This is a genomic window from Pseudomonas sp. AC463, from assembly GCF_979253585.1.
This window is the reverse complement of sequence record NZ_CEEDDZ010000022.1, coordinates 57672-108146: the sequence shown is the minus strand read 5'-3', so window position 1 is coordinate 108146 and position 50475 is coordinate 57672. Positions and strand designations below refer to the sequence as shown.

The following is a 50475-nucleotide window of genomic DNA, read 5'->3' as shown; positions in this document are numbered from 1 at the left end:
CATCATAACTCGTTGTTTACCAAGGAGTTTTCCGTTTCGACTGCGCCGGAAGTGGGGCGAATTATAGACAGATATAATTCGCCGTCAACACCTAATTGCAGCCTTATTCGGATTTGAGCGTAATACGCGCAAATGCCTTCTTCCCTGCCTGGCAAACGTGGGTCGCGCCCAGCTCATATACAAAGGCGCGATCGACAACCTCACCATCTATACGCACACCACCAGAACCCAGAAGATCACGCGCAACCGCCGAGTTCTTCACCAGGCCCGCCTTATTAAGGACGGCAGCAATCGGCATCGCTTCAGTAGCAGTCAGCTCGATCTCCGGCAGATCATCCGGCAGCTCGCCATCTTTCATGCGATTGCCCGCCGCACGGTGAGCACTGGCCGCAGCCTCGTCACCATGGAAGCGCGCGACAATCTCTTCCGCCAGCTTGATCTTCACATCACGCGGGTTGGCACCTGCCTCGACATCCGCACGCAGCGCATTGATCTCATCCATCGAGCGGAAGCTCAACAGCTCGAAGTAGCGCCACATCAATGCATCCGGGATCGAAACCAGCTTGCCGTACATCACACCCGGCGCTTCCTGGATACCTACATAGTTACCCAGGGACTTGGACATCTTCTTGACGCCATCCAGGCCTTCCAGCAACGGCATGGTCAGGATGCACTGAGCCTCCTGCCCATAGGCGCGCTGCAACTCTCGCCCCATCAGCAGGTTGAACTTCTGGTCAGTCCCACCCAGCTCTACATCCGCACGCAACGCCACCGAGTCATAGCCTTGAACCAGCGGGTACAGGAACTCATGAATCGCGATCGGCTGATTGGTGGAGTAACGCTTGTCGAAGTCATCACGCTCAAGCATGCGCGCAACGGTGTATTGGGAGGTCAGGCGAATAAAGTCTGCAGGGCCCATCTGATCCATCCAGGTGGAGTTGAACGCCACCTCGGTCTTGGCCGGATCAAGAATCTTGAAGACCTGGGTCTTGTAGGTCTCGGCATTGTCGAGAACCTGCTCACGGGTCAGCGGCGGGCGCGTTGCGCTTTTGCCGCTCGGATCACCGATCATCCCGGTGAAGTCACCTATAAGGAAGATGACCTGATGCCCCAGCTCCTGGAACTGACGCAGCTTATTAATAAGCACGGTATGACCCAGGTGCAGATCCGGCGCCGTCGGATCAAAGCCGGCCTTGATACGCAGGGGCTGGCCACGCTTGAGCTTTTCAATCAGCTCCGCTTCGACCAACAGTTCTTCCGCACCACGTTTTATCAGCGCTAGCTGCTCTTCAACCGACTTCATAACAGACCCGCAAGGCTCAGATTCAAAAGGGAACCAACCATACAAGATCAGGGACTAATTACAAGTTTTGCCCTGCGCACGGACACCGTTCAGCAAGCCCAGCGTTCGCGAGCTTGCGCCACAGATGATTTGGTTATATTTTATACAGTTATTTCATCTTCATCATGTCATTCATCTTTTCCATTTCATCTTCAAAGTCAAAATTACTTATGACCACAGAACCGTCTAAAGCGCCGCCGCTTTACCCGAAGACCCACCTGCTCGCCGCAAGTGGTATCGCCGCCCTTCTCAGCCTGGCACTCCTGGTATTCCCTTCCAGTGACGTAGAAGCCAAACGAACATCCCTGAGCCTTGACCTGGAAAGTCCGGTTGAACAACTGACACAAGATCAAGACGCTTCCGACGCGCAACAAGCCACAAATGCGCCATCCGAATCACCGTTTGCGCAAATAGAAACCACCCCCGAAGACACCCAGCAAGCTACCCAACAGCCTCCAGCAGCGGACGCAGCCAAGAACCCTCAGCACCGCGAAGTGATCGTGGCCAAGGGCGACACGCTGTCGACCCTGTTCGAGAAGGTTGGCCTCCCGGCTGCAACTGTTAATGAGGTGCTGGCCAGTGACAAACAAGCCAAGCAGTTCACCCAGCTCAAACACGGCCAGAAACTCGAGTTCGAGTTCACCCCCGACGGCCAGCTGAACAACCTGCACAGCAACGTCAGCGACCTCGAAAGCATCACCCTGACCAAAGGCGCCAAAGGCTTTGCCTTCAACCGCATTACCACCAAACCGGTGATGCGCTCCGCCTATGTGCACGGCGTGATCAACAGCTCGCTGTCGCAATCCGCCGCGCGTGCCGGCCTGTCTCACAGCATGACCATGGACATGGCCAGCGTGTTTGGCTACGACATCGACTTCGCCCAGGACATCCGCCAGGGTGATGAATTCGACGTGATCTACGAGCAGAAGGTCGCCAACGGCAAAGTGGTCGGCACCGGCAATATTCTGTCTGCGCGCTTCACTAACCGCGGCAAGACCTACACCGCCGTGCGCTACACCAACAAACAAGGCAACAGCAGCTACTACACCGCCGACGGCAATAGCATGCGCAAGGCCTTCATCCGCACCCCGGTGGACTTCGCTCGCATCAGCTCGCGTTTCTCCATGGGTCGCAAGCACCCAATCCTGAACAAAATCCGCGCCCACAAAGGCGTCGACTATGCCGCCCCACGCGGCACGCCAATCAAGGCCGCCGGTGATGGCAAGGTACTGTTGGCCGGGCGTCGCGGCGGTTACGGCAACACCGTGATCATCCAGCACGGCAACACCTACCGGACGCTGTATGGACACATGCAAGGCTTTGCCAAAGGCGTGCAGACTGGCGGTACCGTGAAGCAAGGCCAGGTGATCGGCTACATCGGCACCACCGGCCTGTCCACTGGCCCGCACTTGCACTACGAGTTCCAGGTCAATGGCGTACACGTCGACCCACTGGGCCAGAAGCTGCCGATGGCCGACCCGATTGCCAAGGCCGAACGCGCGCGCTTCATGCAGCAGAGCCAGCCGCTCATGGCGCGCATGGACCAGGAGCGCTCCACCTTGCTAGCCTCGGCGAAGCGCTAAGGTATGCCGCTCTATATAGGCGTGATGTCCGGGACCAGCCTCGATGGCCTGGACATAGCCCTGATCGAACAAGACCCGGCGATCAAACTGATCGCCACGCATTACATCCCCATGCCGAGCGCCCTGCGCACCGAGCTGCTTGGCCTTTGCGCCAGCGGTCCGGACGAGATCGCTCGTTCGGCAATCGCCCAGCAGAACTGGGTGAAGCTCGCCGCCCAAGGCATTCACGCCTTGCTCGACCAACAAAACCTCAAGCCCCAGGACATTCGCGCTATTGGCAGTCATGGCCAGACCATCCGCCACGAACCCGCGCGAGGTTTTACCGTACAGATCGGCAACCCGGCCTTGCTCACCGAGCTGACGGGCATCACCGTGGTCAGTGATTTCCGCAGCCGTGATGTGGCGGCCGGCGGCCAGGGCGCTCCCTTGGTGCCTGCGTTTCATGAGGCCTTGTTTGGTGAGCGCAGCGGCAATCGCGCCGTATTGAATGTGGGAGGTTTCAGCAACCTCAGCCTGATCGAGACTGGCAAGCCTGTAGCCGGTTTCGACTGTGGCCCGGGCAATGTTTTGCTGGATGCCTGGATTCACCAACAGCGCGGTGAAGACTTTGATCGCGACGGTCAGTGGGCCGCCAGCGGCAAGGTAGAGCCACTGCTACTCCAAGCGCTGCTGAGTGATCCGTTCTTCGTGACCAAGGGCCCGAAAAGCACCGGTCGTGAGGTGTTCAACCTGGCCTGGCTGCAACACCACCTGAGCCAGCTGCCAACATTCGCCCCCCAGGATGTACAAGCTACCCTCCTGGAGCTGACCGCGCTGACCATCGTCGAGTCCCTGCAATCTGCCCAAGCCCTGACAGAAACCCTGCTGGTCTGCGGCGGCGGTGCCCATAACGGCACACTGATGAGCCGCCTGGCCGCCCTGCTCCCCGCCGCCCAGGTCAGCAGCACCACCCCTTACGGCGTGGACCCCGATTGGGTAGAGGCCATGGCCTTTGCCTGGCTGGCCCATTGCTGCCTTGAAGGCATGGCCGCCAACCGCCCAAGTGTCACCGGCGCCCGCGGGCTACGGGTATTGGGCGCGATCTACCCCGCTTAAACCCCAGACAGCAAAACGCCGCTTGGCCGATCAAGGCCAAGCGGCGTTTTGCTGTGTGGTTTAGATCAGGCAATCGATCAGATCGAGAACGAAGACCCGCAACCACAGGTCGTGGTGGCGTTAGGGTTCTTGATCACGAAACGCGAACCTTCCAGACCTTCCTGGTAATCCACCTCGGCACCCGCCAGGTATTGGAAGCTCATCGGATCCACGACCAGGCTCACACCCTCGCGCTCGACGATGGTGTCGTCATCGGCCACATCTTCATCGAAGGTAAAACCGTACTGAAACCCTGAACAACCGCCGCCCGTAACAAATACGCGCAGCTTCAAGCGATCATTACCCTCTTCATCGACCAGGCTCTTCACCTTGTGCGCAGCACCGTGGGTGAATTGCAAAGCCGTGGGGGTGAAGGATTCAACGCTCATGCTGATAATCTCCCGGCGTAGCGCCGCCATATGCGTAATGGGCGGCATTATCCGCTTCTCCTAGAAAAGCGGTCAACTATTGTTACGGTATATCAATCAGCGCTGCCGCCATTAAAAACACAAAAGGCCCGATCAACGGGCCTTTTGCTTAACCGCCAAACTGCCTTAAGGCAGCATGCCCGCATGGGACAGCCCAAGCTTCTCGTCCAGGCCGAACAGGATGTTCATGTTCTGTACCGCCTGGCCCGACGCGCCCTTGACCAGGTTATCGATCACCGACAGCACCACCACCAAGTCACCATCCTGCGGACGGTGCACGGCAATCCGGCATACGTTGGCACCGCGCACGCTGCGGGTTTCCGGGTGGCTGCCAGCCGGCATTACATCGACGAACGGTTCGTTGGCATAACGCTTTTCAAACAGCGCCTGCAGATCGACCGAACGATCCACCACGGTTGCGTACAGCGTGGAGTGAATGCCACGGATCATCGGCGTCAGGTGCGGCACGAAGGTCAGGCCCACGTCCTTGCCAGCAGCACGACGCAGCCCCTGGCGGATTTCCGGCAGATGGCGATGCCCTTTTACCGCATAGGCCTTCATGCTTTCCGACGTTTCGGAGTACAGCGAACCTACCGCCGCGCCGCGACCTGCACCGCTCACACCCGACTTGCAGTCGGCGATCAGGCGCGAAGCATCTGCCAGCCCGGCTTCGAGCAATGGCAGGAAGCCCAGCTGCGTTGCGGTTGGGTAGCAACCCGGCACAGCGATCAGGCGCGCTTGCTTGATCTGCTCACGATTGACTTCCGGCAGGCCATATACCGCCTCTTCCAACAACTCCGGCGCGCCGTGGGGCTGGCCGTACCACTTGGCCCACTCATCGGCATCCTGCAAGCGGAAGTCGGCCGAGAGGTCGATCACCTTGGTACCGGCGGCCAGCAGTTCGCCAGCCAGCGCATGGGCAACACCGTGAGGGGTGGCGAAGAACACCACGTCACAGGCACCCAGGGTCCTGATGTCCGGCACGCTGAACGCCAGGCCGTCGTAGTGGCCTCGCAGGTTCGGGTACATATCGGCCACGGCCAGCCCGGCCTCGGATCGGGAGGTGATAACCGCCACCTCAGCTTGCGGATGCTGTGCCAACAGACGCAGCAATTCGACACCGGTGTAACCCGTGCCGCCGACGATACCGACCTTGACCATAAACCTGCCCTCAACGAACCCACTGGAAAGCCGTCGATAATAGGGGCCGTATCGTCCTGCGACAACCGTCAACGTGACGTATGGACGTATGAGCCACTACTATCTGGGCTACCGTGAACCTGGGAATAACTAGAAATGCTCTATCTATGGATCAAAGCCTTCCACATTGTCAGCATCGTCTGCTGGTTTGCCGCGCTGTTCTACCTGCCGCGCCTGTTCGTCTACCACGCCCAAAGCGAGGATACCGTCAGCAAGGAACGCTTCAGCGTCATGGAGCGCAAGTTGTACCGCGGCATCATGGGCCCGGCGATGATCGCCAGCCTGATATTCGGCGGCTGGCTGATCTACCTCAACCCCGCGATCTTTCAATCCGGCGGCTGGATCCACGCCAAGCTGACCCTGGTAGTGCTGCTGATCGGCTATCACCACATGTGCGGCGCGCAGGTCAAACGTTTCGCCCGTGGCGAAAACACCCGCAGCCATGTCTTTTATCGCTGGTTCAATGAAGTGCCCGTTCTGATATTGCTGGCTATCGTAATTTTGGTCGTGGTCAAACCGTTCTAATTTCAATTACTCGGGGTACCTCCAATGTCGCTGCCCGCTTTGCTCGAACAACGTCTGCGCCTGCCCGTGGTGGCTGCGCCGATGTTTCTGATTTCCAACCCGCAACTGGTCCTGGCGTGCTGTCGCAATGGGGTGGTCGGGAGCTTCCCGGCACTCAACCAGCGTGAAAGCAGTGGCTTCAAGGCCTGGCTGGAAGAGATCGAAGCGGGCCTGGCGCAGCTGGATAACCCTGCGCCGTATGCCGTCAACCTGATCGTGCACAACAGCAACCCCCGGCTGGAAGCCGACCTGGCGATCTGCGTGGAGCACAAAGTGCCGATCGTTATCACCAGCCTGGGCGCGGTCAAGGAGTTGGTAGATGCGGTCCACAGCTATGGCGGCCTGGTATTCCACGACGTGACAACAAGGCGCCATGCCGAGAAGGCCGCTGAAGCCGGGGTTGATGGCCTGATTGCTGTGGCCGCAGGTGCCGGCGGGCATGCCGGCACCTGGAGCCCGTTCTCGCTGATCGCCGAGATCCGCCAGTTCTTCGACAAAACCCTGCTGTTGGCCGGCTGCCTCAACCATGGGCATGAGATACTCGCCGCCCAACTGCTGGGCGCGGACCTGGCCTACTTCGGCACGCGCTTTATCGGCACCACCGAAAGCCATGCCCCGGATGCCTATAAAGAGATGCTGCTCACATCGCGCGCCGCCGACATCGTGCACACTCCCGCAGTCTCCGGTGTGCCCGCCAGCTTCATGCGCCAGAGCCTGGAAAATGCCGGTTTCGACCTCGCTGCGCTGCAAGGCAAAGGCGAAGTCAACTTCGGTTCCAAGCTCAAACCGTTGAGCGACGAGGCCAAGGCCTGGAAGACCGTATGGTCCGCCGGCCAGGGCGTCGGTGAGATTGATGACTTGCCCAGCGTCGATGAACTCGTTGCCCGCCTGGATGCCGAATACCGCAAGGCGCGCGAGCAGGCAGCACAATTACGCTGGCCACGCTGACCCAACCGCAAGGCCTGCCAATTGCGCAGGTCTGCACAACTTCCCTGAATAAGTGACAAGGATGCCTGCATGAGCGACAACCGTTTCAAGATTGTGTTTGATGGGGCCTTGCTCCCGGGGGTCGAAAGCACCACCGCCAAACTGAATCTGGCCGAGCTGTTCAAGAGCGATGTCGAGGCTATCGAGAAGCTCTTCACCGGCCGCCCCGTCGCGCTGAAACGCGATCTGTCGCGCCCCGATGCCGAGACCTACCTCACCGCGCTGAAAAACGCCGGCATCGATGCACGTATCGAAGCCGAACAGCCCGTGGCCTTCAGCCTTGCTGAAACCCACGAGACCGAATCCGCCGCCACTGATTTCTCGCGCCAGGCCGCCTCCCCCTATGCACCGCCGCGTGCAGCCGTGGGCGATGACCTGCCGGAATATGCCACCCTCAAGGTGTTCACCATCCACGGACGCATCGGCCGTCTGCGCTACCTGGCCTGGACGCTGGTGCTGACCCTCGCCATGCTGGTGATCGGCGGCATCATCAGTACCGTAAGCTTTGCTGTGGCAACCGCTTCGCCGACCGCCGGCACCATTCTCGGTGTGTTGCTGGGCCTCGCGCTGTTTGTGGCGCTGGTGTGGGTCAGTGTGCAAATTGGCGTGCAACGCCTGCACGACCTGGGCTGGTCCGGCTGGTTGTACTTCCTCAACCTGGTTCCGCTGGTGAACAGTGTGTTCCCGATCCTGCTGCTGGTATTGCCGGGTAATGCAGGCGCCAACCAATACGGCGCGCCGCCACCGCGCAATTCCACAGCGGTAAAAGTCCTGGCCACAATGTGGCTGGCGTTTATCCCGGTGATGCTGGCCATCGTGGTCACACTGGCCATGAACGGTTACCTCGATCAGCTCGAAGCCAACGTGGACAGCAGCTACGACAGCAGCTCCATCACCTCCGATGAAGACTACGACCAAGGCGCCACCGTCGAGGAAGACGAAGCGCAAAGTGCTGACGAAGCGGCCGAACCTGTAGACTCTCCAGAACAGTGAAGAAACGCCCGCCGCCTGTGATGCCTCCATCACAGGCCCGGGGGCGTTGCGATGGAGAAAGGCATGACCCGTTACGCTCTGATCACCGGTGCTTCCAGCGGCATCGGCCTGGCTTTGGCCGAAGCACTGGCCCGTCGCGGCCGCAGCTTGATTCTGGTGGCCCGCCAGCGTGATCAGTTGGAAAGCATTGCAATCGAATTGACCCAACGCTTTGGCGTCGAGGTGCTGTTTCGGGCCTGCGACCTGGGCGAGCCGTTGCGCTTGTCCGGGTTTCTGTTGGAGCTGGAAGAAGGCGAACGGCAGATCGACCTGCTGGTGAACTGCGCCGGCATCGGCACCAGCGGGCCGTTCCTGGCCCAGGACTGGATGACCGAACAGGACCTGATCGAAGTCAACATCCTGGCCCTGACCCGCATGTGCCACGCCCTCGGCAATGCCATGGCGCTGCAGGGCGGCGGACAGATTCTCAATGTTGCCTCGGTCGCGGCATTCCAGCCCGGCCCGTGGATGAGCAGCTACTACGCCAGCAAGGCCTATGTGCTGCACTTCTCCGAAGGCCTGCGTGAAGAACTCAAGACCTGTGGCATCAAGGTCTCGGTGCTGTGCCCCGGCCCTACCCGCACCGCCTTCTTCGGCACTGCGCAAATGGACACCGCCAAGCTCGAGCGCAGCGACAAACTGATGAGCCCGGAAGAAGTGGCGCTCTACACCGTGCGCGCCCTTGAAAAGAACAAAGCCATCATCATTCCCGGCCGGCGCAACCGCTGGATGACCTTCAGCTCACGTTTAAGCCCACGCTGGCTGACCCGCAAGATTGCCGGAGCCATCAACAAGGCCTATTGCCCGCGCTGACCGGCTGAGTACACTCACCCTGCACGTTCATAATGGAGAAACAGCTGTGGATACTCTGTTCACCAAGATCATCAACCGAGAAATACCTGCGGATATCATCTACGAAGATGATCAAGTCCTGGCCTTCAAGGACATCGCTCCGGCGGCGCCCGTGCATTTCCTGGTCATCCCGAAGAAACACATTCGCACCCTCAATGACCTGACCGAGGAAGACAAAGCCCTGGCCGGTCATATCCTGTTCACTGCCCAGCGTTTGGCGGTGGAGCAAGGTTGCGAGGAAGGCTTCCGGGTGGTGATGAACTGCAACCCGAAAGGTGGTCAGACCGTTTATCACATCCATATGCATGTACTGGGTCAGCGCCAGATGAACTGGCCGCCGGGCTGAGTCTAGTGGGGAGCTTGCTGGAGCAAGCTCCCTCGCCACAAGGACAAATTGACTCAGCGCAAACGCTTCGCCCTCTCTTGCGGTAAACTGGCCGCCGAGATTCTTCCCGGAGGTCAGCATGACTACCCAACGTCACTACTCGCCGATTGACCGTCTGTTGCTGCAAGCCGACATGGCCATGCGCACGCTGCTGCCGTTCAGCGGCCAGCCGTATCGCCCGTCCCCCGCCATCGTGCAGCCCGAAGCACAGATGAGCGAGACCGATACCCGCCACGTCGCCGGCCTGATGCGCATCAACCATACCGGCGAAGTCTGTGCCCAGGCGCTGTACCAGGGCCAGGCCCTGACCGCCAAGCTGCCGCAAGTGCGCGCAGCCATGGAGCATGCGGCCGAGGAAGAAATCGACCACCTGGCCTGGTGCGAGCAGCGCATCCGCCAACTGGGCAGCCACCCCAGCGTGCTGAACCCGCTGTTTTACGGTTTGTCGTTTGGTATCGGTGCTGCTGCCGGCCTGATCAGCGACAAAGTCAGCCTGGGGTTTGTCGCCGCCACCGAACATCAGGTGTGCAAACACCTGGATGAGCATCTGGAGCAACTGCCGGCTGAAGACGAAAAGTCCCGCGCCATTCTCGAGCAGATGCGCATCGACGAAGAACACCACGCAGAAAGCGCCCTGGATGCCGGCGGCTTCCGTTTCCCGGCGCCGGTACGGTTCGGCATGAGCGTGCTGGCCAAGGTCATGACCAAAAGCACGTACCGAATCTAAACAGCAAAAAAGGGCGCCCTCAGGCGCCCTTTTCTTTAGCCGACTCGCAATCAACCCAGCTCGATAATCTCGTAATCATGGGTGATGGCCACGCCGGCCGCGCCCAGCATGATCGACGCCGAGCAGTACTTCTCCGCCGACAGCTCAATGGCGCGTTTCACCTGGGCTTCTTTCAACGCCCGGCCCTTCACCACGAAATGCATGTGGATCTTGGTAAACACCTTGGGATCTTCCGTGGCGCGCTCGGCTTCGAGGAAGGCTTCGCAGCTTTCCACGGCCTGGCGGGACTTTTTCAGAATGCTGACCACATCGAAATTGCTGCAACCGCCTACACCGAGCAGGAGCATTTCCATCGGGCGTACGCCCAGGTTGCGGCCACCGGCTTCCGGCGGGCCATCCATGACCACCACATGGCCACTGCCCGACTCACCGAGGAACATGGCTTCGCCCGCCCATTGGATGCGTGCCTTCATCGCCCAGACTCCACTGCTAAAAAAGGGTCGCCAGCTTAGCACAGGGCCTGGCCGCGACAGCGTTTCCCATCAAAGCGACCAATAACGGGGCTTCTCCAGCAAATTGCCTAATCGAGTCAGAATGTGTCTGTTAAGCTGGCGCCAAATCGATGGCTAATTGATACCATTTATACAATGTGTATCAGTGCCGATACCCATCACTACAACAACTCCGACCGCGCTGCCTTTTCGGGATACAACCATGGTTGCCCTTACTCCCACACCCAAGATCAAGAATCTCGACAAGCTGTTGATGCACTGCCAGCGCCGGCGCTACCCGGCCAAGCACAACATCATCTGCGCCGGTGAGCGCTCCGAAACGCTGTTCTTCATTATCAAAGGCTCGGTCACCATTCTGATCGAGGACGAAGACGGCCGCGAAATGATCATCGCCTACCTCAACACCGGGGATTTTTTTGGCGAGCTGGGTCTGTTCGAACAAGCCGGCAAGGAGCAGGAACGCAGCGCCTGGGTGCGCGCCAAGGTCGAATGCGAAGTGGCGGAGATCAGCTACACCAAGTTCCGCGAACTGGCCCAGCACGATCCCGATATTCTCTACGCCCTCAGCGGCCAGATCGCCCAGCGCCTGCGCGACACCACGCGCAAGGTCGGCGACCTGGCGTTCTTTGACGTCACCGGGCGCGTAGCGCGCTGCCTGCTGGAGTTGTGCAAGCAGCCCGACGCCATGACCCACCCGGACGGCATGCAGATTAAAGTCACGCGTCAGGAAATCGGGCGCATTGTCGGCTGTTCACGGGAGATGGTCGGCCGCGTGCTCAAGGACCTGGAAGAGCGCAACCTGGTCAACGTCAAAGGCAAGACGATGGTGGTGTTCGGTACCCGTTAAACCGGCAGGAAGCTGGCCAGCATTTGCCGGTACAAGGTATCCAGCCGGCTGATCGCGTCCGGCGCAGGGAAGGCTTCGTGCAGCGCTATATGGCTGTCGGCCCGCACCCGCTGCTCCAGGCCACAGGCCTGGTTGAACCGGTTGACCGTTGCAATCAGTTCTTCCCGGTCGTTATCCAGCAACAACGCACCGTGCACCAACCCCACCGGGCGCCCGCCACTCTGGCGCCAGCGCTGGGCGGTGCCGACCATCTTGCGGCCGTTGAGGTTGACGTTGTAGCGACCGTCGCAGAACGCGCCATCGATTTCACCGATGGAGGCATCACCGCCCAATTCGATCAACAGATCGCAGATCGGCTGGCACAGGCGCTGGTAACCGGTTTCGATACGGCCCTGATCGCCTTCACTGCGCGGCGGCGCGTAGACCAGCGCGATATTCACCGTGGCGCTCGATTGCGGCACCGGCTCGCCACCGGTTTCGCGCAGCAGCACCGGCCAACCGGCGTCGGCCGAGACCTGGCTGGCGGTTTCGAACGCCGGCAGGCGGCTCAGGCGGCGTGGCATGACCAAGGCTTGATCGCTGGGTTGCCAGAACAGCAGGCCGTATTCCTGCTCGCCCGCGCAAACCGCAGCCAGTAACGCTTGTTCCGCGGCAAGCCCCGCTTCAACAGTCATCCTTACTGGCTGAGCCATGGAACACCTACCTATCTGACCAAACACAAAACCAAATGTTGACGGTGTTGCTGATCAATCGAGCGTGGACCCACTCACTGCACCGCCCCGCTCCGGGAAGAACAGGCGCTGCAACTCAGCCCCCGGGTTCTCCGCGCGCATGAACGTCTCGCCCACCAGGAACGAATACACCCCACTGATCTCCATCAGCTCCACATCGGCACGGTTGACGATGCCACTCTCGGTGATCACCAAGCGGTCACGCGGAATGCGCGGCAGCAGGTCGAGGGTGTTTTCCAGGCTGACTTCGAAGGTGTGCAGGTTGCGGTTGTTGACGCCCACCAGCGGTGTGTCGAGGGTTTTCAGCGCGCGCTCCAGCTCATCGCCGTCGTGCACTTCGACCAACACGTCCAGGCCGACGCTTTTGGCCACGGCCGCCAGCTCGGCCATCTTCACGTCATCCAGTGCGGAGACGATCAGCAGCACGCAGTCGGCGCCCAGGGCACGGGCTTCAACGATCTGATACGGGTCGACCATGAAATCCTTGCGGATCACCGGCAGCTTGCACGCGGCGCGGGCCTGCTGCAGGAATAGGTCGGAACCCTGGAAATAGTCGATATCGGTCAGCACCGACAGGCAAGTCGCCCCGCCCTTCTCGTAGCTCACGGCGATTTCTGCCGGTACAAAATTTTCGCGAATCACGCCTTTGCTCGGCGAGGCCTTCTTGACCTCGGCGATCACCGCCGGCTGCTTGAGCTTGGCCTGGGCGATCAAGGCGTTGGCAAAACCACGCGGGGCATCCGCGAGCTTCGCCTGGCTTTCCAGCTCGGCGAGGCTCACACGCGCACGGCGCTCGGCGACTTCTTCGGCTTTGCGGGCCAGAATCTTTTCCAGAACGGTCGGCACACTCATCCTTCATTCTCCATCTTGAATACTGCGGTGAATGCTCCCAGCTCTTCGAGTTTTTCGCGAGCCAGGCCGGTGTGCAGCGCATCGTGGGCCAAGGCGACACCTTCCTTGAGACTATAGGCATGGTCGGCGGCGTAAAGTGCCGCGCCGGCATTCAATACGATCATTTCGGCAGCTTTTTGGCCGTTCTCGGTCTTGCGGCGCCCCAGGGCATCGCGAATCAGCTCCAGGGAAGCCGCCGGGCTTTCCACCGCCAGGCCGTGCAGGCTCTGGCTCTTCATGCCCAAATCTTCAGGCTCGACCCAGTATTCAGTGATCTGGTCGTTCTTCAGCTCCGCCACAAAGGTCGGCGCGGCCAGGCTGAATTCGTCCAGGCCGTCTTTGGAGTGCACCACCAGCACATGCTTGCTGCCCAGGCGTTGCAACACTTCGGCCAACGGCTTGCACAGCGCCTGGCTGAAGACGCCGACCACCTGGTGTTTCACACCGGCCGGATTCGTAAGCGGGCCGAGCATGTTGAACAGGGTGCGCAGGCCAAGATCCTTGCGCGGGCCGGCGGCGTGTTTCATCGCGCCGTGATGGGACTGGGCAAACATAAAACCGATGCCGACGTTGTCGATGCAGCGCGCCACTTGTACCGGCGTCAGGTTCAGGTAGATGCCGGCCGCTTCCAGCAAGTCGGCACTGCCGCTCTTGCCGGACACCGCACGGTTACCGTGCTTGGCCACGGTGCAACCCGCCGCCGCGACGACAAAGGACGAAGCGGTCGACACGTTGAAAATATTCGCCCCGTCGCCGCCGGTGCCGACCACGTCGACCACGCCGTCGAGGGTCTTGAGTTCGACTTTGTCGGCCAGCTCACGCATCACCGACACGGCGCCGACGATTTCGTCGATGCTCTCGCTCTTCATGCGCATGGCCATCATGAACGCGCCAATCTGCGCGTCCGTGCATTGGCCGGTCATGATTTCGCGCATCACATCGCTCATTTCAGCGGTGCTCAGGTCCAGATGGCCGACGATACGGCTCAGGGCAGTCTTGATATCCATGGAAAGTCCTTAGCGCGTGCCGCCGCTCTGCTTGAGAAAGTTGGCGAACAGCTCGTAGCCCTGCTCGGTCAGGATCGATTCGGGGTGAAATTGCACCCCTTCGATATTCAGTGTCTTGTGGCGCAGGCCCATGATCTCGTCGACCGAGCCGTCTTCCAGCTGGGTCCAGGCGGTCAGCTCCAGGCAGTCCGGCAGGGTGTCGCGCTTGACCACCAACGAATGGTAGCGGGTCACGGTTACCGGGTTATTCAGCGCCTGGAATACGCCCAGGTCTTTATGGAACACCGGGCTGGTCTTGCCGTGCATCACCTGGCGTGCGCGCACCACGTCACCGCCAAAGGCCTGGCCAATGGATTGGTGCCCCAGGCACACGCCCAGGATCGGCAGCTTGCCGGCGAAATACTGGATGGCTTCGAGGGAAATACCCGCCTCGGTCGGCGTGCACGGGCCCGGCGACACCACAATGCGCTCGGGGTTGAGCGCGGCGATTTGTGCCACGGTCAATTCGTCGTTGCGCACCACCTTGACCTCGGCACCGAGCTCGCCCAGGTATTGCACAACGTTGTAGGTAAAGGAGTCGTAGTTATCAATCATCAGCAACATGGGGCAAACCTCAGGAATTGGGGGTCTGTTCAGCCAGCGCAACGGCGCGGAACATCGCGCGGCGCTTGTTCAGGGTTTCTTCCCATTCGAGGGCCGGCACCGAGTCGGCGACAATCCCGCCGCCCGCCTGCACATGCAATTCCCCGTCCTTGATCACTGCCGTGCGGATCGCAATGGCGGTGTCCATGTTGCCGTTCCAGGCGAAATAGCCCACGGCGCCGCCGTAGACGCCACGCTTGACCGGCTCCAGCTCGTCGATGATTTCCATCGCGCGAATCTTCGGCGCGCCCGACAAGGTGCCCGCCGGCAGAATCGCGCGCAGCGCGTCCATCGCGGTCAAGCCGGCTTTCAGCTCGCCGGTGACGTTGGACACGATGTGCATCACGTTGGAATAGCGCTCGATCACCATCTTCTCGGTGAGCTTCACCGAACCGATTTCCGAGACGCGCCCGGTATCGTTGCGGCCCAGGTCGATGAGCATCAGGTGTTCGGCGATTTCCTTGTCGTCGCTCAGCAGGTCTTCTTCCAGCGCCAGGTCGGCTTCTTCGGTCGCGCCGCGTGGGCGCGTGCCGGCAATCGGGCGCACGGTGATCAGGTTGTCTTCGACGCGCACCAAGACTTCCGGCGAGCTGCCCACCACGTGGAAGTCGCCGAAGTTGAAGAAGTACATATACGGCGTCGGGTTGAAGCAACGCAACGCGCGGTACAGATCAATCGGCGCGGCCTTGAAGTCGATGGACATGCGTTGCGACGGCACCACTTGCATGCAGTCGCCGGCGAGGATGTATTCCTTGATGGTATCCACCGCGCGCTCGTAGTCATCCTGGGTAAAGCTGGAGCGGAACACCGGGTCGGCCGCCGGCGGACGGCTGAGGTCCAGGCCGCGACGCGGGGTGATCGGCTGGCGCAGTTTTTCCAGCAGGGCTTCGAGGCCGGCCTGGCCTTGTTCAAACGCGTCGGCCTGGGACGGGTCGGCGAGCACGATCGCGTGCATCTTGCCGGCGAGGTTGTCGAACACCACCACCGCGTCGGAGACCATCAGCAGAATGTCCGGCACGCCCAGCGGGTCCGGGTTCGGGCATTTGCCCAGGCGTTTTTCCACGTAGCGTACGCAGTCGTAGCCGAAGTAACCCACCAGGCCGCCGTTGAAGCGCGGCAGCCCCGGGATGGTCGGCACGTTGTAGCGCGCCTTGAAGGCTTCGACGAAGGCCAACGGGTCTTCGACGTCGTGGCTTTCGATCTCGACGCCATCATGGGTGATGCTCACATGGTGATCGTGAACACGCATGACGGTGCGGCACGGCAGGCCGATGATCGAGTAACGGCCCCACTTCTCGCCGCCCTGCACCGATTCCAACAGATAGGAGTTGGGCTCGTCGGCCAGTTTCAGGTAGATCGACAGCGGGGTGTCGAAGTCGGCCAGGGTTTCGCAGGCCAGGGGAATACGGTTATAGCCGTCAGCGGCCAAACGCAGGAATTCTTCGCGGGTCATGATGTGCCTCGTGGTGTGAGGGTCTAACAGTCAGGTATGCAAACGTGCCGCAGGGCGCGGCCAGGATCAGTCAGGCGCGCCAACGCCAGCGGGCCAGGGCCTTGATGACTTTCATCCAGAGTTTGCGAGTGACCACCACGATGGAATTTCCAGAAGGGGACGGATCGATATCGGGCAACGTTATCTCAGCGCCAGCTCCCAAGCAACCCGGGATTAACAGTCGCAGGTCATCAATCACCAGCGCCGGCGACTCTTCGGCAATCGGCCGGCCATGGTTGTAGCCGTAGCTCAAGGCCACACACTGCACGCCAGCGGCCTTTGCCGCCTGCACATCACTGCGCGAATCGCCGACAAACAACGATTGGGACGCCGGGATATTGGCCATTTTCATCACGAAAAACAGCGCCGCCGGGTCGGGCTTCTTCTGCGGCAGGGTATCGCCACCGATGATCCAGCGGAAATAACGGCCGATTTTCATCTGGTCCAACAGCGGCGCGACAAAACGCTCCGGCTTGTTGGTGATCAGGGCCATTTCCACGCCCTTCTTGTGCAGCCATTTGAGCGTGTCGCGCACGCCGGGGTAAACCACGGTCAGTTCATGGCCGTTCTCATACGCGGCGTTGAACAGCTCCAGCGCATGTTCGGCCTCCACCTCATCGACACCCTGGGCATCGATATGGTTGGCCAGGGCGCGGCGCACCAGCATGTGTACGCCGTTGCCGACCCATTCGCGAACCGACTCGATCCCCGCAGGCGGGCGCCCCAGCTTGAGCAGCATTTCGTCCACCGCCGCCGCCAGGTCCGGCACCGAATCGATCAACGTACCGTCCAGATCGAACATCACCAGCCGTGGCAGTTTGCCGGGGAACAGCTGCTCGAAGCCGCTCATGGACGCGCCAGCGCCAGTTCCGCACGCATCGTGTCGATGACTTGCTGATAGTCCGGCGCGTTGAAGATCGCCGAGCCGGCCACAAAGGTGTCGGCGCCGGCGGCAGCGATTTCGCGGATATTGTTGACGTTGACCCCGCCGTCGATTTCCAGGCGGATATCACGGCCCGACGCGTCGATCAGCGCGCGGGCTTCGCGCAGCTTGTTCAGCGTACCGGGGATGAACTTCTGGCCGCCGAAGCCTGGGTTGACGCTCATCAGCAGGATCATGTCGACCTTGTCCATCACGTACTCAAGCACGCTCAGCGGGGTCGCCGGGTTGAACACCAGGCCCGCCTTGCAGCCGCCTTCGCGGATCAGCTGCAGAGTGCGGTCCACGTGCAGCGAGGCTTCCGGGTGGAAAGTGATGTAGGTCGCGCCGGCTTCGATGAAGTCGCCGACGATGCGGTCCACCGGGCTGACCATCAGGTGCGCGTCGATCGGCGCGGTGATGCCGTACTTGCGCAGCGCCGCGCAGACCATCGGGCCGATGGTCAGGTTGGGCACGTAGTGGTTGTCCATGACATCGAAGTGCACGAAGTCGGCACCGGCGGCCAACACCTTGTCCACTTCCTCACCCAGGCGGGCGAAATCGGCGGAGAGAATCGATGGAGCAATAACGAAGGGCTGCATGACGCACCTTTTTTGAGCTAAATCACGATGGCGCGCATTGTATACCTCATGCTTTGCTGCGCGCACCGTGACCTAACTCAATGGTTAGAACGCGGCCCGGTAGATTTTCTCGATATCCGCCGCGCTGAGCTTACGCGGGTTGTTGCGCATCAACCGCTCAATGCCCGCTGCTTCAACGGCCATCGCGGGAATGGCGTCCTCGGGGACCCCGAAACTGTGGAGCCCCGCCGGGATCTCGACAGCGGCACACAGTCGCGTCATGGCGTCGACCGCCTGGTCGGCGGCATCGTTGGCACTCAACCCGGTCACATTCACGCCCATGGCCTGGGCAATATCCTGCATGCGCTCAACGCACGCCAGCTTGTTCCAGTGCATCACATAGGGCAGCAGCAAGGCATTGCTGACGCCATGGGCGATATTGAAGCGCCCGCCCAGCGGATAGGCCAAGGCATGCACCGCGCCGACCCCGGCATTGCCGAAGGCCATGCCGGCCATCAGGCTGGCGGTGGCCATATCATCGCGGGCCTGCAGGTTGGCCGGGTTGGCGTAGGCCTTGGGCAGCGCCTTGGCAATCAGCTTGATCGCGCCAATCGCCAGGGCATCGGTGATCGGCGAGGCATTCAGCGACAGGTAGGATTCGATGGCATGCACCAGCGCATCCACGCCACTGGCGGCGGTGACACTGCGCGGGCAGGTCAGGGTCATTTGCGGGCTGATCAGCGCGACATCCGGCAGCAGGTAATCACTGACGATGCCTTTTTTCAGCTGCGCGGCCTTGTCGGAGAGGATCGCCACATTGGTCACCTCCGAGCCGGTGCCGGCAGTGGTCGGGATGGCGATCAGCGGCGGACCCTTGCGCGGCACCTGGTCGACGCCGAACAAATCCGCGAGGGCGCCGTGGTAACCGGCGTAGGCAGCGACGCTTTTGGCGATATCGATGGCGCTGCCGCCGCCCAAGCCGATCAGGCCGTCATGCCCGCCCTCGCGGTAGACGCGCATGCAGTCTTCGACGATGGCGATTTCCGGGTCGGGCAGCACACGATCGAAAATTTCGTAGGAGCGTTCGCCCAAATGTTCGAGGGCCAATGCCACAGTGCCGGACTTGACCAGCGCGGCATCGGTGACGATCAGCGGATTATCCACATCCAGGCGCGTGAGTTCGGCGGCCAGCTGTTCGATGGCACCGGCGCCGGTCAGCAGTTTGTGGGCGATCTTGAATGAGGAAGTACTCATGTGCGCGGCCTCTTATTAGGAATGGGCTGGCACAAGAGTAGCTGGGGATTTTGGGTTGCCTAGCATTCAGGGCTTGAATGGTGATTTCAAACTCAACTGAGCCCCCTCCCACATTTGAATCTGCATCAGGTTTTTAGACTTGAGCAGTACGCAGCTTCTCGCTGCGCCCACGCAGCCACTCCAGGGTCAGCAACAACAGCACCGAGAACGCAATCAACAAGGTCGCCGCAGCAGCAATCGTCGGGCTAAGGTTCTCGCGAATACCGCTGAACATCTGCCGTGGCAAGGTTGCCTGCTCCGGCCCGGCGAGGAACAGCGTCACCACCACCTCATCGAACGAGGTGGCAAAGGCAAACAGCGCCCCGGAAATCACCCCCGGTGCAATCAGGGGCAAGGTCACCCGGCGAAACGCCGTCAACGGCGACGCCCCCAAACTGGCCGCCGCCCGCACCAGGTTATGGTTAAACCCCTGCAACGTCGCCGACACGGTGATGATCACAAACGGCACACCCAGCACCGCATGCACCACGATCAGCGAAAAGAAGCTGTTACCCAGGCCCAATGGCGCGAAAAACAGGTAACTGGCCACGCCGATGATCACCACCGGCACCACCATCGGCGAAATCACCAGGGCCATCACCAGCGCCTTGCCGGGGAAGTTGCCGCGAGTCAGGCCGATGGCCGCCAGGGTGCCGAATACCATGGCCAGCAGCGTGGCGGCCGGGGCGACGATAATGCTGTTCTTCAGCGCGCGCATCCATTCGGCCGAGGCGAAGAAGTCCTGGTACCAATGCAGCGAAAAGCCTTGCAACGGGTACACCAGGAAACTGCCGCTGTTGAAAGACAGCGGAATGATCACCAGCACCGGCAAGATCAGGAACAGCAGGATCAAGCCGCACAGAATCCGCAAGCTGTAGAACCACAGCCGTTCCACCGGTGACATATAGGGGCTCAGCATCGCAAGGTCTCCTTAGCTCAGGCGCAGGCGGCTGGCGCCCACCAGCCAGTTGTAGATCAGGTACAGCACCACGGTCGCCAGCAGCAGCAAGCCGCCCAAGGCCGTGGCCATGCCCCAGTTGATGCTGGTGTTGGTGTAAAACGCCACGAAGTAGCTGACCATCTGGTCGTTCGGGCTGCCCAGCAGCGCCGGGGTGATGTAGTAACCAATCGCCAGGATGAACACCAGCAGGCAACCGGCGCCCACACCGGCATAGGTCTGCGGGAAGTACACGCGCCAGAAGCTGGCGAACGGGTGGCAGCCGAGGGAAATCGCCGCGCGCATGTAGGTCGGCGAAATGCCCTTCATCACGCTGTAGATCGGCAGAATCATGAACGGCAGCAAAATGTGCACCATCGAGATGTACACACCGGTGCGGTTGAACACCAACTCCAGCGGCTTGTCGATCAGGCCCGTGGCCATCAACGCGCTGTTGATCAACCCGCCGGACTGCAGCAACACGATCCACGCCGCCACGCGCACCAGGATCGAAGTCCAGAACGGCAGCAGCACCAGGATCATCAGCAAGTTGCTTTTACGCGCCGGCAGGTTGGCCAGCAGGTACGCCAACGGGTAGGCCAGCACCAGGCAGATGACGGTGATCACCAGGCCCATCCAGAAGGTGCGGGCGAAAATATCCAGGTAGATCGCCTGGTCGGGGGTGGCCGGGGCCACTTCGCCGAGGTCGTCGATGCGGTGATCGACGGCCGCCAGCAGGTAGAACGGCGTGAGGGTGCTGGTATTGCGCCGGATCGCCTGCCAGTACGCGGGGTCGCCCCAGCGTTCGTCGAGGTTTTCCAACGCTTCTTTATAGGAGGCAGGCGTTTCGCTGAACGGCAGCGCCCGCGCGGTTTTGGTCAGCAGGCTGCGGTAGCCGGCCAGTTCCATATTCAAGCGTTTGGACAGGTCACCCAGGGTCTGGTTGGCGCGTGCCTCGCCCAGGTCTTCACTGAGCGCCTGGTACACCGGTTCGCCCGGCAGGCCACGACCATCCCAGGCGGTCACCGCCACCACGGTACGCGGCAAGCCGCCGACCACTTCCGGGTTGCCGACGCTCTTGAACAGCAGCGCGACGATAGGCACCAGGAACACCAGCAGCAAAAACAGCACCAACGGCGCAATCAAGGCCTGGGCCTTCCAGCGGTTGAGCCGCTCGGCACGCGCCAGGCGCTGCTTGAGGGTGGGGATGGCGATGGCCATGGCAAACTCCGGATTTGAAGATAAATGCAGATCTCCTGTGGGAGGGGGCTTGCTCCCGATGGCGGTGGTTCAGTCAAGTCATGTATCAACTGACCCACTGCAATCGGGGGCAAGCCCCCTCTCACAAGGGTTAGGCGGTGTTATTTAGCAGCCCACGAGTTGAAGCGCTGCTCCAGCTGCTCACCGTTATCCGCCCAGAAACTCACATCGATCTGCACCTGGTTGGCGATGTTTTCCGGGGTGGTCGGCATGTCCTTGAGGATGTCCTTGGCCAGCAACGGTACGGCCTGGGTGTTGGCCGGGCCGTAGGCGATGTTTTCCGAGTAGGTCTTCTGCTGCTGCGGCTGCACCGAGAAGGCGATGAATTTCTTCGCCGCTTCAGCGCGATCCTTGGCCAGGCCTTTTGGAATCGCCCACGCGTCGAAGTCGTAGATGCCGCCGTTCCACACCACTTTCAGGTTGCTTTCTTTCTGCACTGCGGCAATACGGCCGTTGTAGGCCGAGCTCATCACTACGTCACCCGAAGCGAGGTACTGCGGCGGCTGTGCGCCGGCTTCCCACCACTGGATCGACGGCTTGAGTTCGTCGAGTTTCTTGAACGCACGGTCCTGGCCATCTTTGCCGGCCAGCACTTTGTAGACGTCCTTGGGCGCGACGCCGTCGGCCATCAGTGCGAATTCCAGGGTGTACTTGGCGCCCTTGCGCAGGCCGCGCTTGCCCGGGAATTTCTTGGTGTCCCAGAAATCCGCCCAGCTGGTCGGTGCGCTGGTCAGCTTGTCGGCGTTGTAGGCCAGCACAGTCGACCACACGAAGAAGCCCACGCCGCACGGCTGGATCGCGCCTTTGACGTAATCGGCGCTGTTGCCGAACAGTTTCGGGTCCAGCGGCTCGAACATGTCTTCGTCGCAGCCACGGGACAGTTCTGGCGATTCCACTTCCACCAGGTCCCAGGACACGCTCTTGGTGTCGACCATGGCTTTGACCTTGGCCATCTCGCCGTTGTACTCGCCGGCGACGATCTTGCCGTTGCCCGCGCTTTCCCACGGTGCATAGAAGGCCTTGACCTGGGCCGCCTTGTTCGCGCCGCCGAAGGACACCACCGTCAGGTCCGGGCCGGCCATGGCCTGTGTCGCGCCCATCAAGCTCAATGCCAGAACGGAATACTTCAAGGAACTCAACATTGTTGTTCTCTCCACGTGCAGGGTTGGTGAAGCCATGGGGGCGATCAATTCGCCTCTAGAAGTGGGTCGAGTGCGCGAACGTGCTCGACTTGCCAGCCAATCGGTACCACGTCGCCGACCGCCAGGGCCGGGTCCAGCTCGGCAATCGGTTGTTTCACAAAAAAATCGGCCTTGCCGCAGACTTCCAGGCGCACACGCACGTGGTCGCCCAGGTAGATGAATTCCGCCACCCGCCCGGAGAAGCGGTTGACGCAGCTTTCGCTGGAGCCATTGAGGCTCACGCGCTCCGGGCGCACCGACAAGGTCACCGGGCCGCCGACCTGGCCGACGTTCACCGCCAGCGCCTCGACCTTCTCACCGCGCGCCAACTCGACCACGCAACGGTCGCCGGTATGGCTGTGCAGGCGGCCATTGAGGCGGTTGTTCTCGCCGATAAAGTTGGCGACAAAGGTATTCTTCGGCTCTTCATACAGGGTGCGCGGCGCGGCGATCTGCTGGATCTCGCCCTGATGGAACACCGCCACACGGTCAGACATGGTCAGCGCTTCGCCTTGGTCGTGGGTCACGTACACCACGGTCACGCCCAGGCGCTGGTGCAGGTGCTTGATCTCCATCTGCATGTGTTCGCGCAGTTGCTTGTCGAGGGCGCCGAGGGGTTCGTCCATCAGCACCAGCTGCGGCTCGAACACCAGCGCGCGGGCCAAGGCCACACGCTGTTGCTGGCCGCCGGAGAGTTGCGCCGGGTAGCGCTGGGCGAAGGCGTCGAGCTGGACCATGCTCAGCACGCGTTTGACCCGTTCGCTGATGTCGGTCTTGCTCAAGCCACGCACCGACAGCGGAAACGCCAGGTTCTCGGCGACGGTCATGTGCGGGAACAACGCGTAGTTCTGGAACACCATGCCGATGTCGCGCTTGTGCGGTGGCACGTTGTTGATCGAACGCCCGGCCAGCTGGATTTCCCCGGCGGTCGGCGTTTCAAAGCCGGCGAGCATCATCAGGCTGGTGGTCTTGCCCGAACCGGAAGGCCCGAGCAGGGTCAGGAACTCGCCCTTGCGAATCTCCAGGTTGAGGTCTTTGACGATCAGGTTCTCGCCGTCGTAGCTCTTTTGCACGCCACGAAAGCTGACCAGCACATCATTTGAATCCACCTCGCTCATACCCGCACCTTTGTATTTTGGACTGCTGTGGCACAAGCGTAGTCCAGGCGCGAGGCCCCGGAAATCGGGGGCCAGGAGAGAATTGCATCAGCCGGATGGAAGGTTGCGTGTAGGGATTGCCCTACACGAATGGCGGGGATGGGACAGTGCCACAGCGCCAGGCGCCGGGAATGGCGTCAGCGCGGTTTAACAGGGGTCGCAAACAGGCATGTAGTCACAACAGCTTGTGTTCCATGGCGTACTTCACCAGCTCCGCCAGCGAGGTGATATTGAGCTTTTGCATCAGCCGCGCCTTGTGGGTGCTGATGGTCTTGCTGCTCAGGGCCAGTTGCTGGGCGATGTCATTGACGTTGGCGCCCTGAGCCAGGCGTTCGAACACCGAGAACTCGCGTTCAGACAGTAATGAGTGCAGCGGCCGCGCATCGGTCAGGCCGACTTCGAAGACCATGCGGTCGGCCAGGTCAGGGTCGATATAGCGCCCACCGGCCGCGACTTTGCGGATCGCCGTAAGCAACAGCGCAGGGTCGCTGTCCTTGGTCGCATAGCCGGCCGCGCCAACCTTCAGGGCGCGCGCGGCCATTTGCGCTTCATCGTGCATCGACAACACCAGGATCGCCGGCGGGTTGTTCAACGCGCGGATCCGCGCAATCGCTTCCAGGCCGTTGACGCCGGGCATCGAGATATCCAGCAACACCACCTCGCACGGCACATGGCGTAGGGTCTCGAGCAACTGCTCGCCATTGCTGGCCTCGCCCACCACCAGCAGGTCTTTGGCCAGGCCGATCAATTGCTTGATGCCTTCTCGAACGATGGTGTGGTCTTCGGCTACCAGTACGCGAATCACAAGGGCTTCCTCTTATCGTTATGCATCCAGCGGCACCGTGACACTCAGGGTGGTGCCCTCGCCCAATTCACTTTCCAGGCTCAACTGCCCGCCCATGATCAGCACCCGCTCGCGCATGCCCACCAGGCCGAACGACACCGGGCGGCCTTGGGGCTGGACGAAACCGGCGCCGTCGTCGCTGATCGTCAGCCGCAGGTTGTTGCCTTCTACCACCAGGGTCAGCTCGACAGTATGCGCCTGGGCATGGCGCATCACATTGGTCAGCGCCTCCTGCAGGATACGGAACAGGCCGATGGCCTTGGCGTCACTCAGGGCCGGCAGGTTATCCGGAACCTGCACAAGGCAGGGGATTTGCGTGCGCGCTTCGAAACGCCGCGCCTGCCATTCGATGGCCGAGGCGATGCCGGCGTCGAGAATTGGCGGACGCAGGGCGGTTGCGACGTCCCGTACCAGTTGGAACAGTTGGGCGATCAGGCGCTTCATGCTGTTCAGGCGCTCATGCAGGCCGGGGTCCAACTGCGCGTAGGCCAATTCGCACATGGAGGTTTCCAGCTTGAGCACGGTGAGCATCTGCCCGAGTTCGTCGTGCACCTCGCGGGCGATGCGCGCTTTCTCTTCTTCGCGCACGGTTTCCAGGTGGGCCGACAGCTCGCGCAGTTGCGCCTCGCTTTGCAGCAACGCGGCCAGGGTGCGGCGCAGCTCGGTGACGTCGTTGAGGTAGACCACCAGGTACTCGGCCTCGGCAAAGCGCAGAAAACTCAACGACACGTTGGTCGGCAGGATGCTGCCATCGGCACGCCGGCAGTCGGTGGCAAAGTTCTGCGGGCCGTCTTCACTGGCCCGTGCGCGTTTCCACAGGTTGAGCCAGCGGTCCATGTCCAGGGTCGGGTCGAGATCGACCAGCGGGCGCTCGATCAAGGCGCCGGGGCCATAACCGAGCATGCTTTCGGCCGCGCGGTTGGCGTAGCGCACATGGCTGTCCCAGTTGACCCAGAGAATGCCGACGGTGCTTTGGTCGATAGAAAACTGCGTCAGCCGCAACGCCTCGGCACCGGCGGCGCGGGCCGCGCTTTCTTCGCGGGCGGCCAACAGGTCGTGTTCCAGCCCGCGTTGCTGGCGGCGCTGCCAGAACACGATGGCCAGGCTCGCGAGCAGGAACAGGCCCAGCAACAGGCTGAGGTTCTGCCACAGGCCGGGGGATTCCGCCAGGCGCGGGTATTTGGCTTGCAGCCAGCGGTTGTGCAATTGGTCCAGGTCGCGGGCGGGGATGGCGCGCAAGGCGCTTTCCATGATGCCGGCCAGCTCCGGCCACTCGCGACGCGTGGCCACCCGCAGCAGTTGCGGCAGGCCGATATCGCCTACCACCGCCAGCCCGGCAAACTCGGCCTCACCGGACAGCCGACTCAACTGCGCTTCATCCACCACCGCATACCGCGCCTGCTGACTGACCAGCAACTGCAAGGCCTGGCGCTCCAAGGGCACGCCTTGCAGATTGAGCGCCGGGTAAGTGCTGCGCAGATAATCGGCCACGGCGCTGGGCATGCGCACGGCGACGCGGGATTGGTCATCGAGTTTTTCCAGTTCCACCGCCCCGCCGCCGTCACGGATACCAACGATGTGCTGGGGCACGCGCATATAGGGGTCGCTGAACAGCCACAGGCGCAAACCGGCCGGGGTTTGTTGCAGGCCGGGCGCGATATCCACTTCGCCGTCGCGTACGGCGGCCTCCAGTTGTTCCTGGTTGGGAAAGTTGCGCCAGGTCACGTCGATATTCAGCGCCTTGGTCAGCCACTGCATCAACTCCACATTGGCCCCGGACAAGCGTTGCAGGCGCCGGTCGTATTGCGCGTAGGGCGCCTGCAACACCAGGCCCACCCGCAGCTCCGGGTGCGCCGCCAACCATTCACGTTGCTGCGCAGTGAGTTGCGCCTGCGGTGCGGCGGGCGTGGGAGCGGCATTTGCCATCAAGGCAACACACAAACAGCCGATAACCAGCAGACAGCGAAAACCCATGATCCACGTCTCACATCACTGACAAATACTGACCAACCCATTAGGCTGCTGGAATCACTTCTGGCCGGAAATCAACGATGCCCCATCGAAACCGTTCGGCACTGCCAGCATTGTGCCTGTCACTGCTGGTTACCAGTGCCTTTTCTGTGCAGGCCGCAGACGCACCCGCGCCGGCCGCCGAAAAACCCGCAGAGCGCCAGCCCTTGCCCGAGCGCAGCCTGGAAGAAGCCAGCGCGCTGGAGCGTAAGATCCCGCAACAGGAACAGCAACAGTTGCAGGCCGGCAGCGACTCGTTCCTCGCCCTGTGGAAACCGGCCAACAGCGCCGAGCCCGAAGGTGTGGTGATTATCGTCCCAGGCGCCGGCGAAAATGCTGACTGGCCGCAAGCAATCGGCCCCTTGCGGCGCAAATTGCCGGATGCCAATTGGGGCAGCCTCAGCCTGTCGCTGCCGGATATCAGCGTAGACACCCTGCCGCCGCGCGCCGCGCCAGCGCCCGCCGCCACCGTGGACACCAGCAGCAAAGACGCGGCCACCGCCGACAAACCGATCGAACAGGCCGCCAGCGCCGAAGCTGAAGGCACCGATCCGGCCGTACTTCCCGGCGCCGACGAGCAGGATAAAACCGATGCTTCACGCATCTTTGCGCGCATCGACGCCGCCGTGGCCTTCGCCCAAACCCAGAGCGCACGCAGCGTGGTGCTGCTCGGCCATGGCACCGGGGCCTGGTGGGCTGCGCGTTACCTGAGCGAGAAACAGCCGTCCCAAGTGCAGAAACTGGTGATGGTGGCCGGTAAAACACCGGCGGCACGCACGCCGGACCTGCAGCAACTGGCGCCGACCTTGAAAGTGCCGACGGCGGATGTCTTCTATCAAGATGCCGCTCAGGATCGCAAAAACGCCCAGGAGCGCGCCCAGACCGCCAAGCGTGCGAAGAATGATGGTTATAAGCAGGTGTCGCTCAAGACCTTGCCCGGCAACAGCGCTGCCGAGCAGGAGCAGCTGTATCGCCGGGTTCGCGGCTGGTTGAGCCCGCAGGCCAGTGCGGACTGACCCCAATTCCAAGAACACCAGAGAACCCATGTGGGAGGGGGCAAGCCCCCTCCCACATTGGATTGTGATTTGTCAGGGCAAACTTCTTAGCGAAAATCCCGCCGCTCACGAATCAACGCATAAGCATTGTGCAATTCGCGGGTGCGCTCGGTTGCCTCGCGCACTTGCAAAGGGGTAGCGCCACTACCGGCCACCTTGTCCGGATGGTGGCGGCTGAGCAGGCGGCGATAAGCGCGCTTGATCGCCGATGGCTCAGTGGTGGCCGTCACGCCAAGCAAGCGCAACGCGTCCTGATAGCTGCCGCCTCGATTGACCAGCGGCTTGCGCTCCGGCGCGTAATCAGCCGCCAATGCCTGGAGTTGTTGCGGCGTCCAGCCCAGCCATTTGCCCCACAGGTCGATCAGGTCGCGCTCGGCGTCATCCGCCTTGCCGTCCGCCCAGACCATTCGCCAGCACGCACGCAACACCCCTTCTGCCGCATGGGGTTGAGCCTTGAGCACGCGCAAATAGCTGCGCACTCGATCGGAGCCGGACTTGCCACGGTTGAACGCGGCAATGGCGCGACGCTGGGCCGATTCGGTCATGTCCAGAGAGCGCATCTCCTGCCGCGCCTGCTGGATATGCCCGTCGACCACGCGCCCACCGCTTTTGGCCAGACGCCCCAGCAACACAAACAACAACTCGTCATTGCGCAGCGCGGCGCGCCCGCCGAGGCGTTCGCGCAATTGCGCCCAGCTTTGCAGGTGCAGGCGGCGATCCAGTGCCTGCCCCAACAGCGCACCCAATATGGCCCCCGGAATGCTGGCAATGGCAAAGCCAGCCCCGGCGCCGATCAGCGTCCCTGGCCACAACACGTTACTGGCCCGCTGTCAGCAGGGTTTCGACTTGCGCCAGGCGCTCCAGCGTGCCGACATCAATCCAGCGTCCCGCCATGTGTTCCCCCGTTACCAAACCTTTCGCCATGGCCGCCCGCAATAGCGGCGCCAGCTTGAAGGCACCGGCACTGCAACCCGCGAACAACTGTGGGTCGAGCACTGAAATGCCACTGAAGGTCAGGTTATCGGCACCCGGCGCCGCATCATGAAGCAAACCCTGGTCGAGGTAGAAATCCCCGCCCGAGGGGTGATGCGCCGGGTTGTCGACCATCACCAGATGCGCCAGGCCCTGGAGCGGTTGGCGCAGCCGGGTGAAGTCGTAGTCGGTCCAGATATCGCCGTTGACCACCAGGAACGGCTCATGGCCCAGCAACGGCAACGCCTGGAAAATCCCGCCGCCGGTTTCCAGCGGCTCGCCTTCCGGGGAGTAGCGGATGCGCACGCCATACTGCGCGCCATCGCCCAGGTAGCTTTCGATCTGCTGGCCGAGCCAAGCGTGGTTGATCACGATGTCGGTGAAACCGGCCTTGGCCAGCGCCTCCAGGTGATACTCGATCAGGCGCTTGCCGCCGGCCTGCACCAGCGGCTTGGGCGTGTGCAGGGTGAGCGGGCGCATGCGCTCGCCCTTGCCCGCTGCCAGGATCATCGCCTTCATACGCTGGCCTCGGCGGGCTGGCGCAGGCTGCTCAGCAGTTCGGCCAGTTCGCTCAACTCCGGACGTTCAGCCAGCACCGCTTCTATATAAGCAAAGAAGCGCGGCACGTCGGCCAGGTAGCGTGGCTTGCCATCGCGATGGCAAATGCGCGCGAAAATCCCGATGACCTTGAGGTGACGCTGCACGCCCATCAGGTCGCTGGCGCGTAGGAATTCGCTGAAACTTTCCTGCACCGGAATGCCGGCTTGCCCGGCGCGCTCCCAGTAGCCGCGCTGCCATTCACGCACGCGGGCCTGGGGCCAGCTGAGGAAAGCGTCCTTGAACAGGCAGGTAATGTCGTAGGTCACCGGGCCGTACACCGCATCCTGAAAATCCAGCACGCCGGGGTTCGGCTCGCTGATCATCAGGTTGCGCGGCATATAGTCGCGATGCACCAGCACCTTGGGTTGCGCCAGGGCGCTGTCGATCAGGTGATCGCTGACGCGCTGCCACAAGGCTTGCTGGCGGGTATCGAGTTCGATACCCAGGTGCCGGCGCACGTACCACTCCGGAAACAATTCCAGCTCGCGGCGCAGCAAGGCCGCGTCATAGCTGGGCAGCGGCGCATCCATCGGCAATTGCTGAAAAGCCAGCAAGGCATCGATGGCATCGGCGAACAAGGGGTCGGCGTTTTGCTCGTCGATCACGTCCAGGTAAGTCTTTTTGCCCAGGTCATTGAGCAAAAGAAAGCCGCGCGGCAAATCTTCTGCATAAATTTTTGGAACATTTATTCCCGACTTTGCCAATAAATGGGCGATATCGACGAAGGGTTTGCAGTTTTCCTGGGGGGGTGGAGCGTCCATGACGACGAAGGTTCGAGCGCCGCCTTCCCATCGGAAATAGCGCCTGAAACTCGCGTCGCTGCTGGCCGCGGTCAATGTGGCCGGGGGTACGGCACCCCAGCCTTGAGCGTTGAAAAGGATCGGCAACTGCTCATCCAGCCAGACTTCCAGCTGTTGTAAACGTAGATCTTGCTCGGGCATTACAAGGGTCTCCGACGGCGCTAGCCGTCAAGCGGGGCATGCTTTATTATCACGCATCTTTTTCAGACCATCGAGAGGCGTGCGGCCCAAACCGCGGGCAGATGGCACGCAGGAAGCCCGGACTAATAAGATGGCATTGAAATCCCCCGCGTTTCGTAGAAAATTTCCGTTGCTGGTAACCGGCAGTCTGCTGGCCTTGCAACCCTTCGCCACCTCATTCGTGGTCGCCGCGGAACAGTATGACTGCTCAGTCTCTGCTTCGGGTGCCTGGGATTGCGCGCCGAAAACCGCCGCAGCCCCGTTGCCACCGCGTCCGGTGCATGACGGCGCAGCCATCAGCTCGGCCAACAGCACGGCGCAAGCCGACACTGGCGGCAAAGCCGAGGCCGAGCCCAAAACTGCACTGGTCACCGACTCCAAGGGCCGTGGCCTGCGTTCGCGCAGCGCCGACTACAGCCACTTGGACTGGGTACCGCGCGATAAGTTGACCGCAGCCCAGCTGGCCGAAACCGGTCCTTACTGCGGCGGTGCGTACATCGAGCCGATTCGTCCTGGCATGAACGACAAGACGAACAAGAGCGATGCGCCCACCTTCATCGGTGCCAAGGCCTCTCGCTACGAGCAGGAACAACAGGTTGCAACCCTGGCCGGTGACGTCGTCATGCGCCAGGGCAGCATGCAGCTCGAAGCCGAGGAAGCCAGCCTGTACCAGGCTGAGAACCGTGGCGAGCTGAACGGCAATGTGCGCATGCGCGACAACGGTGCCCTGATCGTCGGCGACCACGCCGAGGTCCAGCTGGACACCGGCGCGGCGCAGGTCGATAACGCCGAATACGTGCTGCACAAGTCGCGCATCCGCGGTAACGCGCTGTACGCCAAGCGTGCCGAAAACGCGATCATCCGTCTCAAGGACGGTACGTACACCACCTGCGAGCCAGACAGCAACGCCTGGCAGCTCAAGGGCAACAACATCACGTTGAACCCGGCCACCGGTTTCGGTACGGCCACCAACGCGACGTTGCGGATCAAGAACATTCCGATCCTGTACACCCCCTACATCTATTTCCCGATCGACGACCGTCGTCAATCCGGCTTCCTGCCACCGAGCTTCAGCAGCGGCAGCGAAACCGGCTTTACCCTGGTTACGCCGTACTACTTCAACCTGGCGCCCAACTACGACGCCACGTTGTATCCGCAATACATGACCAAGCGCGGCATGATGATGGAAGGCGAATTCCGCTACCTCACCAAGTCCAGCGAAGGCCAGTTCGGCGGCGCGTACCTGAACGACGACAACGACGAGCGCAAGCAGCAGACCGATTACGAAAAAACCCGCTACATGCTCAACTGGCAACACAAGGGCGGGCTTGATTCGCGTGTAATGACCGAGGTCGACTACACCACGATCAGCGACCCTTACTTCTTCCAGGACCTCAAGTCGAACCAGGAAGGTGTTGAAAGCCGGGACTACGTGAACCAGCAAGGTGCCGTCACCTATCGTGGCGACACCTTCCAGGCACGTCTGAACCTGCAGGCCTACCAGCTGGCAACGATTTCCCAGGTCACCCCGTATGACCGCCTGCCGCAGATCACCTTCAACGGTCAGCTGCCGTACCACCCAGGCGGCTTGAACTTCAGCTACGAGACCGAAGCCGTGCGCTTCGATCGCGACCTGGAGAACGGCACGTTCAAGGATCAGGACGGCGTTGAAACCGCACGCCTGGACACCTATGTACGTGGCCTGACCCGTGCCAACGGTACCCGTCTGAACGTGGCGCCAGCCGTCGAATACCCGATGAACTGGACCTACGGTTTCGTGACGCCGAAGCTCAAGTACGTCTACACCAAGTACGACCTGGACCTGGACAACATCGGCAAGAACCAGATCATTGCTGATCAGGCCGCAGCCACCGCAGCCAACCCGTACGCGGGCGGCACCTTCAAAAGCGACCAGGACCGTGCGGTTCCGGTGGCCAGCGTCGACAGCGGCCTGTACTTCGATCGCAACACCAACTGGTTCGGCACCAACTATCGCCAGACCCTTGAGCCGCGTGCGTTCTACCTGTACGTACCGAACAAGGACCAGGCTGATATCCCGGTATTCGACACCAGCGAGTACTCGTTCAGCTACGCGTCGCTGTTCCGTGACAACCGCTTCAGCGGCTCCGACCGTATCGGCGACGAAAACAAGCTGTCCCTGGGCTTGACCAGCCGCTGGATCGAAGACAACGGTTTCGAGCGTCAGCGCGTCTCCGTGGGCCAGGCGCTGTACTTCAAGGATCGTGAAGTTCAACTGCCAGGCATCCTTGCCGCCGACCGTGCCGATGCGAATACCGATGTATCGCCGGTTGCCCTGGACTACGAGTACCGCTTCAACCGCGACTGGCGCGCCACTGCCGATTACAACTGGGACACCGAGGAACACAGCCCTCGTTCCGGCAGCGCGATGCTTCACTACCAGCCGGAAGACAACCCGAACAAGATCATCAACGTTGGCTACCGCTATCGTAATGACCAGGTCGTCTACAACCAGCTGACCGGCAAATGGCAGTTCGGTGGCGACTACGGCCAGCCAGGCGATCCGAACTTCGTGAAGGATTACTACAAAATCCAGCAACACGATTTCTCGATGATGTGGCCGATCGTTCCGCAGTGGAACCTGATTACCCGCTGGCAGTATGACTACGCTCGCAACCGTACCCTGGAAGCCTTCGGTGGTTTCGAGTACGACAACTGCTGCTGGAAACTGCGTGTCATCAACCGTTACTGGGTTTCCAACGACGAATACAGCCAGATCGCCCCGCTTAACGAAAAGGGTGACCACGGGCTCTTCCTGCAGATCGTCCTCAAAGGACTCGGCGGCCTGACCGGCGCCAAGGTAGAGAGCTTCCTCGACAAAGGCATTGAAGGTTATCGTGAACGTGAAGACCAAGCTTTCTGATTGTCTGCGCCCGCTAGTGCTGGGCGCGCTGTTCCTGGGTACCGCATCGGCTCACGCTGCGGTTCAAGAACTGGATAAAGTAGTGGCCATCGTCGACAACGACGTGATCATGCAGAGCCAACTGGACCAGCGCGTCAAGGAAGTGCAGCAAACCATCGCCAAGCGTGGCGGTGGCGTGCCACCTACCAGCGTCCTGGACCAGCAGGTGCTGGAGCGCCTGATCGTCGAAAACCTGCAACTGCAGATCGGCGATCGTTCCGGCATCCGCATCTCGGACGAAGAACTGAACCAGGCTGTCGGCACCATTGCCCAGCGCAACAACATGAGCATTGACCAGTTCCGCGCCGCCCTGGCCCACGACGGTTTGTCCTATGAGGACGCCCGTGACCAGATCCGCCGCGAAATGATCATCAGCCGTGTGCGTCAGCGCCGTGTGGCCGAGCGGGTTCAGGTGTCCGAGCAGGAAGTGAAGAACTTCCTGGCATCGGACCTGGGCAAGATGCAGCTTTCCGAAGAACTGCACCTGGCCAACATCCTGATCCCTACCCCGGACAGCGCCAACTCCGAGCAGCTCAATGCCGCCGCCGCCAAGACCCAGGCTGTGTATGACCGTCTCAAGGCCGGCGCCGACTTTGCGCAAACGGCTATCGCCGTGTCCGGCAGCGACAACGCCCTCGAAGGCGGTGACATGGGCTGGCGTAAAGCCGCTCAACTGCCACCTCCGTTCGATCGCGAGCTCAGCGCCATGGAAGTCGGCGGCATCACCCAGCCGGCCCGTACCCCAGGTGGCTTCATCATCCTGAAGTTGCTGGAACGTCGCGGTGGCGAGACCTCGCTGAAAGACGAAGTTCACGTTCGTCACATCCTGGTCAAACCAAGCGAAATCCGTACCGAAGCGCAAACCAAGGAACTGGCCCAGAAGATCTATGACCGCATCGAAAGCGGTGAAGACTTCGCCACCCTGGCCAAGAGCTTCTCGGAAGACCCGGGTTCTGCCCTCAACGGCGGCGACCTGAACTGGATCGACCCGAAAGCCCTGGTGCCGGAGTTCCAGCAGGTGATGGCCGATACCCCGCAAGGCGTGTTGTCCAAGCCGTTCAAGACCCAATATGGCTGGCACGTGCTGGAAGTCCTTGGCCGTCGCGCCACCGACAACACCAACCAGGCCCGCGAGCAACAAGCGCTTAACGTACTGCGTAACCGCAAGTACGACGAAGAGCTGCAAACCTGGTTGCGTCAGATCCGTGACGAAGCCTACGTAGAGAACAAGCTGCCAGGCGCCGAGCAAACAGGCACCGACCAGGCAACTCAGTGAAACCCCAGCGTTTCGCGGTGACACCCGGCGAGCCGGCCGGCATTGGTCCAGACCTGTGCCTGCTGCTCGCCTCGCATCCCCAGCCACACCCCCTGATTGCCATTACCAGCCGCGACCTGCTCATTGAGCGGGCCGCGCAGCTGGGTGTGGTTGTCAACTTGCTGGACGTGGCGCCGGGCAACTGGCCCGACCTGCCTGCGCCAGCCGGCAGCCTGTATGTGTGGGACACCCCACTGGCGGCCAAGGTGGTTGCCGGGCAGCTGGACACGGCCAACGCGGCGTTTGTGCTGCAAACCCTGACCCGCGCCGGGCAAGGCTGCATCGACGGCGACTTCGCCGGCATGATCACCGCACCGGTGCACAAGGGCGTGATCAACGAGTCCGGCATCGCCTTTTCCGGCCATACCGAATTCCTCGCCGAACTGACCCATACCGAACAAGTCGTGATGATGCTGGCCACCCGTGGCCTGCGCGTCGCCCTGGTTACCACGCACCTGCCGCTGCGTGACATTGCCGATGCCATCACCGCCGAGCGTGTAGAGCGCGTGACACGCATCCTGCACGCCGACCTGCAAAACAAGTTCGGCATTGCCCAACCGCGCATCCTGGTCTGTGGGCTCAACCCCCACGCCGGTGAAGGCGGCCACCTGGGCCATGAAGAAATCGACATCATCGAACCAACCCTGGAGCGTCTGCGCCAAGAAGGCATGGACCTGCGTGGCCCACTGCCTGCGGACACTCTGTTTACCCCCAAATATCTGGAGCACTGCGACGCAGTGCTGGCGATGTACCATGACCAGGGGCTGCCGGTGCTGAAATACAAAGGCTTCGGCGCCGCCGTCAACGTGACACTGGGCCTGCCGATCATCCGTACCTCCGTCGACCATGGCACAGCCCTGGACTTGGCGGGCAGCGGCAAGATCGACACCGGCAGCCTGCACGTGGCCCTGGAAACCGCCTATCAGATGGCCGAGACCCGTATATGACCGAGCATTACCAACACCGGGCGCGCAAGCGCTTCGGGCAAAACTTCCTGCACGACGCTGGCGTGATCGACCGTATCCTGCGCTCCATCCATGCCAAGCCCGAAGACCGCCTGCTGGAAATCGGCCCGGGCCAGGGCGCGCTGACCCAAGGCCTGCTCAAGAGTGGCGGCCAGCTGGACGTGGTGGAGCTGGACAAGGACCTGATCCCGATCCTGAACCAACAATTCGCCGGTATGCCCAACTTCAACCTGCACCAGGGCGATGCGCTGAAGTTCGACTTCAACAGCCTCAATGCCGCGCCCAACAGCCTGCGGGTTGTGGGCAACCTGCCCTACAACATCTCTACGCCGCTGATTTTTCACCTGCTGAACAACGCCGGGATCATCCGCGACATGCACTTCATGCTGCAAAAAGAAGTGGTAGAGCGCCTGGCCGCCGGCCCGGGTGGCGGTGACTGGGGTCGCCTGTCGATCATGGTTCAGTACCACTGCCGCGTCGAACACCTGTTCAACGTCGGCCCTGGCGCGTTCAACCCGCCGCCGAAGGTCGACTCGGCCATCGTGCGCCTGGTGCCGCACACGGTGCTGCCGCACCCGGCCAAGGACCACAAGCTGCTGGAGCGCGTAGTGCGCGAAGCCTTCAACCAGCGCCGCAAGACCCTGCGCAACACCCTCAGGGCGCTGCTGAGCAACGCCGAGATCGAAGCCGCCGGCGTCGACGGCAGCCTGCGCCCCGAGCAGTTGGACCTGGCCGCCTTCGTGCGCCTGGCCGACCAGCTTGCCATCCAGCCGGCCCCAGCCGCCGACTGAGGCCCCGGGCACTAGGCCAGACACATGTCTGGCCTAGTGCCCACCTATTGGCCTAGACTGATCCGCATCTGCTGTCCTCCGCTTTTGCTTTTAAGGCCTCTTGCATGTCCGATCCTCGCTACCAGATCGACGTCAGCGTCGTCACCCGCTTCCTGGCGGACCAATCGCAACCTGAACAGAACCGCTTCGCCTTTGCCTACACCATCACGGTGAAAAACAACGGGCTGGTGCCGGCCAAGCTGCTGTCTCGCCATTGGGTGATCACCGACGGTGACGGCCAGGTCGAGGAAGTTCGCGGCGCAGGTGTGGTCGGCCAGCAACCCCTGATCGACATTGGCGCCAGCCACACCTACAGCAGCGGCACGGTGATGACCTCCAAGGTCGGCACCATGCAGGGCTCGTATCAGATGAAAGCTACCGACGGCCAGCTGTTCGACGCCGTGATCGCGCCCTTCCGCCTCGCCGTGCCGGGGTCCCTGCACTGATGGCGACCTACGCGGTCGGCGACCTGCAAGGCTGCCTGGAACCCCTCAAGTGCCTGCTGGAGCGCGTGGCCTTCGACCCGGCGCATGATCGCCTGTGGCTGGTCGGTGACCTGGTCAACCGTGGCCCCGCCTCGCTGGAAACCCTGCGCTATCTCTACAACCTGCGCGACTCCCTGGTGTGCGTACTGGGCAACCACGACCTGCACCTGCTGGCCGCAGGCAACAACATAGAGCGTCTGAAAAAGGGCGATACCCTGCGCGAAATCCTTGAAGCGCCCGACCGCGCCGAGTTGCTCGACTGGCTGCGCCGGCAAAAAATCATGCACTACGACGAGCGCCGCAACATGGCGCTGGTGCATGCCGGCCTCCCACCCCAGTGGACGCTGAAGAAAGCCCTCAAGTGCGCTGCCGAAGTCGAGAGCGCCTTGGCCGACGACAATCTGTACACCGCCTACCTCGACGGCATGTACGGCAACGAACCAGTGAAATGGAACAACGACCTCACCGGCGTCACGCGCCTGCGGGTGATCACCAACTACTTCACACGGATGCGCTTCTGCACCGCCGAGGGCAAGCTCGACCTCAAGAGCAAGGAAGGCGCCGACACCGCCCTGCCCGGCTACAAACCCTGGTTCGCGCATAAAGAGCGCAAGACCCGTGACACGAAGATCATCTTCGGCCATTGGGCAGCCCTCGAAGGCCAGTGCGACGAGCCTGGCGTATTCGCCCTCGACACCGGTTGCGTGTGGGGCGGCGCCATGACCCTGATGAACATCGACACCGGCGAGCGCCACAGCTGCCAGTGTGAATCCCCCGCCCCCGTTACACCGCCGGCCGCCAAGCCATAGGAGCCCGCCATGAGCGAATTCAAACGTATCCCTCCCGAACAAGCCCAGGCCCTGCGCGAGCAAGGCGCGGTGGTGGTCGATATCCGCGACCAGCCCACTTATGCGGCGGCTCACATCGCCGGTGCCAAGCACCTGGATAACGTCAACATTGCCGACTTCATCCGCGCCGCCGACCTCGACGCACCGCTGATCGTGGCCTGCTATCACGGCAACTCCAGCCAGAGCGCGGCGGCCTACCTGATCAGCCAGGGCTTCTCCGACGTCTATAGCCTGGACGGCGGCTTTGAGCTGTGGCGTACGACCTATCCTGCAGAAATTGCCTCGGGCGATTCGCAATAATTTTTTTCACACCCCGCTACCCCGCGTGACGCTTGGGCTCGCGCCGTTTCTGACGAACGGCGCGGCCAAACTAATTACGCATCGCGCCTTGACCTCCCCGATTCCGAACTATCCTTAAGCGCAGGCCATCCGAATCAGGGGAGAGCCGGTACACCGGCGTGCGGGTCATCGGTAGCGTTTCAGGGTGTTCTGGGGGGAAAACGGCCATTGGCGTACGTCAATGTCTGCCAGCATCGACTGATTGATCCGGCGTCGGCTCCACGTATCGAGCGAGGTGACGACGTCATGAGTATCTTTAGCCACTTCCAACAACGCTTCGCGTCCACACAGCAGGAAGAACTCACGCTGCAAGAGTATCTTGAGCTGTGCAAGCAGGACCGCAGCACCTACGCGTCTGCCGCCGAACGCCTGCTCCTGGCGATTGGCGAGCCGGAGCTGGTGGAAACCGCGAATAACTCGCGCCTGTCGCGAATATTCTCCAACAAGGTGATCCGTCGCTACCCGGCCTTTGAAGACTTCCACGGAATGGAAGAATGCATTGACCAGATCGTCTCCTACTTCCGCCATGCCGCCCAAGGCCTGGAAGAGAAGAAACAGATCCTTTACCTGCTCGGCCCCGTCGGCGGCGGTAAATCGTCCCTGGCCGAAAAACTCAAACAACTGATCGAGAAGGTGCCCTTCTACGCCATCAAGGGCTCACCGGTGTTCGAATCGCCTTTGGGCCTGTTCAACGCCACGGAAGATGGCGCGATTCTCGAGGAAGACTTCGGCATCCCACGGCGCTACCTCAACACCATCATGTCGCCCTGGGCCACCAAGCGCCTGGCCGAGTTCGGCGGTGATATCAGCCAGTTCCGCGTGGTCAAGCTCTACCCGTCGATCCTCAACCAGATCGGCGTGGCCAAGACCGAGCCCGGGGACGAGAACAACCAGGATATTTCGGCGCTGGTGGGCAAGGTCGATATCCGCAAACTCGAAGAATTCCCGCAGAACGACGCCGACGCCTACAGCTACTCGGGCGCGCTGTGCCGGGCCAACCAGGGCCTAATGGAATTCGTCGAGATGTTCAAGGCGCCGATCAAGGTGCTGCACCCACTGCTGACCGCCACCCAGGAAGGCAACTACAACAGTACCGAAGGCCTGGGCGCGATTCCGTTCACCGGGATTCTGCTGGCCCACTCGAACGAATCGGAGTGGCATACCTTCCGCAACAACAAGAACAACGAAGCCTTCATCGACCGGATCTACATCGTCAAGGTGCCGTACTGCCTGCGGGTCAGCGATGAAATCAAGATTTACGACAAGCTGCTGTTCAACAGCTCCCTGGCCAAGGCCCATTGCGCACCCGACACCTTGAAGATGCTGGCCCAGTTCACCGTGCTGTCGCGCCTCAAGGAGCCGGAGAACTCGAATATCTATTCGAAGATGCGTGTGTATGACGGCGAGAACCTCAAGGACACCGATCCCAAGGCCAAGTCGATCCAGGAATACCGCGACACCGCCGGTGTGGATGAGGGCATGAACGGCCTGTCGACGCGTTTCGCGTTCAAGATCCTGTCCAAGGTCTTCAACTTCGACCCCCATGAAATCGCCGCCAACCCGGTGCACCTGCTCTACGTGCTGGAACAGCAGATCGAACAGGAGCAGTTCCAGGCCGAAACCCGCGAGCGCTACCTGCGCTTCCTCAAAGAGTACCTGGCGCCGCGCTACATCGAGTTTATCGGCAAGGAAATCCAGACCGCGTACCTGGAGTCCTACAGCGAGTACGGCCAGAACATCTTCGACCGCTACGTGCTGTACGCCGACTTCTGGATCCAGGACCAGGAATACCGCGACCCGGAAACCGGCGAGATCCTCAACCGCGTGGCCCTCAACGAGGAACTGGAGAAAATCGAAAAACCCGCCGGCATCAGCAATCCGAAGGATTTCCGCAACGAGATCGTCAACTTCGTGCTGCGCGCCCGCGCCAACAACAACGGCAAGAACCCTACCTGGCTCAGCTACGAGAAGCTGCGGGTGGTTATCGAGAAGAAAATGTTCTCCAACACCGAGGATCTGCTGCCGGTCATCAGCTTCAACGCCAAGGCCAGCAAGGAGGATCAGCAAAAACACAACGACTTCGTCACACGAATGGTCGAGCGTGGCTACACCGACAAACAGGTACGGCTGCTCTCCGAGTGGTACCTGCGGGTTCGTAAATCACAGTAAGGCAGCGACAGGCGTGGGCTGCCGGGCCGCTGGCCTGGCAGCTGACCGCTTGTCTCTAAGCTTCCAGCTCGCGGCTTGAAGCTTGTAACGTGAAGCTGCCCGGAGGGCTCCCCATGAGCTATGTGATCGACCGACGCCTCAATGGCAAGAACAAGAGCACGGTAAACCGCCAGCGTTTCCTGCGGCGTTACCGTGACCACATCAAAAAGGCGGTTGAAGAGGCCGTCAGCCGCCGCTCCATCACCGATATGGAGCATGGCGAACAAATCAGCATTCCCGGACGCGACATCGACGAACCGGTGCTGCACCACGGCCGGGGTGGCAAACAGACCGTCGTGCACCCGGGCAACAAGGAATTCACCACCGGCGAACACATCCAGCGCCCCCAAGGCGGAGGCGGCGGCAAGGGCCCGGGCAAGGCCGGCAACTCCGGCGAGGGCATGGATGAGTTCGTGTTCCAGATCACCCAGGAAGAATTCCTCGAGTTCATGTTCGAAGACCTGGAGCTGCCCAACCTGGTCAAACGCAACCTGACCGGCACCGACACCTTCAAGACCGTGCGTGCCGGGATCAGCAACGAGGGCAACCCGTCCCGCATCAACATCATCCGCACCCTGCGTTCAGCCCATGCGCGGCGAATCGCGCTGTCGGGCAGCAGCCGCGCCAAACTGAAGGAAGCCAAGGAAGAGTTGGCCCGCTTGAAGCGGGAAGAACCGGATAACTTCGGCGATATCCAGCAAATAGAGGCAGAAATCGAAAAACTCAGCGCGCGCATTCACCGCGTGCCGTTCCTCGACACCTTCGACTTGAAATACAACCTGCTGGTCAAGCAACCCAACCCCAGCTCCAAGGCGGTGATGTTCTGCCTGATGGACGTGTCGGGCTCGATGACCCAGGCCACCAAGGACATTGCCAAGCGCTTCTTTATCCTGCTGTACCTGTTCCTGAAGCGGAATTACGACAAGATCGACGTCGTGTTCATCCGCCATCACACCAGCGCGCGGGAGGTGGACGAGGAGGAGTTCTTCTATTCACGGGAAACCGGCGGCACCATTGTCTCCAGCGCCTTGAAGCTGATGCAGGAGATCATGGCCGAGCGCTACCCGGCCAACGAGTGGAACATCTACGCGGCCCAGGCCTCCGACGGCGATAACTGGAATGACGACTCGCCGATCTGCCGCGACATCCTGATCAACCAGATCATGCCGTTTGTGCAGTACTACACCTACGTCGAAATCACCCCCCGTGAGCACCAGGCCCTGTGGTTCGAATACGAGCGTATCGGCGAAGCCTTTGCCGATACCTTCGCACAACAGCAACTGGTCTCGGCCGGCGACATCTACCCGGTCTTCCGTGAACTCTTCCAGCGCAGGTTAGTGACATGACCGCCAAAAAAGAGCAAAAGCGCCAACCCATTTCCACGGGGTCCGAGTGGACCTTTGAACTGATCCAGGCCTATGACCGGGAAATCAGCCGCATCGCGGCGGGCTATGCCCTGGACACCTACCCTAACCAAATCGAAGTGATCACCGCCGAACAGATGATGGACGCCTACGCCTCCGTCGGCATGCCCTTGGGCTACCACCATTGGTCCTACGGCAAACACTTCCTCAGCACCGAAAAATCCTACACCCGCGGGCAGATGGGCCTGGCCTACGAGATCGTGATCAACTCCGACCCGTGCATCGCCTACCTGATGGAAGAAAACACCATCTGCATGCAGGCACTGGTGGTGGCCCATGCCTGCTACGGACATAACAGCTTCTTCAAGGGCAATTACCTGTTCCGCACCTGGACCGATGCCAGCTCGATCATCGATTACCTGGTGTTCGCCAAGCAGTACATCATGCAGTGCGAGGAGCGCCACGGCATCGACGCGGTGGAAGACCTGCTCGACTCCTGCCATGCGCTGATGAACTACGGCGTCGACCGCTACAAGCGCCCGTATCCGATTTCCGCCGAGGAAGAACGCCTGCGCCAGAAGGAGCGCGAGGAGCATCTGCAGAAGCAGATCAACGACCTGTGGCGCACCATTCCGAAGAAAACCGGCAAGAACAGCGACAAGGACAATGCGCGCTTCCCCGCCGAACCTCAGGAAAACATCTTGTACTTCCTGGAAAAACACGCGCCGCTGCTGGAGCCTTGGCAACGCGAAATCGTGCGCATCGTGCGCAAGATCGCCCAGTACTTTTACCCGCAGCGCCAGACCCAGGTGATGAACGAAGGCTGGGCGACGTTCTGGCACTACACCTTGATGAACGACCTGTATGACGAAGGCTTGGTCACCGACGGTTTCATGATGGAGTTCCTCACGTCCCACACCAGCGTGGTGTTCCAGCCAGGTTTCGACAGCCCCTACTACAACGGCATCAACCCTTACGCATTAGGCTTTGCCATGTACCGCGACATCCGGCGCATGTGCGAACACCCCACCGAAGAAGACCGCCGCTGGTTCCCGGAAATCGCCGGCAGCGATTGGCTGTCGACCATCAAGTTCGCCATGAGCAGCTTCAAGGACGAGAGCTTCATCCTGCAGTACCTGTCACCGCAGGTGATTCGCGACCTCAAGCTGTTCAGCATCCTCGATGACGACCTCAAGGACGACCTGGTGGTACCGGCGATCCACGACGAGCCTGGCTACCGCACCATCCGCGAAACCCTGGCCGCGCAGTACAACCTGGGCAACCGCGAACCCAATGTGCAGATCTACAGCATCGACGTGCGTGGGGATCGCTCGCTGACCCTGCGACACCAGCAGCACGATCGCAAACCCCTGGGCGAATCCACCGAGGAAGTGCTCAAGCACCTGCACCGACTGTGGGGGTTCGACATCCATCTGGAAACCCTGCAGGGCGACCAGGTGATGAAAACCCACCACGTACCGCCCCGCAGCGATCACAACGACAACGACTACGGCCGCCTGGACCTGGCCGTCGTCCATCTCTGAAACAGCAAAGCCTCCATTAGCCAGGCACAGGCGTTATCCTGTGGCGCTAACGGAGGCTTTTTCATGAAAATCTACACAGTCGGCGGCGCAGTACGCGACCGCCTTCTGGGCATCGAGGTGACCGACATCGACCGCGTGGTCGTTGGCGCAACCACTGAAGAGATGCTCGCCAGAGGCTACAAGCCGGTGGGTTCTGACTTCCCGGTATTCCTCGACCCCAAAAATGGCGACGAGTACGCCCTGGCCCGCACCGAGCGCAAGAGCGGCCGCGGCTACGGCGGCTTTGTGTTCCATGCCAGCCCCGAGGTCACCCTGGAAGAAGACTTGATCCGTCGCGACCTGACGATCAACGCCATGGCGCAAGACGACGACGGCAATCTGACCGACCCGTATCACGGCCAGCGTGACCTTGAAGCCCGCATTTTGCGTCACGTTTCCCCCGCGTTCGCCGAAGATCCCCTGCGTGTGCTACGTGTTGCACGTTTTGCCGCGCGTTATGCGCACTTGGGTTTCACCGTAGCCCCCGAGACCCTGGAGCTGATGCGTCAACTCAGCGAATCCGGCGAGCTGCAAGCCCTCACGCCGGAACGCAGCTGGAAAGAAATCTCCCGCGCGCTGATGGAAGATCAGCCACAGGTGTTTATCCAGGTACTGCGCGACTGCGACGCACTGAAAACCCTGATGCCGGAAGTGAACGCCCTGTTTGGCGTGCCGCAGCCCGCCGCCCACCACCCCGAAATCGACACCGGCGTGCACACCTTGAGCGTGCTCGAACAGGCCGCGCTGCATAAACAACCACTGACCGTGCGCTGGGCTTGCCTGCTGCACGGCCTGGGCAAGGGCCTGACGCCTGTGGATAAGTTGCCACAGCATATTGCCCATGAGCACCGGGGCCTGGAGTTGATCAAAGCGGTGAACGAGCGCTTCAAGGTCCCCAAGGATTGCCAGGAACTGGCGCTGCTGGTTGGCCAATACCACACCCATGGCCATCGCGCCCTGGAGCTGAAAGCCTCGACACTGCTGGAGTTGCTGCAAAGTTTTGACGTGTACCGTCGGCCGCAGCGCTTTGAAGAGTTTGTGGTGAGCTGCGAAATGGATGCGCGGGGCCGCAAGGGGCTGGAGCAAAGAAGTTATCCACAAGCGGATTATTTACGCGGCGCAGCGAAAGCGGCCCGCGAAGTGCCGGTGGCGCCATTGCTGGAGAAGGGCTTCAAAGGCCCGCAGCTGGGTGAGGCCTTGAAGCGCGAACGGCTCAAGGCCTTGAAGGCCTACAAAGAACATCACATCAGCTAGAGCAAATCTGCGGGGGTGAGCTGCAGGCCCTGCCACTCAAACGCCACAGGCGCCAACACCTGGTCAATCTGTGCATCACGCCACAGCTCGGCCAGGTTCTTGCCTGCCTCTGGATGCACGCGATCAGGCGCCATCATCGACAGCGGCCACAGCACAAACGCGTTTTTCAGGATCTCTGCGCGCGGCAGGATCAAGCCGTCGAAGTTGCCGACCAGATCGCCATACAGCAGCACGTCGATATCCAGCGGCAGGCCTTTACGGTCCGGCGCATAACGGCCGTTGTCGGCCTCGATGAACTTGAGGCGGCGATCCAGTTCCATCAACGGCAGCTCGGTATTCCCCGACACCACCAGATTGAAGAACGGCCCGCTCTTGATGCCCACCGGCTGGCTTTCGAACACCGCCGAGCAGCGCATGTCAGTCAAAAAGCTCGCCAGCGCGTCAAGGCCCGCGTGCAAATGGGTCTCGCGCTCGATATTGCTGCCAAGGCCAAGGTAAACCTGAGTTAGCGACATCCGCGCTCGATCTCCACGCCCACGCCTTTGGCAGCCGGCACGGCCCCCGGCTTGGTCAGCTTGAGGTGCAGCCAGGGAATCTGGAATTCACTCATCAACACTTCGGCCAGGCGTTCGGCGAAGGTTTCCACCAGTTGGTATTGGGCTTGCTCGGCGAAGGCCTGGATACGTGCGGATACGCTGGCATAATCCAGCGCCAGGGTCAGGTCGTCACCGGCGGCGGCCGGGCGGTTGTCCCAGGCGAAGCTCAGGTCCAGGCGCAGGCATTGCTTGATGCCGCGCTCCCAGTCGTAGGCCCCGATCACGGTGTCGACTTCCAGGCCTTCGATAAACACTCTGTCCAAGCTCTTCTCCGCAGCACGACAAGGGCGCGATGCCCCGTTAGAATCAGGGCGTCCTCGCCCGGAATAGTTAGCATGTTTTGGTCACTGGCGATTCTCGCCTACCTGCTCGGCTCGCTGTCCTTCGCCATTTTGCTCAGCCGCCTGACGGGAAACCCCGACCCGCGAATGAGTGGCTCCGGCAATGCCGGCGCCACCAATATGTTGCGCCTGGCCGGCAAGAAGCTCGCCGTACTGACGCTGCTCGGCGACGTCTGCAAGGGCCTGTTGCCCGTACTGATCGCCAGCCTCGCCGGCCTCACCCTGCAACAGCAGGCCTGGGTGGGCGTGTGCGCCGTCCTGGGCCATCTGTTTCCGCTGTACTTCCGCTTTCGCGGCGGCAAAGGCGTAGCGACGGCGGCCGGCATGCTGCTGGGGATCTACCCTCCCGCCGCGCTGCTGGCCGTGCTCGCCTGGCTGCTGACGTTCTACCTGACCCGCACCAGCTCGCTGGCCGCCTTGATCGCCACACCGCTCACCCTGCCGCTGCTGGCCTGGCAGGAACCGGCGGCGCTGCTGCCGATGAGCGTGCTGACACTGCTGATCGTGTGGCGCCACCGGGGCAATTTACGCGACCTGTTTGCCGGGCGCGAACGGCATTTTTAAATACGCCCCATGCTCCAGCCTTACAACGGCGACAACTGCTCCATCGGCCAGCGCGCCTGCACGCTGATCGCCAGGCTTTCATGCTGCCCGGCCTGCAAGCGCTGGCAACCGGCATAGGCGATCATCGCGCCATTGTCGGTGCAGAATTCAGGCCGCGCGTAGAACACGTCGCCCTTCATGTCGCCGAGCATTTTCTCCAGTGAAACTCGCAAGGCCTTGTTGGCACTGACGCCGCCGGCGATCACCAGGCGCTGCATGCCAGCCTGTTTCAGGGCCCGCTTGCACTTGATGGTCAAAGTCTCCACCACGGCCTGCTGGAACGCCAGCGCGATGTCGCAACGGGCTTGCTCGCTGTCGTCCCCGGCGCTGACGCTCTGCTGCCAGGTGTTCAGCGCGGAGGTTTTCAAACCGCTGAAACTGAACATCAGGCCAGGGCGATCGCACATCGGGCGCGGGAAGGTGTAACGGCCCGCCACGCCTTTTTCGGCGAGGCGCGCGATTTCCGGACCACCGGGGTAATTGAGCCCCATCATCTTCGCCGTCTTGTCGAAAGCTTCGCCGGCAGCGTCGTCCAGGGACTCGCCCAACAGCGTGTATTGGCCGATCCCATCGACCTGAACCAGCTGCGTATGGCCGCCCGAAACCAACAAAGCGACGAACGGGAACTGCGGCGGTGTTTTTTCCAGCATGGGCGCCAATAAATGGCCTTCCATATGGTGCACACCCAGGGCCGGAATGCCCCAGGCAAACGCCAGCGCCTGGGCGCAAGAGGCCCCAACCAGAAGGGCTCCAACCAATCCCGGGCCGGCGGTATAGGCAATGGCGTCGATCTCGGTCGGCACGCAGCCGGCCTCGTCCAGCACCTGGCGAATCAACGGCAGCATGCGCTTGACGTGATCGCGACTGGCCAGCTCCGGCACCACCCCGCCATAGGCGCGGTGCAGGTCGATCTGACTGAACAGTGCATCGGCCAAAAGCCCGCGTTCACTGTCGTAAAGTGCGACACCGGTTTCGTCGCAGGAGGTTTCAAGTCCCAGTACTAGCATGGGTTTGCGCCTTGTAGAGGCTGAATTCGAAGGCGCGCATAATAGTCGCCACTCCCCCTCCCGCCTAGCGGTTTTCGATCAGAGGCTTTGCATTCCGGTCAATGAGGGGTTAACATCCGCAACCCTTAAAAACCGACGACCTCAGCCGCGAATTTTTTGCGACGAGAACGTTGATTCCCGGTAATGAAAGAAGGTAGCTCTGGATGCCAGCCGTCAAAGTAAAAGAGAACGAACCCTTCGACGTAGCTCTGCGTCGTTTCAAGCGCTCCTGCGAAAAAGCCGGTGTTCTGGCTGAAGTTCGTAGCCGCGAATTTTATGAGAAGCCAACTTCTGAGCGTAAGCGTAAAGCAGCAGCCGCTGTTAAGCGTCACGCCAAGAAAGTTCAGCGCGAACAGCGCCGCGCCGTTCGTCTGTACTAATACACAGACGTTCGTAGCAAGCTTCTGCCAAGCCCGGCCCTCAGCCGGGCTGTTGGCATTTGCGGATATCGCTTGATGCTTCAATCGTCGACGCCGCACACGCGACCGAGACAACTGCTTCACACGTCAGGACTGGCTCTTCTGCCAGCGGTGCACGTCTCTTCTGACGAGCCTAACAAGGCTACTGACGAGCACACCTATTCTTCAAGCAGACGATCAACTGTATCGGCTGTGCCCAGCGAGGCGTTCCCGAGGCCAGCCATTGGCCAACACCGGGCGCCGGGGCAACATTTCCATGCCGAAGGCTGATAGAAATTAACGTCAGCGAATGCTCGGCAGATACACTCCCCATGCAGACGCAAGATGCTCAAGCACTCGATACGGGCGCTTGAACACTTCACGGGCCCTCATTTACACGCAGTGATGACGAGAACGCCATGGCCGGGCTGATTCCCCAGAGCTTTATTGACGACCTTCTGAACCGCACCGACATCGTCGATGTTGTCAGCTCGCGCGTGCAATTGAAAAAAGCCGGCAAGAACTACACGGCCTGCTGCCCGTTTCACAAAGAGAAAACCCCGTCATTCAGCGTCAGCCCCGACAAGCAGTTCTACTATTGCTTCGGCTGCGGCGCGGGCGGCAACGCCCTGGGCTTTCTCATGGACCACGACAACCTGGACTTCCCCCAGGCTATCGAGGACTTGGCCAAAGCCGCCGGCATGGAAGTACCCCGCGAAGAAAGTGGCCGCCCGCACAAACCGCGCCAGCCCACCGACTCGCCGCTGTACCCACTGCTGACGGCCGCTGCCGACTTCTATCGTCAGGCGCTTAAAAGCCATCCACAGCGCAAGGCCGCCGTCGACTACCTCAAGGGGCGCGGCCTCACCGGCGAAATCGCCCGTGACTTCGGCCTCGGCTTCGCCCCGCCCGGCTGGGACAATCTCTACAAGCACTTGAGCAGCGACACGCTCCAGCAAAAAGCCATGATCGATGCCGGCCTGCTGGTGGAAAACGCCGAGACCGGCAAGCGCTATGACCGCTTCCGCGACCGCGTGATGTTCCCGATCCGCGACAGCCGTGGCCGCATCATCGCGTTCGGCGGCCGCGTGCTCGGGGACGACAAGCCCAAGTACCTGAACTCCCCGGAAACCGCGGTGTTCCACAAGGGCCAGGAGCTGTACGGCCTGTTCGAGGCACGCAAGAACAACCGCAACCTCGATGAAATCATCGTGGTTGAAGGCTATATGGACGTAATCGCCCTGGCCCAGCAAGGCTTGCGCAACGCGGTGGCCACCCTCGGCACCGCCACCAGCGAAGAACACTTGAAGCGCCTGTTCCGCGTCGTGCCCAGTGTATTGTTCTGCTTCGACGGCGACCAGGCCGGCCGCAACGCTGCCTGGCGCGCCCTCGAAGCCACGCTGTCGAGCCTGCAGGACGGGCGGCGTGCGCGCTTTCTGTTCCTGCCCGAAGGCGAAGACCCGGACACCCTGGTGCGCTCCGAAGGCACCGACGCATTCCGCGCCCGCATCAACCAACATGCGCAGCCGCTGGCCGATTACTTCTTCCAGCAGCTGACCGAAGAAGCCGACCCGCGCTCCCTCGAAGGCAAGGCCCACATGGCCACCCTCGCCGCGCCGCTGATCGACAAGGTGCCCGGCGCCAACCTGAAATCGCTGATGCGCATGCGCCTGCTGGAAATCACTGGCCTGAGCGGCGAAGCCGTCAGCCAGCTGGTGCACAACGCGCCACAGGATGCGCCGCCGACCTACGACCCAGGCATGGATTACGACGCCATGCCGGACTACTCCGACTTCCAGCAGCCGCAGGACGCCTACGCGCCGCAGCAGGACTGGACGCCGAAGAAACCCGGCGCCGGCGGCAAGAAATGGGACAAGAAACCCTGGAGCAAGGGCGGCAAACGCGGTGATCGCGATGAGCCCTACGCGCCACGCACGCCGGTTGCCGTAGAAGCGCCGATGCTGATTGCATTGCGCACGCTGATTCACCACCCGCAACTGGCGGGCAAGGTCGAGAGCGCGGATCATTTTGCCAACGAAAGCAACAGCTACGCTCAGGTGCTTATCGCACTGATCGAAGCCGTGCAGAAAAATCCTAAGCTAAACTCAATTCAGCTGATGGCTCGCTGGCATGGCACCGAACAAGGTCGTTTATTGAAAGCACTCGCGGAAAAGGAGTGGCTAATTGACGGCGATAACCTTGAACAACAGTTTTTAGACACCATTACTAGGTTATCCGCGGGTCAGCACACGCAGACCCTCGATGAGCTTATCAAGCGAGCAAGGCAGCCGGGATTGTCGGCTGAAGAGCAAATTCAGATAGCAAAACAGATGCGCGACCTCTTAAAACAGAATGTTTCCGCATCAAACCCGACCTCAGCTGGCGTGTGAGGTCATAGCTCGGGTATAATCCTCGGCTTGTTTTTTGCCCGCCAAGACCTTCAGTGGATAGGGTGTTATGTCCGGAAAAGCGCAACAGCAGTCTCGTATCAAAGAGTTGATCACCCTTGGTCGTGAGCAGAAGTATCTGACTTACGCAGAGGTCAACGATCACCTGCCTGAGGATATTTCAGATCCAGAGCAGGTGGAAGACATCATCCGCATGATTAACGACATGGGGATCCCCGTACACGAGAGTGCTCCGGATGCGGACGCCCTTATGTTGGCCGACGCCGATACCGACGAGGCAGCCGCTGAAGAAGCCGCTGCCGCGTTGGCCGCGGTGGAGACCGACATCGGTCGCACGACTGACCCTGTGCGCATGTATATGCGTGAAATGGGTACCGTCGAGTTGCTGACACGCGAAGGCGAAATCGAAATCGCCAAGCGTATCGAAGAGGGTATCCGTGAAGTGATGGGCGCAATCGCGCACTTCCCAGGCACGGTTGACCACATTCTCTCCGAGTACACTCGCGTCACCACCGAAGGTGGCCGCCTGTCCGACGTCCTGAGCGGTTATATCGACCCGGACGACGGCATTGCGCCGCCTGCTGCCGAAGTACCGCCGCCTGTCGATGCGAAAGCCGCGAAAGCGGACGACGACTCCGAAGACGACGATGCTGAATCCAGCAGCGACGAAGAAGATGAAGTTGAAAGCGGTCCAGACCCGATAATCGCTGCCCAGCGTTTCGGTGCGGTTTCCGATCAAATGGAAATCACCCGCAAGGCCTTGAAAAAGCACGGTCGCTCCAACAAGCAGGCAATCGCCGAGCTGT

At 61.3% G+C, this 50475-nt stretch carries 49 protein-coding genes (1 of these 49 cut by a window edge); 25 read left to right on the top strand and 24 right to left on the bottom strand.

The window, feature by feature from the left end; genetic code table 11:
* Positions 1 to 103: 103 nt before the first annotated feature.
* Positions 104 to 1303 carry a tyrosine--tRNA ligase gene (gene tyrS, locus AC0IYH_RS24350; RefSeq protein ID WP_122774709.1) on the bottom strand — a complete coding sequence of 400 codons (1200 nt, stop codon included), beginning with the start codon at positions 1301 to 1303 and terminating at the stop codon, positions 104 to 106.
* A gap of 209 nt (positions 1304 to 1512) precedes the next feature.
* Between tyrS and AC0IYH_RS24345 the strand changes: the two genes are divergently transcribed.
* Positions 1513 to 2925 (top strand): peptidoglycan DD-metalloendopeptidase family protein, encoded by a 1413-nt coding sequence (locus AC0IYH_RS24345; protein ID WP_471836588.1) that lies wholly within the window; start codon positions 1513 to 1515, stop codon positions 2923 to 2925.
* Between the two features lie 3 nt (positions 2926 to 2928).
* The gene (locus AC0IYH_RS24340; protein ID WP_122774707.1) at positions 2929 to 4020 is read left to right on the top strand and encodes an anhydro-N-acetylmuramic acid kinase; all 1092 of its coding nucleotides are present in this window, start codon (positions 2929 to 2931) and stop codon (positions 4018 to 4020) included.
* A gap of 77 nt (positions 4021 to 4097) precedes the next feature.
* Here the strand turns inward: AC0IYH_RS24340 and erpA are convergent, their stop codons facing one another.
* Both erpA and argC read right to left on the bottom strand, forming a co-directional pair.
* A complete protein-coding gene (gene erpA, locus AC0IYH_RS24335; protein ID WP_003176443.1) occupies positions 4098 to 4448 on the bottom strand; it encodes an iron-sulfur cluster insertion protein ErpA in 351 nt (116 codons plus the stop codon).
* A 165-nt stretch (positions 4449 to 4613) separates the two neighbouring features.
* Entirely contained in the window at positions 4614 to 5648 is a 1035-nt protein-coding gene (argC, locus tag AC0IYH_RS24330) for an N-acetyl-gamma-glutamyl-phosphate reductase (protein WP_471836585.1), read from the bottom strand.
* A 135-nt stretch (positions 5649 to 5783) separates the two neighbouring features.
* On the opposite strand from argC, the gene hemJ reads away from it, so the two are divergent.
* The 6 genes from hemJ (at position 5784) to coq7 (ending at position 10234) form a co-directional block, all read left to right on the top strand.
* Positions 5784 to 6212 carry a protoporphyrinogen oxidase HemJ gene (hemJ, locus tag AC0IYH_RS24325; protein WP_116626662.1) on the top strand — a complete coding sequence of 143 codons (429 nt, stop codon included), beginning with the start codon at positions 5784 to 5786 and terminating at the stop codon, positions 6210 to 6212.
* A 24-nt stretch (positions 6213 to 6236) separates the two neighbouring features.
* On the top strand, positions 6237 to 7199 hold the full coding sequence (locus AC0IYH_RS24320; protein WP_025857066.1) for an NAD(P)H-dependent flavin oxidoreductase: 963 nt from the start codon (positions 6237 to 6239) through the stop codon (positions 7197 to 7199).
* Positions 7200 to 7268: 69 nt separating this feature from the next.
* A complete protein-coding gene (locus AC0IYH_RS24315; protein WP_471836583.1) occupies positions 7269 to 8231 on the top strand; it encodes a DUF805 domain-containing protein in 963 nt (320 codons plus the stop codon).
* A 63-nt stretch (positions 8232 to 8294) separates the two neighbouring features.
* A complete protein-coding gene (locus tag AC0IYH_RS24310; RefSeq protein WP_122774703.1) occupies positions 8295 to 9083 on the top strand; it encodes an SDR family NAD(P)-dependent oxidoreductase in 789 nt (262 codons plus the stop codon).
* 46 nt (positions 9084 to 9129) lie between these two features.
* Positions 9130 to 9468 carry a histidine triad nucleotide-binding protein gene (locus AC0IYH_RS24305; RefSeq protein WP_116626665.1) on the top strand — a complete coding sequence of 113 codons (339 nt, stop codon included), beginning with the start codon at positions 9130 to 9132 and terminating at the stop codon, positions 9466 to 9468.
* Between the two features lie 118 nt (positions 9469 to 9586).
* Complete coding sequence (coq7, locus tag AC0IYH_RS24300; protein ID WP_116626666.1) at positions 9587 to 10234, top strand: 2-polyprenyl-3-methyl-6-methoxy-1,4-benzoquinone monooxygenase; 648 nt, start codon at positions 9587 to 9589, stop codon at positions 10232 to 10234.
* 50 nt (positions 10235 to 10284) lie between these two features.
* Here coq7 and AC0IYH_RS24295 read toward each other — a convergent pair whose 3' ends face one another.
* Entirely contained in the window at positions 10285 to 10707 is a 423-nt protein-coding gene (locus AC0IYH_RS24295) for an OsmC family protein (RefSeq protein ID WP_005792019.1), read from the bottom strand.
* Between the two features lie 241 nt (positions 10708 to 10948).
* On the opposite strand from AC0IYH_RS24295, the gene crp reads away from it, so the two are divergent.
* Entirely contained in the window at positions 10949 to 11593 is a 645-nt protein-coding gene (gene crp / locus AC0IYH_RS24290; protein WP_116626667.1) for a cAMP-activated global transcriptional regulator CRP, read from the top strand.
* Here crp and AC0IYH_RS24285 read toward each other — a convergent pair.
* The 14 genes from AC0IYH_RS24285 to AC0IYH_RS24220 all read right to left on the bottom strand — a co-directional run bounded on the left by AC0IYH_RS24285 (position 11590) and on the right by AC0IYH_RS24220 (position 26502).
* Positions 11590 to 12285 carry a lipoate--protein ligase family protein gene (locus AC0IYH_RS24285; protein WP_471836578.1) on the bottom strand — a complete coding sequence of 232 codons (696 nt, stop codon included), beginning with the start codon at positions 12283 to 12285 and terminating at the stop codon, positions 11590 to 11592. The genes crp and AC0IYH_RS24285 overlap by 4 nt on opposite strands.
* 54 nt (positions 12286 to 12339) lie before the next feature.
* Positions 12340 to 13176 (bottom strand): indole-3-glycerol phosphate synthase TrpC, encoded by an 837-nt coding sequence (gene trpC / locus AC0IYH_RS24280; RefSeq protein WP_471836576.1) that lies wholly within the window; start codon positions 13174 to 13176, stop codon positions 12340 to 12342.
* Positions 13173 to 14222 carry an anthranilate phosphoribosyltransferase gene (gene trpD / locus AC0IYH_RS24275; RefSeq protein ID WP_116626670.1) on the bottom strand — a complete coding sequence of 350 codons (1050 nt, stop codon included), beginning with the start codon at positions 14220 to 14222 and terminating at the stop codon, positions 13173 to 13175. Before trpD ends, trpC begins: the two co-directional genes overlap by 4 nt.
* Before the next feature lie 9 nt (positions 14223 to 14231).
* The gene (locus tag AC0IYH_RS24270; protein ID WP_116626671.1) at positions 14232 to 14825 is read right to left on the bottom strand and encodes an aminodeoxychorismate/anthranilate synthase component II; all 594 of its coding nucleotides are present in this window, start codon (positions 14823 to 14825) and stop codon (positions 14232 to 14234) included.
* A gap of 10 nt (positions 14826 to 14835) precedes the next feature.
* Positions 14836 to 16317: an anthranilate synthase component I gene (gene trpE, locus AC0IYH_RS24265; protein WP_116626672.1), complete on the bottom strand. Its 1482-nt coding sequence runs from the start codon at positions 16315 to 16317 to the stop codon at positions 14836 to 14838.
* Between the two features lie 70 nt (positions 16318 to 16387).
* Positions 16388 to 17206, bottom strand: a complete 819-nt coding sequence (locus AC0IYH_RS24260; RefSeq protein WP_471836573.1) for a phosphoglycolate phosphatase — start codon at positions 17204 to 17206, stop codon at positions 16388 to 16390.
* On the bottom strand, positions 17203 to 17877 hold the full coding sequence (rpe, locus tag AC0IYH_RS24255) for a ribulose-phosphate 3-epimerase (protein WP_122774700.1): 675 nt from the start codon (positions 17875 to 17877) through the stop codon (positions 17203 to 17205). Before rpe ends, AC0IYH_RS24260 begins: the two co-directional genes overlap by 4 nt.
* Positions 17878 to 17961: 84 nt before the next feature.
* A complete protein-coding gene (locus AC0IYH_RS24250; RefSeq protein WP_122774699.1) occupies positions 17962 to 19110 on the bottom strand; it encodes an iron-containing alcohol dehydrogenase in 1149 nt (382 codons plus the stop codon).
* A 133-nt stretch (positions 19111 to 19243) separates the two neighbouring features.
* On the bottom strand, positions 19244 to 20068 hold the full coding sequence (locus tag AC0IYH_RS24245; protein WP_116626676.1) for an ABC transporter permease: 825 nt from the start codon (positions 20066 to 20068) through the stop codon (positions 19244 to 19246).
* A gap of 12 nt (positions 20069 to 20080) precedes the next feature.
* Positions 20081 to 21307: an ABC transporter permease gene (locus tag AC0IYH_RS24240; protein WP_471836570.1), complete on the bottom strand. Its 1227-nt coding sequence runs from the start codon at positions 21305 to 21307 to the stop codon at positions 20081 to 20083.
* Positions 21308 to 21447: 140 nt separating this feature from the next.
* Positions 21448 to 22488, bottom strand: coding sequence for an ABC transporter substrate-binding protein (locus AC0IYH_RS24235; protein ID WP_471836568.1), 1041 nt, complete (start codon positions 22486 to 22488; stop codon positions 21448 to 21450).
* 44 nt (positions 22489 to 22532) lie between these two features.
* A complete protein-coding gene (locus tag AC0IYH_RS24230; protein WP_101273252.1) occupies positions 22533 to 23645 on the bottom strand; it encodes an ABC transporter ATP-binding protein in 1113 nt (370 codons plus the stop codon).
* 214 nt (positions 23646 to 23859) lie between these two features.
* Complete coding sequence (locus tag AC0IYH_RS24225; RefSeq protein WP_025857051.1) at positions 23860 to 24489, bottom strand: response regulator; 630 nt, start codon at positions 24487 to 24489, stop codon at positions 23860 to 23862.
* An 18-nt stretch (positions 24490 to 24507) separates the two neighbouring features.
* On the bottom strand, positions 24508 to 26502 hold the full coding sequence (locus AC0IYH_RS24220; protein WP_471836566.1) for a PAS domain-containing sensor histidine kinase: 1995 nt from the start codon (positions 26500 to 26502) through the stop codon (positions 24508 to 24510).
* A 77-nt stretch (positions 26503 to 26579) separates the two neighbouring features.
* Between AC0IYH_RS24220 and AC0IYH_RS24215 the strand changes: the two genes are divergently transcribed.
* On the top strand, positions 26580 to 27554 hold the full coding sequence (locus tag AC0IYH_RS24215; protein WP_471836564.1) for an alpha/beta hydrolase family protein: 975 nt from the start codon (positions 26580 to 26582) through the stop codon (positions 27552 to 27554).
* Positions 27555 to 27640: 86 nt separating this feature from the next.
* Here the strand turns inward: AC0IYH_RS24215 and AC0IYH_RS24210 are convergent, their stop codons facing one another.
* The 3 genes from AC0IYH_RS24210 to AC0IYH_RS24200 are packed head-to-tail and all read right to left on the bottom strand — an operon-like array spanning position 27641 to position 30106.
* On the bottom strand, positions 27641 to 28408 hold the full coding sequence (locus AC0IYH_RS24210; protein WP_122774695.1) for a TerB family tellurite resistance protein: 768 nt from the start codon (positions 28406 to 28408) through the stop codon (positions 27641 to 27643).
* 1 nt (position 28409) lies between these two features.
* Positions 28410 to 29084: an N-acetylmuramate alpha-1-phosphate uridylyltransferase MurU gene (gene murU / locus AC0IYH_RS24205; RefSeq protein ID WP_116626682.1), complete on the bottom strand. Its 675-nt coding sequence runs from the start codon at positions 29082 to 29084 to the stop codon at positions 28410 to 28412.
* Positions 29081 to 30106 carry an aminoglycoside phosphotransferase family protein gene (locus tag AC0IYH_RS24200; protein WP_471836562.1) on the bottom strand — a complete coding sequence of 342 codons (1026 nt, stop codon included), beginning with the start codon at positions 30104 to 30106 and terminating at the stop codon, positions 29081 to 29083. Before AC0IYH_RS24200 ends, murU begins: the two co-directional genes overlap by 4 nt.
* 130 nt (positions 30107 to 30236) lie before the next feature.
* Here AC0IYH_RS24200 and AC0IYH_RS24195 point away from each other — a divergent pair, with 130 nt between their 5' ends.
* From AC0IYH_RS24195 to AC0IYH_RS24145, 11 genes are all read left to right on the top strand, one after another.
* Positions 30237 to 33047: an LPS-assembly protein LptD gene (locus AC0IYH_RS24195; protein ID WP_116626684.1), complete on the top strand. Its 2811-nt coding sequence runs from the start codon at positions 30237 to 30239 to the stop codon at positions 33045 to 33047.
* Entirely contained in the window at positions 33028 to 34362 is a 1335-nt protein-coding gene (locus tag AC0IYH_RS24190; RefSeq protein ID WP_116627197.1) for a peptidylprolyl isomerase, read from the top strand. The genes AC0IYH_RS24195 and AC0IYH_RS24190 overlap by 20 nt, the downstream gene beginning before the upstream one ends.
* Positions 34359 to 35348: a 4-hydroxythreonine-4-phosphate dehydrogenase PdxA gene (gene pdxA, locus AC0IYH_RS24185; RefSeq protein WP_116626685.1), complete on the top strand. Its 990-nt coding sequence runs from the start codon at positions 34359 to 34361 to the stop codon at positions 35346 to 35348. Before AC0IYH_RS24190 ends, pdxA begins: the two co-directional genes overlap by 4 nt.
* Positions 35345 to 36157 carry a 16S rRNA (adenine(1518)-N(6)/adenine(1519)-N(6))-dimethyltransferase RsmA gene (gene rsmA, locus AC0IYH_RS24180; protein ID WP_471836559.1) on the top strand — a complete coding sequence of 271 codons (813 nt, stop codon included), beginning with the start codon at positions 35345 to 35347 and terminating at the stop codon, positions 36155 to 36157. Before pdxA ends, rsmA begins: the two co-directional genes overlap by 4 nt.
* A gap of 104 nt (positions 36158 to 36261) precedes the next feature.
* The gene (apaG, locus tag AC0IYH_RS24175) at positions 36262 to 36642 is read left to right on the top strand and encodes a Co2+/Mg2+ efflux protein ApaG (protein WP_101273261.1); all 381 of its coding nucleotides are present in this window, start codon (positions 36262 to 36264) and stop codon (positions 36640 to 36642) included.
* Positions 36642 to 37490 carry a symmetrical bis(5'-nucleosyl)-tetraphosphatase gene (locus AC0IYH_RS24170; RefSeq protein ID WP_471836557.1) on the top strand — a complete coding sequence of 283 codons (849 nt, stop codon included), beginning with the start codon at positions 36642 to 36644 and terminating at the stop codon, positions 37488 to 37490. Before apaG ends, AC0IYH_RS24170 begins: the two co-directional genes overlap by 1 nt.
* Before the next feature lie 9 nt (positions 37491 to 37499).
* Positions 37500 to 37829 (top strand): thiosulfate sulfurtransferase GlpE, encoded by a 330-nt coding sequence (gene glpE, locus AC0IYH_RS24165; protein ID WP_116626688.1) that lies wholly within the window; start codon positions 37500 to 37502, stop codon positions 37827 to 37829.
* A gap of 285 nt (positions 37830 to 38114) precedes the next feature.
* On the top strand, positions 38115 to 40037 hold the full coding sequence (locus tag AC0IYH_RS24160) for a PrkA family serine protein kinase (protein WP_003194732.1): 1923 nt from the start codon (positions 38115 to 38117) through the stop codon (positions 40035 to 40037).
* A 113-nt stretch (positions 40038 to 40150) separates the two neighbouring features.
* A complete protein-coding gene (locus AC0IYH_RS24155; RefSeq protein ID WP_017138057.1) occupies positions 40151 to 41422 on the top strand; it encodes a YeaH/YhbH family protein in 1272 nt (423 codons plus the stop codon).
* Entirely contained in the window at positions 41419 to 42984 is a 1566-nt protein-coding gene (locus AC0IYH_RS24150) for a SpoVR family protein (protein ID WP_071490240.1), read from the top strand. The genes AC0IYH_RS24155 and AC0IYH_RS24150 overlap by 4 nt, the downstream gene beginning before the upstream one ends.
* Before the next feature lie 63 nt (positions 42985 to 43047).
* Complete coding sequence (locus AC0IYH_RS24145; protein ID WP_471836554.1) at positions 43048 to 44277, top strand: multifunctional CCA addition/repair protein; 1230 nt, start codon at positions 43048 to 43050, stop codon at positions 44275 to 44277.
* Here AC0IYH_RS24145 and folK read toward each other — a convergent pair.
* Both folK and folB read right to left on the bottom strand, forming a co-directional pair.
* Positions 44274 to 44792: a 2-amino-4-hydroxy-6-hydroxymethyldihydropteridine diphosphokinase gene (gene folK, locus AC0IYH_RS24140; RefSeq protein WP_116626690.1), complete on the bottom strand. Its 519-nt coding sequence runs from the start codon at positions 44790 to 44792 to the stop codon at positions 44274 to 44276. The genes AC0IYH_RS24145 and folK overlap by 4 nt on opposite strands.
* Entirely contained in the window at positions 44783 to 45136 is a 354-nt protein-coding gene (gene folB, locus AC0IYH_RS24135; protein WP_116626691.1) for a dihydroneopterin aldolase, read from the bottom strand. Before folB ends, folK begins: the two co-directional genes overlap by 10 nt.
* A gap of 72 nt (positions 45137 to 45208) precedes the next feature.
* On the opposite strand from folB, the gene plsY reads away from it, so the two are divergent.
* Complete coding sequence (plsY, locus tag AC0IYH_RS24130; protein WP_065925396.1) at positions 45209 to 45778, top strand: glycerol-3-phosphate 1-O-acyltransferase PlsY; 570 nt, start codon at positions 45209 to 45211, stop codon at positions 45776 to 45778.
* A 20-nt stretch (positions 45779 to 45798) separates the two neighbouring features.
* On the opposite strand, the gene tsaD is transcribed toward plsY, so the two are convergent.
* Positions 45799 to 46824, bottom strand: coding sequence for a tRNA (adenosine(37)-N6)-threonylcarbamoyltransferase complex transferase subunit TsaD (gene tsaD, locus AC0IYH_RS24125; RefSeq protein ID WP_122774687.1), 1026 nt, complete (start codon positions 46822 to 46824; stop codon positions 45799 to 45801).
* Positions 46825 to 47027: 203 nt separating this feature from the next.
* Here tsaD and rpsU point away from each other — a divergent pair, with 203 nt between their 5' ends.
* The 3 genes from rpsU to rpoD form a co-directional block, all read left to right on the top strand.
* Positions 47028 to 47243, top strand: coding sequence for a 30S ribosomal protein S21 (gene rpsU, locus AC0IYH_RS24120; protein ID WP_002551877.1), 216 nt, complete (start codon positions 47028 to 47030; stop codon positions 47241 to 47243).
* A 437-nt stretch (positions 47244 to 47680) separates the two neighbouring features.
* Entirely contained in the window at positions 47681 to 49651 is a 1971-nt protein-coding gene (gene dnaG, locus AC0IYH_RS24115; protein WP_116626692.1) for a DNA primase, read from the top strand.
* 67 nt (positions 49652 to 49718) lie between these two features.
* Positions 49719 to 50475 carry the 5' portion of an RNA polymerase sigma factor RpoD gene (gene rpoD / locus AC0IYH_RS24110; protein WP_116626693.1) on the top strand. 1094 nt of this gene lie beyond the right edge of the window, so the window shows 757 of its 1851 coding nt (coding positions 1–757); it begins with the start codon at positions 49719 to 49721; the stop codon falls past the right edge of the window.

Coding starts and splice junctions, on each gene's coding strand:
- AC0IYH_RS24270 (WP_116626671.1), bottom strand. CDS start 14,825: ATGTTGCTGATGATTGATAACTACGACTCCTTTACCTACAACGTTGTG.
- hemJ (WP_116626662.1), top strand. CDS start 5,784: ATGCTCTATCTATGGATCAAAGCCTTCCACATTGTCAGCATCGTCTGC.
- AC0IYH_RS24340 (WP_122774707.1), top strand. CDS start 2,929: ATGCCGCTCTATATAGGCGTGATGTCCGGGACCAGCCTCGATGGCCTG.
- erpA (WP_003176443.1), bottom strand. CDS start 4,448: ATGAGCGTTGAATCCTTCACCCCCACGGCTTTGCAATTCACCCACGGT.
- AC0IYH_RS24310 (WP_122774703.1), top strand. CDS start 8,295: ATGACCCGTTACGCTCTGATCACCGGTGCTTCCAGCGGCATCGGCCTG.
- folK (WP_116626690.1), bottom strand. CDS start 44,792: ATGTCGCTAACTCAGGTTTACCTTGGCCTTGGCAGCAATATCGAGCGC.
- AC0IYH_RS24160 (WP_003194732.1), top strand. CDS start 38,115: ATGAGTATCTTTAGCCACTTCCAACAACGCTTCGCGTCCACACAGCAG.
- AC0IYH_RS24295 (WP_005792019.1), bottom strand. CDS start 10,707: ATGAAGGCACGCATCCAATGGGCGGGCGAAGCCATGTTCCTCGGTGAG.
- trpD (WP_116626670.1), bottom strand. CDS start 14,222: ATGGATATCAAGACTGCCCTGAGCCGTATCGTCGGCCATCTGGACCTG.
- AC0IYH_RS24260 (WP_471836573.1), bottom strand. CDS start 17,206: ATGAGCGGCTTCGAGCAGCTGTTCCCCGGCAAACTGCCACGGCTGGTG.
- trpC (WP_471836576.1), bottom strand. CDS start 13,176: ATGAGTGTGCCGACCGTTCTGGAAAAGATTCTGGCCCGCAAAGCCGAA.
- AC0IYH_RS24220 (WP_471836566.1), bottom strand. CDS start 26,502: ATGGGTTTTCGCTGTCTGCTGGTTATCGGCTGTTTGTGTGTTGCCTTG.
- argC (WP_471836585.1), bottom strand. CDS start 5,648: ATGGTCAAGGTCGGTATCGTCGGCGGCACGGGTTACACCGGTGTCGAA.
- AC0IYH_RS24170 (WP_471836557.1), top strand. CDS start 36,642: ATGGCGACCTACGCGGTCGGCGACCTGCAAGGCTGCCTGGAACCCCTC.
- coq7 (WP_116626666.1), top strand. CDS start 9,587: ATGACTACCCAACGTCACTACTCGCCGATTGACCGTCTGTTGCTGCAA.
- rpe (WP_122774700.1), bottom strand. CDS start 17,877: ATGCAGCCCTTCGTTATTGCTCCATCGATTCTCTCCGCCGATTTCGCC.
- tsaD (WP_122774687.1), bottom strand. CDS start 46,824: ATGCTAGTACTGGGACTTGAAACCTCCTGCGACGAAACCGGTGTCGCA.
- tyrS (WP_122774709.1), bottom strand. CDS start 1,303: ATGAAGTCGGTTGAAGAGCAGCTAGCGCTGATAAAACGTGGTGCGGAA.
- AC0IYH_RS24315 (WP_471836583.1), top strand. CDS start 7,269: ATGAGCGACAACCGTTTCAAGATTGTGTTTGATGGGGCCTTGCTCCCG.
- AC0IYH_RS24285 (WP_471836578.1), bottom strand. CDS start 12,285: ATGGCTCAGCCAGTAAGGATGACTGTTGAAGCGGGGCTTGCCGCGGAA.
- AC0IYH_RS24195 (WP_116626684.1), top strand. CDS start 30,237: ATGGCATTGAAATCCCCCGCGTTTCGTAGAAAATTTCCGTTGCTGGTA.
- plsY (WP_065925396.1), top strand. CDS start 45,209: ATGTTTTGGTCACTGGCGATTCTCGCCTACCTGCTCGGCTCGCTGTCC.
- dnaG (WP_116626692.1), top strand. CDS start 47,681: ATGGCCGGGCTGATTCCCCAGAGCTTTATTGACGACCTTCTGAACCGC.
- murU (WP_116626682.1), bottom strand. CDS start 29,084: ATGAAGGCGATGATCCTGGCAGCGGGCAAGGGCGAGCGCATGCGCCCG.
- glpE (WP_116626688.1), top strand. CDS start 37,500: ATGAGCGAATTCAAACGTATCCCTCCCGAACAAGCCCAGGCCCTGCGC.
- trpE (WP_116626672.1), bottom strand. CDS start 16,317: ATGACCCGCGAAGAATTCCTGCGTTTGGCCGCTGACGGCTATAACCGT.
- AC0IYH_RS24200 (WP_471836562.1), bottom strand. CDS start 30,106: ATGCCCGAGCAAGATCTACGTTTACAACAGCTGGAAGTCTGGCTGGAT.
- rsmA (WP_471836559.1), top strand. CDS start 35,345: ATGACCGAGCATTACCAACACCGGGCGCGCAAGCGCTTCGGGCAAAAC.
- AC0IYH_RS24155 (WP_017138057.1), top strand. CDS start 40,151: ATGAGCTATGTGATCGACCGACGCCTCAATGGCAAGAACAAGAGCACG.
- AC0IYH_RS24145 (WP_471836554.1), top strand. CDS start 43,048: ATGAAAATCTACACAGTCGGCGGCGCAGTACGCGACCGCCTTCTGGGC.
- AC0IYH_RS24240 (WP_471836570.1), bottom strand. CDS start 21,307: ATGGCCATCGCCATCCCCACCCTCAAGCAGCGCCTGGCGCGTGCCGAG.
- AC0IYH_RS24250 (WP_122774699.1), bottom strand. CDS start 19,110: ATGAGTACTTCCTCATTCAAGATCGCCCACAAACTGCTGACCGGCGCC.
- AC0IYH_RS24235 (WP_471836568.1), bottom strand. CDS start 22,488: ATGTTGAGTTCCTTGAAGTATTCCGTTCTGGCATTGAGCTTGATGGGC.
- AC0IYH_RS24345 (WP_471836588.1), top strand. CDS start 1,513: ATGACCACAGAACCGTCTAAAGCGCCGCCGCTTTACCCGAAGACCCAC.
- AC0IYH_RS24150 (WP_071490240.1), top strand. CDS start 41,419: ATGACCGCCAAAAAAGAGCAAAAGCGCCAACCCATTTCCACGGGGTCC.
- AC0IYH_RS24230 (WP_101273252.1), bottom strand. CDS start 23,645: ATGAGCGAGGTGGATTCAAATGATGTGCTGGTCAGCTTTCGTGGCGTG.
- apaG (WP_101273261.1), top strand. CDS start 36,262: ATGTCCGATCCTCGCTACCAGATCGACGTCAGCGTCGTCACCCGCTTC.
- crp (WP_116626667.1), top strand. CDS start 10,949: ATGGTTGCCCTTACTCCCACACCCAAGATCAAGAATCTCGACAAGCTG.
- AC0IYH_RS24215 (WP_471836564.1), top strand. CDS start 26,580: ATGCCCCATCGAAACCGTTCGGCACTGCCAGCATTGTGCCTGTCACTG.
- rpsU (WP_002551877.1), top strand. CDS start 47,028: ATGCCAGCCGTCAAAGTAAAAGAGAACGAACCCTTCGACGTAGCTCTG.
- AC0IYH_RS24320 (WP_025857066.1), top strand. CDS start 6,237: ATGTCGCTGCCCGCTTTGCTCGAACAACGTCTGCGCCTGCCCGTGGTG.
- AC0IYH_RS24245 (WP_116626676.1), bottom strand. CDS start 20,068: ATGCTGAGCCCCTATATGTCACCGGTGGAACGGCTGTGGTTCTACAGC.